53 protein-coding genes and 2 pseudogenes (1 of these 55 cut by a window edge) are annotated in these 56,668 nt (G+C 70.0%); 39 read left to right on the forward strand and 16 right to left on the reverse strand.

The genetic code is table 11. The features are described 5' to 3' along the window. Nucleotides 1-135 precede the first annotated feature (135 nt). The 3 genes from meaB to mutA are packed head-to-tail and all read right to left on the reverse strand — an operon-like array spanning nt 136 to nt 5,195. Nucleotides 136-1,122 (reverse strand): methylmalonyl Co-A mutase-associated GTPase MeaB, encoded by a 987-nt coding sequence (gene meaB, locus ACIA8E_RS28285; RefSeq protein WP_313935485.1) that lies wholly within the window; start codon nt 1,120-1,122, stop codon nt 136-138. Nucleotides 1,123-1,134: 12 nt separating this feature from the next. Further along, nucleotides 1,135-3,336, reverse strand: a complete 2,202-nt coding sequence (scpA, locus tag ACIA8E_RS28290; RefSeq protein ID WP_399302123.1) for a methylmalonyl-CoA mutase — start codon at nt 3,334-3,336, stop codon at nt 1,135-1,137. Beyond that, nucleotides 3,336-5,195: a methylmalonyl-CoA mutase small subunit gene (gene mutA, locus ACIA8E_RS28295; RefSeq protein WP_399302124.1), complete on the reverse strand. Its 1,860-nt coding sequence runs from the start codon at nt 5,193-5,195 to the stop codon at nt 3,336-3,338. The genes scpA and mutA overlap by 1 nt, the downstream gene beginning before the upstream one ends. A gap of 532 nt (nt 5,196-5,727) precedes the next feature. Here mutA and ACIA8E_RS28300 point away from each other — a divergent pair. From ACIA8E_RS28300 to ACIA8E_RS28320, 5 genes are all read left to right on the forward strand, one after another. Then, nucleotides 5,728-6,156: a DUF6325 family protein gene (locus ACIA8E_RS28300; protein WP_399302125.1), complete on the forward strand. Its 429-nt coding sequence runs from the start codon at nt 5,728-5,730 to the stop codon at nt 6,154-6,156. 95 nt (nt 6,157-6,251) lie between these two features. After that, nucleotides 6,252-6,569, forward strand: a complete 318-nt coding sequence (locus ACIA8E_RS28305; protein WP_399302126.1) for an SHOCT domain-containing protein — start codon at nt 6,252-6,254, stop codon at nt 6,567-6,569. A gap of 87 nt (nt 6,570-6,656) precedes the next feature. Further along, entirely contained in the window at nt 6,657-7,520 is an 864-nt protein-coding gene (locus ACIA8E_RS28310; RefSeq protein ID WP_399302127.1) for a tyrosine-protein phosphatase, read from the forward strand. Between the two features lie 186 nt (nt 7,521-7,706). Beyond that, a complete protein-coding gene (locus ACIA8E_RS28315; protein ID WP_399302128.1) occupies nt 7,707-8,111 on the forward strand; it encodes a DUF1992 domain-containing protein in 405 nt (134 codons plus the stop codon). Nucleotides 8,112-8,175: 64 nt separating this feature from the next. Further along, nucleotides 8,176-8,667 (forward strand): GNAT family N-acetyltransferase, encoded by a 492-nt coding sequence (locus ACIA8E_RS28320; protein ID WP_399302129.1) that lies wholly within the window; start codon nt 8,176-8,178, stop codon nt 8,665-8,667. Nucleotides 8,668-8,739: 72 nt separating this feature from the next. On the opposite strand, the gene ACIA8E_RS28325 is transcribed toward ACIA8E_RS28320, so the two are convergent. Continuing rightward, on the reverse strand, nt 8,740-9,129 hold the full coding sequence (locus ACIA8E_RS28325) for a VOC family protein (protein WP_399302130.1): 390 nt from the start codon (nt 9,127-9,129) through the stop codon (nt 8,740-8,742). A 220-nt stretch (nt 9,130-9,349) separates the two neighbouring features. On the opposite strand from ACIA8E_RS28325, the gene ACIA8E_RS28330 reads away from it, so the two are divergent. Then, nucleotides 9,350-9,877: a DUF6328 family protein gene (locus ACIA8E_RS28330; RefSeq protein WP_399302131.1), complete on the forward strand. Its 528-nt coding sequence runs from the start codon at nt 9,350-9,352 to the stop codon at nt 9,875-9,877. A gap of 59 nt (nt 9,878-9,936) precedes the next feature. On the opposite strand, the gene ACIA8E_RS28335 is transcribed toward ACIA8E_RS28330, so the two are convergent. Both ACIA8E_RS28335 and ACIA8E_RS28340 read right to left on the reverse strand, forming a co-directional pair. Then, nucleotides 9,937-10,761, reverse strand: coding sequence for a VOC family protein (locus ACIA8E_RS28335; RefSeq protein ID WP_399302132.1), 825 nt, complete (start codon nt 10,759-10,761; stop codon nt 9,937-9,939). Nucleotides 10,762-10,877: 116 nt separating this feature from the next. Further along, on the reverse strand, nt 10,878-11,210 hold the full coding sequence (locus ACIA8E_RS28340; protein WP_399302133.1) for a DUF6479 family protein: 333 nt from the start codon (nt 11,208-11,210) through the stop codon (nt 10,878-10,880). Between the two features lie 173 nt (nt 11,211-11,383). Here ACIA8E_RS28340 and ACIA8E_RS28345 point away from each other — a divergent pair, with 173 nt between their 5' ends. The 5 genes and pseudogenes from ACIA8E_RS28345 to ACIA8E_RS28365 all read left to right on the forward strand — a co-directional run bounded on the left by ACIA8E_RS28345 (nt 11,384) and on the right by ACIA8E_RS28365 (nt 15,263). Next, nucleotides 11,384-11,770 (forward strand): hypothetical protein, encoded by a 387-nt coding sequence (locus ACIA8E_RS28345; protein ID WP_399302134.1) that lies wholly within the window; start codon nt 11,384-11,386, stop codon nt 11,768-11,770. Between the two features lie 89 nt (nt 11,771-11,859). Then, a pseudogene (locus tag ACIA8E_RS28350) lies at nt 11,860-12,436 on the forward strand (2Fe-2S iron-sulfur cluster-binding protein). Nucleotides 12,437-12,515: 79 nt separating this feature from the next. Beyond that, nucleotides 12,516-12,978 (forward strand): annotated as a pseudogene (locus tag ACIA8E_RS28355) (molybdopterin cofactor-binding domain-containing protein); the annotation flags it as partial. Between the two features lie 179 nt (nt 12,979-13,157). Further along, the gene (locus ACIA8E_RS28360) at nt 13,158-13,625 is read left to right on the forward strand and encodes an ATP-binding protein (RefSeq protein WP_399302135.1); all 468 of its coding nucleotides are present in this window, start codon (nt 13,158-13,160) and stop codon (nt 13,623-13,625) included. 210 nt (nt 13,626-13,835) lie between these two features. Beyond that, nucleotides 13,836-15,263, forward strand: a complete 1,428-nt coding sequence (locus tag ACIA8E_RS28365; RefSeq protein ID WP_399302136.1) for an NADP-dependent succinic semialdehyde dehydrogenase — start codon at nt 13,836-13,838, stop codon at nt 15,261-15,263. A 40-nt stretch (nt 15,264-15,303) separates the two neighbouring features. Here the strand turns inward: ACIA8E_RS28365 and ACIA8E_RS28370 are convergent, their stop codons facing one another. After that, the gene (locus ACIA8E_RS28370; RefSeq protein ID WP_399302137.1) at nt 15,304-15,627 is read right to left on the reverse strand and encodes a plasmid stabilization protein; all 324 of its coding nucleotides are present in this window, start codon (nt 15,625-15,627) and stop codon (nt 15,304-15,306) included. A gap of 387 nt (nt 15,628-16,014) precedes the next feature. On the opposite strand from ACIA8E_RS28370, the gene ACIA8E_RS28375 reads away from it, so the two are divergent. From ACIA8E_RS28375 to glsA, 3 genes are all read left to right on the forward strand, one after another. Further along, nucleotides 16,015-16,509 (forward strand): DUF1269 domain-containing protein, encoded by a 495-nt coding sequence (locus ACIA8E_RS28375; protein WP_355771327.1) that lies wholly within the window; start codon nt 16,015-16,017, stop codon nt 16,507-16,509. A gap of 67 nt (nt 16,510-16,576) precedes the next feature. Continuing rightward, nucleotides 16,577-17,140: a hypothetical protein gene (locus tag ACIA8E_RS28380; protein ID WP_399302138.1), complete on the forward strand. Its 564-nt coding sequence runs from the start codon at nt 16,577-16,579 to the stop codon at nt 17,138-17,140. A gap of 14 nt (nt 17,141-17,154) precedes the next feature. Next, nucleotides 17,155-18,501 carry a glutaminase A gene (gene glsA / locus ACIA8E_RS28385; RefSeq protein ID WP_399302139.1) on the forward strand — a complete coding sequence of 449 codons (1,347 nt, stop codon included), beginning with the start codon at nt 17,155-17,157 and terminating at the stop codon, nt 18,499-18,501. Between the two features lie 18 nt (nt 18,502-18,519). Here glsA and ACIA8E_RS28390 read toward each other — a convergent pair whose 3' ends face one another. Beyond that, nucleotides 18,520-19,350 (reverse strand): endonuclease I family protein, encoded by an 831-nt coding sequence (locus tag ACIA8E_RS28390; RefSeq protein WP_399302140.1) that lies wholly within the window; start codon nt 19,348-19,350, stop codon nt 18,520-18,522. Between the two features lie 218 nt (nt 19,351-19,568). On the opposite strand from ACIA8E_RS28390, the gene ACIA8E_RS28395 reads away from it, so the two are divergent. The 6 genes from ACIA8E_RS28395 (at nt 19,569) to ACIA8E_RS28420 (ending at nt 24,190) form a co-directional block, all read left to right on the forward strand. Further along, the gene (locus tag ACIA8E_RS28395) at nt 19,569-19,775 is read left to right on the forward strand and encodes a hypothetical protein (RefSeq protein WP_399302141.1); all 207 of its coding nucleotides are present in this window, start codon (nt 19,569-19,571) and stop codon (nt 19,773-19,775) included. A 61-nt stretch (nt 19,776-19,836) separates the two neighbouring features. Continuing rightward, nucleotides 19,837-20,994 carry a methyltransferase gene (locus ACIA8E_RS28400; RefSeq protein ID WP_399302142.1) on the forward strand — a complete coding sequence of 386 codons (1,158 nt, stop codon included), beginning with the start codon at nt 19,837-19,839 and terminating at the stop codon, nt 20,992-20,994. A gap of 102 nt (nt 20,995-21,096) precedes the next feature. Further along, the gene (locus tag ACIA8E_RS28405; protein ID WP_399302143.1) at nt 21,097-22,287 is read left to right on the forward strand and encodes an acyl-CoA dehydrogenase family protein; all 1,191 of its coding nucleotides are present in this window, start codon (nt 21,097-21,099) and stop codon (nt 22,285-22,287) included. A 378-nt stretch (nt 22,288-22,665) separates the two neighbouring features. Then, nucleotides 22,666-22,911, forward strand: a complete 246-nt coding sequence (locus tag ACIA8E_RS28410) for a helix-turn-helix transcriptional regulator (protein WP_053922437.1) — start codon at nt 22,666-22,668, stop codon at nt 22,909-22,911. Further along, nucleotides 22,908-23,459: a hypothetical protein gene (locus ACIA8E_RS28415; protein WP_399302144.1), complete on the forward strand. Its 552-nt coding sequence runs from the start codon at nt 22,908-22,910 to the stop codon at nt 23,457-23,459. Before ACIA8E_RS28410 ends, ACIA8E_RS28415 begins: the two co-directional genes overlap by 4 nt. Nucleotides 23,460-23,494: 35 nt before the next feature. Further along, a complete protein-coding gene (locus ACIA8E_RS28420) occupies nt 23,495-24,190 on the forward strand; it encodes a hypothetical protein (RefSeq protein WP_399302145.1) in 696 nt (231 codons plus the stop codon). Nucleotides 24,191-24,193: 3 nt separating this feature from the next. On the opposite strand, the gene ACIA8E_RS28425 is transcribed toward ACIA8E_RS28420, so the two are convergent. Then, on the reverse strand, nt 24,194-24,805 hold the full coding sequence (locus ACIA8E_RS28425) for a TetR/AcrR family transcriptional regulator (RefSeq protein WP_399302146.1): 612 nt from the start codon (nt 24,803-24,805) through the stop codon (nt 24,194-24,196). A gap of 234 nt (nt 24,806-25,039) precedes the next feature. On the opposite strand from ACIA8E_RS28425, the gene ACIA8E_RS28430 reads away from it, so the two are divergent. The 4 genes from ACIA8E_RS28430 to ACIA8E_RS28445 all read left to right on the forward strand — a co-directional run bounded on the left by ACIA8E_RS28430 (nt 25,040) and on the right by ACIA8E_RS28445 (nt 30,724). Then, nucleotides 25,040-25,813: an SDR family NAD(P)-dependent oxidoreductase gene (locus tag ACIA8E_RS28430; protein ID WP_399302147.1), complete on the forward strand. Its 774-nt coding sequence runs from the start codon at nt 25,040-25,042 to the stop codon at nt 25,811-25,813. Between the two features lie 102 nt (nt 25,814-25,915). Further along, complete coding sequence (locus tag ACIA8E_RS28435) at nt 25,916-26,803, forward strand: oxygenase MpaB family protein (RefSeq protein WP_399302148.1); 888 nt, start codon at nt 25,916-25,918, stop codon at nt 26,801-26,803. A 27-nt stretch (nt 26,804-26,830) separates the two neighbouring features. Further along, a complete protein-coding gene (locus ACIA8E_RS28440; RefSeq protein ID WP_399302149.1) occupies nt 26,831-29,119 on the forward strand; it encodes a tetratricopeptide repeat protein in 2,289 nt (762 codons plus the stop codon). A gap of 60 nt (nt 29,120-29,179) precedes the next feature. Continuing rightward, entirely contained in the window at nt 29,180-30,724 is a 1,545-nt protein-coding gene (locus ACIA8E_RS28445; protein WP_399302150.1) for a phytoene desaturase family protein, read from the forward strand. A 39-nt stretch (nt 30,725-30,763) separates the two neighbouring features. Here the strand turns inward: ACIA8E_RS28445 and ACIA8E_RS28450 are convergent, their stop codons facing one another. After that, nucleotides 30,764-31,012: an acetylxylan esterase gene (locus ACIA8E_RS28450; protein WP_399302151.1), complete on the reverse strand. Its 249-nt coding sequence runs from the start codon at nt 31,010-31,012 to the stop codon at nt 30,764-30,766. A gap of 17 nt (nt 31,013-31,029) precedes the next feature. Between ACIA8E_RS28450 and ACIA8E_RS28455 the strand changes: the two genes are divergently transcribed. Then, nucleotides 31,030-31,338, forward strand: a complete 309-nt coding sequence (locus ACIA8E_RS28455; protein WP_399302152.1) for a hypothetical protein — start codon at nt 31,030-31,032, stop codon at nt 31,336-31,338. A gap of 7 nt (nt 31,339-31,345) precedes the next feature. Here the strand turns inward: ACIA8E_RS28455 and ACIA8E_RS28460 are convergent, their stop codons facing one another. Further along, entirely contained in the window at nt 31,346-32,740 is a 1,395-nt protein-coding gene (locus ACIA8E_RS28460; RefSeq protein WP_399302153.1) for an endo-1,4-beta-xylanase, read from the reverse strand. 457 nt (nt 32,741-33,197) lie between these two features. Here ACIA8E_RS28460 and ACIA8E_RS28465 point away from each other — a divergent pair, with 457 nt between their 5' ends. The 6 genes from ACIA8E_RS28465 (at nt 33,198) to ACIA8E_RS28490 (ending at nt 38,474) form a co-directional block, all read left to right on the forward strand. Next, nucleotides 33,198-33,374, forward strand: a complete 177-nt coding sequence (locus ACIA8E_RS28465) for a hypothetical protein (protein ID WP_399302154.1) — start codon at nt 33,198-33,200, stop codon at nt 33,372-33,374. A gap of 163 nt (nt 33,375-33,537) precedes the next feature. Beyond that, on the forward strand, nt 33,538-34,497 hold the full coding sequence (locus ACIA8E_RS28470) for an ABC transporter substrate-binding protein (protein ID WP_399302155.1): 960 nt from the start codon (nt 33,538-33,540) through the stop codon (nt 34,495-34,497). 1 nt (nt 34,498) lies between these two features. Then, a complete protein-coding gene (locus ACIA8E_RS28475) occupies nt 34,499-35,479 on the forward strand; it encodes an amino acid ABC transporter permease (protein ID WP_399302156.1) in 981 nt (326 codons plus the stop codon). Continuing rightward, a complete protein-coding gene (locus ACIA8E_RS28480) occupies nt 35,476-36,249 on the forward strand; it encodes an amino acid ABC transporter ATP-binding protein (protein WP_399302157.1) in 774 nt (257 codons plus the stop codon). Before ACIA8E_RS28475 ends, ACIA8E_RS28480 begins: the two co-directional genes overlap by 4 nt. Further along, complete coding sequence (locus ACIA8E_RS28485) at nt 36,246-37,475, forward strand: M20/M25/M40 family metallo-hydrolase (RefSeq protein ID WP_399302158.1); 1,230 nt, start codon at nt 36,246-36,248, stop codon at nt 37,473-37,475. Before ACIA8E_RS28480 ends, ACIA8E_RS28485 begins: the two co-directional genes overlap by 4 nt. Before the next feature lie 93 nt (nt 37,476-37,568). Then, nucleotides 37,569-38,474: a MurR/RpiR family transcriptional regulator gene (locus tag ACIA8E_RS28490; RefSeq protein WP_399302159.1), complete on the forward strand. Its 906-nt coding sequence runs from the start codon at nt 37,569-37,571 to the stop codon at nt 38,472-38,474. Between the two features lie 27 nt (nt 38,475-38,501). Here ACIA8E_RS28490 and ACIA8E_RS28495 read toward each other — a convergent pair whose 3' ends face one another. Further along, on the reverse strand, nt 38,502-39,155 hold the full coding sequence (locus ACIA8E_RS28495; protein ID WP_399302160.1) for a class I SAM-dependent DNA methyltransferase: 654 nt from the start codon (nt 39,153-39,155) through the stop codon (nt 38,502-38,504). 172 nt (nt 39,156-39,327) lie between these two features. On the opposite strand from ACIA8E_RS28495, the gene ACIA8E_RS28500 reads away from it, so the two are divergent. Beyond that, nucleotides 39,328-39,963 (forward strand): LysE family transporter, encoded by a 636-nt coding sequence (locus ACIA8E_RS28500; RefSeq protein ID WP_399302161.1) that lies wholly within the window; start codon nt 39,328-39,330, stop codon nt 39,961-39,963. Nucleotides 39,964-40,037: 74 nt separating this feature from the next. Here ACIA8E_RS28500 and ACIA8E_RS28505 read toward each other — a convergent pair whose 3' ends face one another. Then, nucleotides 40,038-41,897, reverse strand: a complete 1,860-nt coding sequence (locus ACIA8E_RS28505) for a serine hydrolase (RefSeq protein ID WP_399302162.1) — start codon at nt 41,895-41,897, stop codon at nt 40,038-40,040. Nucleotides 41,898-42,079: 182 nt separating this feature from the next. Between ACIA8E_RS28505 and ACIA8E_RS28510 the strand changes: the two genes are divergently transcribed. After that, complete coding sequence (locus ACIA8E_RS28510) at nt 42,080-43,189, forward strand: nitronate monooxygenase (RefSeq protein ID WP_399302163.1); 1,110 nt, start codon at nt 42,080-42,082, stop codon at nt 43,187-43,189. Then, the gene (locus ACIA8E_RS28515) at nt 43,186-44,736 is read left to right on the forward strand and encodes an acyl-CoA synthetase (protein ID WP_399302164.1); all 1,551 of its coding nucleotides are present in this window, start codon (nt 43,186-43,188) and stop codon (nt 44,734-44,736) included. The genes ACIA8E_RS28510 and ACIA8E_RS28515 overlap by 4 nt, the downstream gene beginning before the upstream one ends. Nucleotides 44,737-44,788: 52 nt before the next feature. Here the strand turns inward: ACIA8E_RS28515 and ACIA8E_RS28520 are convergent, their stop codons facing one another. Continuing rightward, nucleotides 44,789-47,200 (reverse strand): penicillin acylase family protein, encoded by a 2,412-nt coding sequence (locus ACIA8E_RS28520; RefSeq protein WP_399302165.1) that lies wholly within the window; start codon nt 47,198-47,200, stop codon nt 44,789-44,791. Nucleotides 47,201-47,368: 168 nt separating this feature from the next. On the opposite strand from ACIA8E_RS28520, the gene ACIA8E_RS28525 reads away from it, so the two are divergent. Then, nucleotides 47,369-48,877 carry an acyl-CoA synthetase gene (locus tag ACIA8E_RS28525; RefSeq protein WP_399302166.1) on the forward strand — a complete coding sequence of 503 codons (1,509 nt, stop codon included), beginning with the start codon at nt 47,369-47,371 and terminating at the stop codon, nt 48,875-48,877. 129 nt (nt 48,878-49,006) lie between these two features. Here the strand turns inward: ACIA8E_RS28525 and paaK are convergent, their stop codons facing one another. Then, complete coding sequence (gene paaK / locus ACIA8E_RS28530) at nt 49,007-50,296, reverse strand: phenylacetate--CoA ligase PaaK (protein WP_399302167.1); 1,290 nt, start codon at nt 50,294-50,296, stop codon at nt 49,007-49,009. Between the two features lie 189 nt (nt 50,297-50,485). Here paaK and ACIA8E_RS28535 point away from each other — a divergent pair, with 189 nt between their 5' ends. After that, nucleotides 50,486-52,009: an alpha/beta fold hydrolase gene (locus ACIA8E_RS28535; protein ID WP_399302168.1), complete on the forward strand. Its 1,524-nt coding sequence runs from the start codon at nt 50,486-50,488 to the stop codon at nt 52,007-52,009. 36 nt (nt 52,010-52,045) lie between these two features. On the opposite strand, the gene ACIA8E_RS28540 is transcribed toward ACIA8E_RS28535, so the two are convergent. Further along, nucleotides 52,046-53,674, reverse strand: coding sequence for an FAD-dependent oxidoreductase (locus ACIA8E_RS28540; RefSeq protein ID WP_399302169.1), 1,629 nt, complete (start codon nt 53,672-53,674; stop codon nt 52,046-52,048). Nucleotides 53,675-53,943: 269 nt separating this feature from the next. Here ACIA8E_RS28540 and ACIA8E_RS28545 point away from each other — a divergent pair, with 269 nt between their 5' ends. From ACIA8E_RS28545 to ACIA8E_RS28555, 3 genes are all read left to right on the forward strand, one after another. Beyond that, on the forward strand, nt 53,944-55,062 hold the full coding sequence (locus ACIA8E_RS28545; protein WP_399302170.1) for a SchA/CurD-like domain-containing protein: 1,119 nt from the start codon (nt 53,944-53,946) through the stop codon (nt 55,060-55,062). A 75-nt stretch (nt 55,063-55,137) separates the two neighbouring features. Further along, on the forward strand, nt 55,138-55,572 hold the full coding sequence (locus ACIA8E_RS28550; RefSeq protein WP_030928998.1) for a cupin domain-containing protein: 435 nt from the start codon (nt 55,138-55,140) through the stop codon (nt 55,570-55,572). Further along, a protein-coding gene (locus ACIA8E_RS28555; RefSeq protein ID WP_399302171.1) for a beta-ketoacyl-[acyl-carrier-protein] synthase family protein crosses the window boundary here: on the forward strand, nt 55,569-56,668 show its 5' portion. Its footprint extends 169 nt past the window's final position; the window shows 1,100 of its 1,269 coding nt (coding positions 1-1,100); it begins with the start codon at nt 55,569-55,571; its stop codon lies off the right edge, out of view. Before ACIA8E_RS28550 ends, ACIA8E_RS28555 begins: the two co-directional genes overlap by 4 nt.

Raw genomic sequence — 56,668 nt, forward strand, 5'->3', positions numbered from 1 at the left:
TCGTGGTGTGGGGGGGGGGGGGGGGGGGGGGGGGGGGGGGGCGGGGGGGGGGGGGGGGGGGGGGGCGGGCCGCGCCCCCCCCCCCCCCCCCCCCCCCCCCCCCCCCCCCTTCCCGCCTTGCCCTGTCCGATCCGCTCAGTCGCCCCGGAAGGCGGCGAGGATCTCTTCGGCTGCCAGCGTTGCCGTCAACTCACCGTCGCGTACGCGCTGTTCGAGCGAAGGGGTGAGCGCACGCACCTGCGGATGACTGCGCAGGCTGTCCAGCAACTCGTCGCGCACCATCGTCCAGGTCCAGTCGACCTGCTGGTCACGCCGTTTCGCGGCCAGCCGCCCCGTCGAGTCGAGCAGCGCACGGTGTTGCTCCAGCCGCTCCCACAGGGTGTCGAGGCCGGTCGACTCACGGGCGCTGCACGTCAGCACCGGGGGAGTCCAGGCCGCGTCCGCCGGGTGCATCAGCCGCAGGGCGCCCGCCAGTTCGCGGGCCGCCGCGCGCGCGTCACGCTCGTGCGGACCATCGGCCTTGTTCACCGCGATCGCGTCCGCCAGCTCCAGGACACCCTTCTTGATGCCCTGCAGCTGATCGCCGGTGCGGGCAAGCGTGAGCAGCAGAAACGTGTCGACCATCTGGGCCACGGCCGTCTCCGACTGGCCCACCCCGACCGTCTCCACCAGCACCACGTCGTAACCCGCCGCCTCCATCACCACGATGGACTCCCGGGTCGCCTTGGCCACCCCGCCCAGCGTCCCGGCGGTGGGGGAGGGGCGGACGAACGCCGCAGGATCGACCGCCAGCCGCTCCATCCTGGTCTTGTCGCCCAGGATGGAGCCGCCGGTCCGGCTGGATGACGGATCGACGGCCAGCACCGCGACCCGGTGCCCGAGCCCGGTGAGCATCGTGCCCAGCGCATCGATGAACGTGGACTTCCCGACCCCCGGCACCCCGCTGATGCCGATGCGCCGCGCGTTGCCCGAGTGCGGCAGCAGCTCGCGCAGCAACTGCTGGGCCAGCGCCCGGTGATCGGGGCGGGTGGACTCGACGAGAGTGATGGCGCGCGCGATGTGCGCCCGCTTCCCGTCGAGCACCCCCTTCACATAGCTGTCGATATCGATCGTCGGAGCCATCGGGTCAGCGGCTCACAGCTCATGGCCGAGCGCGGCACCGAGCCGCGTCACCAGATCGAAGGCGGCATCGGGGATCACCGTGCCCGGCGGGAACACGGCCGCCGCACCCGCCTCGTGCAGTGCTTCGACGTCCTGCGGCGGGATCACCCCGCCGACCACGATCATGATGTCGTCGCGGCCCTCGGCGGCCAGCTCCTCACGGAGCGCCGGTACGAGGGTGAGGTGCCCGGCAGCCAGCGAGGAGACGCCCACGATGTGCACATCCGCCTCGACCGCCTGCCGTGCCACCTCGGCCGGCGTCTGGAACAGCGGGCCGACATCGACGTCGAAGCCCAGGTCGGCGAAGGCCGTAGAGATCACCTTCTGGCCGCGGTCGTGGCCGTCCTGGCCCATCTTGGCGACCAGGATGCGCGGACGGCGCCCCTCCGCCTCCTCGAACCGGCCGACCAGCGTCCGGGTGCGGTCCACGGAAGGTGACTCCCCTGCCTCGTTGCGGTACACACCGGAGATCGTACGGATCTGGCCCGCATGCCTCCCGTACACCTTCTCCAGGGCGTCCGAGATCTCGCCGACCGTGGCCATCGCCCGCGCCGCGTCGACCGCCAGCGCCAGCAGATTGCCTTCGAGACCCGGGCCGGGACCACTCTCCGCTGCCGCCGTCAGTGCTCGCAGGGCGGACTGGCAGGCTGCCTCGTCGCGCTCCGCGCGCAGCCGCCGCAGCTTCTCGATCTGCTGGGCGCGCACCGACGAGTTGTCGACCTTGAGCACATCGATCTGCTCGTCCGTCTCCACCCGGTACTTGTTGACTCCGATCACCGGCTGCCGCCCGGAGTCGATCCGCGCCTGGGTGCGGGCCGCGGCCTCCTCCACCCGGAGCTTCGGGATGCCCGCGTCGATGGCCTGCGCCATCCCGCCCGCGGCCTCGACCTCCTCGATGTGCTGCCAGGCCCGCCGCGCGAGGTCGTACGTCAGCTTCTCCACGTACGCGCTGCCGCCCCACGGGTCGATGACCCGGCCGGTACCCGATTCCTGCTGGAGCAGCAGCTGGGTGTTCCGGGCGATCCGCGCCGAGAAGTCCGTCGGCAGTGCGAGGGCCTCGTCGAGCGCATTGGTGTGCAACGACTGGGTGTGTCCCTGGGTGGCGGCCATCGCCTCCACGCAGGTCCGGGTGACGTTGTTGAACACGTCCTGCGCGGTCAGCGACCAGCCCGAGGTCTGTGAATGGGTGCGCAGCGAGAGGGACTTGGCGTTCTTCGGTTCGAACTCCTTGACCAGCTTCGCCCACAGCAGGCGGGCCGCCCGCATTTTCGCGATCTCCATGAAGAAGTTCATGCCGATCGCCCAGAAGAACGACAGCCGCGGTGCGAACGCGTCCACATCGAGACCCGCGTCCCGACCGGCCCGCAGATACTCCACCCCGTCGGCGAGGGTGTACGCCAGCTCCAGATCGGCCGTCGCACCCGCCTCCTGGATGTGATAGCCGGAGATGGAGATCGAGTTGTAGCGCGGCATCTTCTGCGAGGTGTACGCGAAGATGTCGGAGATGATCCGCATCGAGGGCTTCGGCGGATAGATGTAGGTGTTGCGGACCATGAACTCCTTGAGGATGTCGTTCTGGATGGTCCCGGCCAGCTTCTCGGGCGGTACGCCCTGTTCCTCGGCGGCCACGATGTACAGCGCGAGTACGGGAAGCACCGCGCCGTTCATCGTCATCGACACCGTCATTCTGTCCAGCGGGATGCCGTCGAACAGCTGGCGCATGTCGTAGATCGAGTCGATCGCCACACCGGCCATGCCGACGTCGCCGGTCACCCGCGGGTGGTCACTGTCGTAGCCGCGGTGCGTCGGCAGGTCGAAGGCGACGGAGAGTCCCTTCTGCCCGGCCGCGAGGTTGCGGCGGTAGAAGGCGTTGGACTCCTCGGCCGTGGAGAACCCTGCGTACTGCCGGATCGTCCAGGGCTGGTTGACGTACATCGTGGGGTAGGGGCCGCGCAGATACGGGGCCATGCCCGGATACGTACCGAGGAAGTCGAGCCCTTCCAGGTCACGCCCGGTGTACAGCGGCTTGACCGCGATGCCCTCCGGGGTCTCCCACAGAAGATCGCCGTCGGAGCCACCGGTGGACTCCTTCACCGCCGTGTGCCACTGGTCCTCGGACCCCTCGGCGCCGGTGCCCGGCTCGAGTTCGATGTCGGAGAAGTCGGGGATCCGCATTACGCCACACCCATACGGTCGAGAACGGAGGAGAGCACGGCCACCACGTCGCAGCCCGCGAAGACGTACTCGTCGACACCGGGGTACTCGGCGGGCCGGCCCGCGAGAAACACCCGCAGTGCACCGGCCGCGCGCAGCGCCGAGGCCACGGCCTCCGCCTGCTCGGCGTACAGCGCGTCACCGGAACACAGGCACGCCACCGTGGCCTCGCTGGTCGCGAAGGCCTCGGCGGCCGTCGAGGCGTCCACCGACGCCGGGTCGTGCACGGGCTCGATCCCGCCCGCCTGGAACAGGTTCGAGGCGAACGTGGCCCGGGCGGTGTGCGCCGACGCGGGGCCGAGCGCCGCAAGGAACACCCGGGGCCGCCGGCCCGTCGCCGCCAGATGGGCGTCCGACCGAGCACGCAACGCCTCGAACGCCTCGTCACGACGGACCGTGGGCAGCCCGCCCGACGCGCCATCGGCGCCGGGGGCCGCCTCGCGCTCCACCGGGCGCTCCGCAAGGTGCGGGAACTCGCTGACGCCGGTGACCGGCTCCTTGCGCCGTGCCAGATCCTTGCTGCGCGCCGCCCAGGTCGCCGCCAGCCGCTCACCGATCAGGCCGGAGCCGAGCGCCGCGGCCTGACCGCCCGCCCGCTCGATCTCCTGGAAGAAGGCCCAGGCTGCGTCGGCGAGTTCGGTGGTCAGCCGCTCCACGTACCAGGAGCCGCCCGCCGGGTCGATCACCCGGGCCAGATGCGACTCCTCCATGAGAATCGTCGACGTGTTACGGGCGATGCGCCGGGCGAACGCGTCCGGCAGCCCCAGCGCGTGATCGAACGGCAGCACGGTGACGGAGTCGGCCCCGCCGACCCCCGCGCCCAGACATGCCAGCGTCGTCCGCAGCATGTTCACCCACGGATCGCGCCGCGTCATCATCACCGACGACGTCACCGCATGCTGGCGCTGCGCGCCGGCGTCCGCGGCTCCGCACACCTCGGCGACCCGCGCCCACAACCGGCGGGCCGCCCGCAGCTTGGCAATGGTCAGGAACTGGTCGGCGGTGGCCGCGTACCGGAACTCCAGCTGGGCGCAGGCCGCCTCGACGGAGAGCCCCGCCCCGGTCAGCGCCCGCAGATAGGCCACGCCGGTCGCCAGCGAAGTGCCCAGCTCCTGGGCCGCCGAGCCACCGGCCTCGTGGTACGGCAGCGCGTCCACGGTCAACGCCCGCAGCCCGGGATACTCCTTCGCGCACCGCTCGGCCCAGTGCACGGCGGCCGCCGGCTCCGGTGCACCGCCGCTGCGCGCCGCGCGGCCCAGTGGGTCGGCGCCGAGAGTGCCGCGGGCCGACTCCGGGGCCACGCCCCGCTCCTCGTACAGCCGCAGCAACTCCGTCGCGGCGGCGTCGAGTTCACTGCCCGCGTCGAGCACGACCGGAGCCAGATCGAGATAGACACCGTCCAGCGCGCGCGCGAGCCCGGATACCGGTACGCCCGTCGCACCGCCGACGGTCAGCCACAACGAGGTGACACCGTTCTCCAGATCCGCGAGCACTGCTTCGTTGAGCCGGGCCGGATCCGTCAGGCTGTGCCGCTGCCGTACGTCCCAGCCGTTCGCCGCGTTCCCCTCGGCCTTGCTGCCGCGGGTGAAGGGGGCGAAGCCCGGAAAACCGGCATCGGGCGCGTCATCGCGCGAGGTGTACAGAGGGCGGGTGATGAGCCCGTCCTCCACTGTGGTGGACAGCGCTTCCTCGGCTGCCGAACCCGCAACATCCTTGCCCGACTTGCGCAGCACACCTTCGACAAGGCTCTGCCACTGCTCATGGGCTGGGTCAGGGAATTCGGCGGCCAACGAAAGCCCGTCAGCAGGCAGGACCGTCATGCCCAGATGCTAGGCGAAGGCTCAGATGAGCAGCAGGGGAACCGCCTGTGACCTTGCCCTCTCCGCGCGCACTTGATCCTTTACGGACGGTGGCGTAGTCGGGGGCGCCGGCGGGCGGGCCCGCCGTGTCGCGCCGGCCCGGGCACGCGCCGGTCGCCCCCGCCCGCTGCTGCTCGACAACCTTTCGCAGCACCCGATCGGACCACTCGCGTCCATGCACTCCACACTCGGCGCACCCATCCAGTCGGCTTCGGCGGCGTCTGCCTGATCGTCACTCACGACGCCGTCGACGAGGTTTCGCCGGCCGACCGCGTCCGTGTACTCGACCAGGGACCCCACAAGGCGGCGGCCGAGCGGGGGATCACCGAAGGAGCGGTTGGCCGGACCGGCGTCAAGGCAGCTGGGGCCGCCCTCGTCGCCCTGCGAGCGGGGCGGCCGCTCAGCTCTCCGTCCGAGGTGAATTGCCACAGTGCATCACTAAATATCCGAAGTTATGCTGCAGGCAATCCATCCGCGAGGAGAGGACACGCCCGTGACTGTGGGACCTGTGGAGTACCTCGTCGTCGCCTTTCCCGGGAGCCGTTTCACCGGGGCCATTGCGCCGGCGCTGGCCGAAGCGGTCGCCTCGAAAGCGGTGCGGATCCTCGACCTGACGTTTGTGTACCGGGGCGAGGACGGCACGCTCGAATCAGTGGAGCTGGAAGACCTCGACCCCGATGACCTGGTGTCGTTCGAGCCGGTCGAGGGAGTGGTCAGTGGCCTGTTGAACAGCGAGGACATCCGGACTCTCGGGGAGAGCGTGCCACCGGGCAGCTCCGCCGCGCTGATCGTGTGGGAGGACCTGTGGGCTGTGCCGCTCACAGCGGCCGTCCGGGCCTCGGGCGGTCACGTGGTGGCGCATGAGCGGATCCCCGGCGAGATCGCGGAGGCGGCCGTGGCCGCCAGCGGTCCCACCGGCTGACCTTGCCCGGCCCGCAGTACGCCGTCGCACCGCACGCATCGCACCGCACCGCACTGGAAGGGGCGCAGATCATGCCGATTTTCCGAGGACCGGGCATGAACCGCAGAGGACCGGGACTGCTGGGCACCGTGGCGCGCACCGCCGTCGTCGCGGGCACGGCATCGGCGGTCAGCGGACGGGTCCAGCAGCGCCAGCAGCAGAGGTGGGGAGCTCAGGAAGCGGCCGCACAGGAAGAGGCCGCCCCACAGCAGCAGACCGTACGACAGCAGACACCCCTTGCCCAGGCGGCGCCTCCCGCGCCCCCGGCGGACGACATCATCGACCGGCTGGAACGACTGGCCGAGCTGAAGAAGCAAGGAATCCTGACCGACGCCGAGTTCGAGGCGCAGAAGGCGAAGATTCTGGCCGGCTGATCCGGCCGGGGCGAATCCATTCATCAGCCGTGTCCGCAGTATGTCGTGCCCGGGAATGAGTCGCGTCCGGAATAAGGGGAATCCATCGTGCAAACCGCCAGGCCCGTTGCGGCTGCCACCGTTGTCAATCTGCGCGACCTGGGAGGTATTTCGCTGGGCCGCGACCGCTGCTTCCGGTCCGGGGCGGTGCTGCGCTCCGGACAGCTCAGCGGATTCGACGCGGCCCGCGACGTGGCGGTGACCGCCCTCGGCATCCGGACGGTCGTCGACCTGCGCACCGCCGACGAGCGCATGGCGGCCCCCGATCGGCTGCCGCCCGGGGCCCGGCTGTTCGTCGCCGATGTCCTCGGCGACAACCCGGGCGTGGCACCCGCCCGGCTGCGCGCGCTGCTCAGCGATCCGGTGGCTGCGGAGGAGATGCTCGGAGGCGGAAAGGCCGAGGAGCTGTTCGCGCAGACCTACCGGAAGCTGGTGCTGTCGCCGGGCGCCTCGGCCGCGTACCGCGCCTTCGTCGAGACGGCCGCGGACGACCGTGCCCGGCCGGTGCTCTTCCACTGCACGGCGGGCAAGGACCGCACCGGGTGGGCCACCGCGCTGCTCCTGCTCATGGTCGGGGCGTCACGCGATGTCGTACGGGCGGAGTTCCTCGCTGTGAATCGGGTGGTGCGGGCCGCCTTCCAGCCGTATGTGCAGGGCTTCCTCGACGCAGGCGGCGATCCGGAGATCGCGGCCGCGATCATCGAGGTCCGCCCCCGCTATCTCTCGACCGCGCTCGACGCGATGGACGAGCGGTGGGGCGGTCTGGACGGCTACGTGCGTGACGGTCTGCGGATCCCCGAGCCCGTGGTGGAGCGGCTGCGGAGCCGGCTCGTGGTCTCCGTCCGACCGGAACCGGCCATCGCCCCCACCCGATCGGTCAAAGCGGTCATCCGCGGAGGATCCATGGGTTGACTCGGTACCCCTGGCGGGTAGGTTGCCGCCGACTTCACGGTCGAGGTGATGCCGTGGGCCAGGCCGCGGACGGGGACGCTCGGCGGACTCGTGTACCGGCCGGTCCGGGTTCCGGGGGTCCGGCGCCGGGACCGCCCTCGGTATCGTGGGAGTACTGGATCAAGGGTTCTCCGAGAGGGGTGCACGTTGACCGAGCGCAAACCCGCCGGCGTCAGCTTCGAATCGTGGGTCGACAAGCAGATCCGTGAAGCCGAGCAGCGCGGCGACTTCTCCCAGCTCCCGGGTTTCGGCAAGCCGCTGCCCGGTATCGACCGCCCGTACGACGAAACCTGGTGGATCAAGGCGAAGATGCAGCGCGAGGGGGTGTCGATGCTCCCGCCGGCCCTGGCCCTGCGCAAGGAGGCGGAGGACACCCGCACGGCGGTGTCCGAAGCCCGCTCGGAGGCCGAGGTGCGCCGGATGCTCACCGAGGTCAACGAGAAGATCGAGGTGGCGATCCGCCGGCCGCCGCCGGGGCCCCTGCTGAACTTGCGCCCGTTCGACATCGACGCCGTGGTCGAGGAGTGGCGTGCGGAGCGCGGTTCGGCGTAGGTCGCGGCAGCGGGCCGCCGAGGCCGGGCGTGTGCCCGTCCCCCTGATGCGTAATACTCCCTTTATGACACCGAGTGTTACGCGACCGGCAGGCGGGGCAGGTCGCCGGGATGTGCTGATCCGACGGGCGACCGCGCGCGACGCCAAGCGTCTCACCCGGTTGGTCAGGAACTCCCGCGCCTACGAGGGTCCGTACGCGCCCATGGTGGCCGGATACCGGGTGGGGCCCGACTACATCGAGACACATCGGGTCTTCGTCGCCGCCCACAGCGGTACCGACCGGCTGCTCGGGTTCTACTCGCTGGTCCTCGATCCGGCCGAACTGGATCTGATGTTCGTCGCCGACGATGCGCAGGGTCTCGGTATCGGACGGCTGCTGATCGCGCATCTGCGCGGCGAGGCGCAGCTTGCCGGGCTCACTGACGTTCGCATCGTCTCGCATCCGCCCGCCGAGGGCTTCTACCGCAGTGTGGGCGCCCTGCGGACCGGCACTGCCGCGGCCAACCCGCCCGCGGTGATGTGGGACCGTCCCGAACTGACGCTTCCGGTCGACTGACGGACCGCGAAAGAGCCCGGCCGGGACCCGGTGACCCGGATCCCGGCCGAACGTCCGGTGCACCGGGAACCGTTACGAGGCGAAGCCACCGTACGGGCGCGTGATGATCTCCATGGCATGTCCGGCGGGATCGAGGAAGTAGATGCCCCGGCCGCCGTCATTGTGGTTGATCTCGCCCGGATGCTTCCGGTGCGGATCGGCCCAGTAGGTGATCCCGAGCTCCTTGATGCGGGCGTACGACGTATCGAACTCCGCCTCCGAGACCAGGAAGGCGTAATGCTGCCCGACGATCGATTCGGCGGGAATGGTCGCGAAATCCAGCGTGACCCCATTTGCCGTGGCGACCGCTACGAACGGGCCCCATTCCGCACCGATTTCCAGACCCAGGATGTGCGCAAGGAATTCGGCGGATTCCCGGTTGTTCCGGGCGTGAATGATGGTGTGATTCAAGTCGACTGACACTGTGGAATGCCTCCATCGGGCATCTCACGGGCACCTCCACGCCTCACCCGGCCGGTGACCGGCGCGCGATGCCGTATTCAAGATCGTAGGCGCGACCGGCACCGTTCGTCGAGGGCATCGCCGACGGCGCATTCGGGCTGCCGCCCCGACGTGAGATCCCTACGGTGGGGGTAGGAGGCGAGGCAACGGGCTCGACACCTACCGCGGACGGAGGCTCACGGTGACCCCGACACCCGGAGAGGACCGCGACGCGGAAAGCGGCCGGGAGCCCGACATCGGCCGCCACGAGACGGCCGAGGAACGGGCGGACCGGCTGTGGACGGATCTGCTCCAGGAGCTGCGCGTCGCCCAGACCGGCGTCCAGATCCTGTTCGGCTTTCTGCTGGCCGTCGTCTTCCAGCCGCGGTTCGCCGCGCTGTCGGACACGGACCGCACCATTTATGTGGTCACCGTGATGCTGGGGTCGGCCACGGCTGCCGCGCTGATCGGGCCCGTCTCCCTCCACCGGCTGCTCACCGGGCACCGGCTCAAGCCGCAGACCGTTGTGTGGGCGTCGCGACTGACCGTGCTCGGTCTCGTCCTGCTGTTCTGCACGATGTGCTCCGCGCTGCTGCTCATCCTGCGGGTGGCCCTGCACAACGCGCTCGCACTGTGGCTGGTAGGCGCCATGGCGCTGTGGTTCCTCATCTGCTGGTTCGTGTTTCCGGCCTGGGTGCTGGCACGCTCGACATCGGAAGGCGAGAAGTGACCTCGGATACGCACTCGGCGCGCGGCGGGCGGCCGAACAGCTGACTGCGGCCATTCGGCTCAGATGCCCTCGGCGGCCGGGCTTCGGATGTCCGTGACGGTGAACAGCCCGCCGTCCGGGTCCAACAGGGTTGCCTCCGAGCCGTGCCCCTGTGTCCGCTGCTCGACCACCGAGCCCCCGTGCTGCCGCGCCGCCGAGACAGCTGCCGCCACATCGGCCACCGGGAAGTGGACCTGCCAGTGCGGGCGGACCAGCGGATCCGGTGCGGCCTCGACCGCACCGGAGCTGATCCGGGCCAGCCGCTTGCCGCCGGAGTTCACCACGACCTCGTCCTTCTCGTACGACACCTCGCAGCCGCCGGGGCATCCGGTCGCCCAGTCGAGGACCTGACCGTAGAAGATCGCGGCGTCGAAAGCGTCCCTGGTGCGCAGTTCGAGCCACGCGTTCGAGTGGTCGTCCGGCGCCGGCGGTGATGTCGCCGCCTCGGTGCGCTCCCAGATGCCGAACACCGCGCCGTCGCGGTCCGCCGCCAGGGCGCCGCGCCCCTTGCCGAGCGCCAGTGGCCCCACCGCCACCGTGCCGCTGCGCTCACGGATGCGCGACGCAGCCGCATCGGCGTTCTGCACGGCGAAGTACGGAGTCCATGCCACGGCGACCCGGAAGGCCGTCGCTATCGCCGCGATACCGGCCACCGGCACGTCGTCGCGGCGTGCGACGGAGAATTCCTGCCCCAGCTTTCCCGGTCGGAACGTCCACCCCAGGGTGGCGGTGTAGAACCCCTGCGCCGACTTCAGGTCCCGGGTCATGAGGTTGACCCAGCAGGGCGCCGACGGTCCGGTCAGCGGCGCCGAGGGGGGCGCTGTCCTGGGTTTGCTTCCCGTCATGGTGCTGCTGCCTTCATCGGTTCTGCGGCAAACGCATGCCGTGGCGGTCGGGCCTCTACCAGCCTCACTTCGGTCGGTCGGTCGCGCAACACGCGCCGATGCGGACAAGCAGCTGCTCAGTCGCGCGTCTCGTCCTTGTCGTGCCGGATGGGCTCGTTCCCGTGGTCACCGAGTTCGTAGGGGGAGAGCCCGCGCCCGTCGGCCGGGAAGCTGTCGTCACCGTGGACGTCGCGCTCCTCGACGTGTGTGCGGTGGTCCGGCCGCAGCGGCTGCTCCTCAGGCCGGGGCGGTGGCAGTTCCTGGGCCCGGCGCCGCCGTCCCAGCCAGACGGCGCCGATCAGCATGCCCACGAGGGCCACACCGACGATCGCCATCACCACGCCGAGCGCACCCCGCCCGTCCGCGAGCGTGACGGCCAGGGAATCGAGGGCTCCATTCGATACGTCCATGCATGCCGGATACCCCGAGGCGGGGCCGTCACTCGGCTATGACCGCGAATTCATGTTTTAAGTGGATATAGAGAGAAAAGAGTTTCACTGTTCGCCGGCCGCTTCGTGTCGCCGACACCCAGCCGTGGGGTGAGCCTGGAGAAGGGTCAGCACTGCGAGCGGAAGGAACCCCCGTGAACAGCACACAGGCGCAGCCGGAGGAGAACCGGTACGGCAAGGAGGTGGCGGTCGCCATCAGCGGATGCTCGAAGGACGACGCACGGATGGTCTTCGACGTGCTGCGGGCCGCCTTCACCACCGACCGGGCCTCGGCGGACGTGCCGCAGGACCTGGGAGGGAAACGACCCACCGTGTGGAACGTGACCGTCGATGTGTCCGAGGCGAGGGTGGTTTCGGGCCCCATCACGATCGGCCGGCCCGTGACGCTCGATGTGCAGGGCGGCTACTGGGCGGTCGATGAGCTCAGGAGGCACCTGGCGGACGCCTTCACGGTGCGGGTCGTCGGAACGGTCTCCGGCGACCAGGAGGAGGAGGTGCGTCTGCGGGTGGAGAGCCGGTGAGGCGCGTACCTGCGCCTGGAGTCGGCGCAATGCACAGGGAGGCTTGCGCGCGTCTGGTACACAGCAGCTGAAGGCCGCAGCTTCGAGAGGTGCGAACGGGTGGAACACGCGAGCCGGCGGTAGGACGTGCCGGAAATCCGGAGGCGGCCCTTCACTGTTCCACGCTGACGCTGCACATCAACGGAACCGAACGGACCCTGTCGCTCGACCACCGCACCACCGACCGTCCTGGACGCGCTGCGTGAGCACCTCGGCCTCACCGGAGCGAAGAAAGGCTGCGACCACGGCCGGTGCGGGGCGTGCACCGTCATCGTCGACGGCCGGCGCGCCAGCAGCTGTCTGCTGCTCGCCGTCGCACACGACGGGGCCGCGATCACCACCGTCGAGGGGCTCGCCGACGGGGACGAGCTGCATCCCGTGCAGGAAGCCTTCCTCGCCCGGGACGCCCTGCAGTGCGGACACTGCACCCCCGGCCAGATCTGCACGGCGGTGGGCATGCTCGACGAAGCGGCCGACGGTTTTCCGTCCCACGCCACCGGTACGGGTCGGCCCGGCGCCTCGGCCCGGCTCACTGCACCCGAGACCCGCGAGCGGATGAGCGGTAACCTGTGCCGCTGCGGGGCGTATCCCCGTATCGTCCAACCGATCCTGGACGTGGCGCCGTGAAGCCGGTCGAATATCTGCGCGCCCGCACCACCGCCGAGGCGGTCCGCGCGAGCACCGCCCGCCCCAGGGCCGCGTTTCGGCGGTGGAATCCCCGTACGTACGGCATGCGTTCGGCGCGCACTTCGCCGAAGTCGCCGTCGACACCCGCACCGGTGAGGTCCGGATGCGCCGCATGCTCGGCGTCTTCGCCGCCGGACGCATCCAACTCCCGTACCGTGCACTCCCAGTTCATCGGCAGCGTGATCATGGGGCTCGGCATGGAACCGACCGAGGGCAGCACGATCGACCACGTCTTCGGTGACTTCATACAGAACGATCTCGCCTCCTGTCGTGTGCCTGTCTGTGCCGACGTCCCGCAGATCGAGGCGCACTGGATCGACGAGGACGACCCGCATCTCAACCCGATGGGCAGCAAGGGCATCGGTGAGATCGGCATCGTGGGCGCCGCGGCGGCTCTAGGCAACGCCATGCGGCACGCGACCGGCGCCCGGTTGCGCAGCCTTCCGCCGGACAAGCTGCTGCCGTATTTGTCGCGAGGGTGAATGCGGCGCGATCACACTCCGTGGCGATATCACGGGCCCTCACCTTCGTGTTGCGCAACCGGTCCCACCGAGTCACCCTAAGGAGTGACCTAATAGTGACATCTGCTCACTCTTCGTATTCGGGGGTCGTTGGTTCAACGGGGCGAAGCGGATGGGCCTGGACGTGAGGAGCCTCGACGATGACCGTTCCACTCGACCGGCATTATCTGGTCGAACTCCAGGTATCGGAAGAGCGTGTTTCGCAGTTGCGACGAATAGTCGCCGCTCATCTGCGCCACTGGAGTCTCGAACTTCACATCCGGCCGGTGTGCCGGGGTGTGGAGGAGCTGCTGACCAATGTCCACCGGCACGTCGGTGGCGACAACAAGTGCGTCGTCGAACTCCGCTGGTCCGGACGGCACCTCACGGTCTCCGTCGCCGACAACAGCTCCGAGATGCCGCGACTGCTCAGCAGCGGCGGCGGTGGTCTCAGCCGTGTCATGGCCCTCAGCCACAGTTGGGGCACCTGCAGGACGCTTGACGGCAAAGTCGTCTGGTTCACCCGCTACGCCGAGGCGCCGCGGAACACCGATCTGCTGCCGCGCGCACCCCTGCCCGGCGTACGCGAGTTCCTGCTGCCGCCGGCCTCCGAGCCCGCCCTCGTCTGAGGCGGGCCCCGACGACAGGGGCGGCGGGGATCCCTGCCCGGACCGGTACCCGAGGCCCTACGTGAAGAAGTCTGCTCTGCCCACCGGCGCGGATGACGTGCACAGCGCACGCATGGTCCGCGCCGGTCGGGTACCCGCACCGGAACCCGCGTTGCGCGAGGGGGCGTCGCGCGGCACGGTCGAAGAATCCGAGGCAAGGAGACCACAGTCATGCCCATCGCGACGGTCAACCCGGCGAACGGCGAGACCCTCAAGACGTTCGAGGCACTGGGGGCGGCGGAGATCGAGCATCGGCTCGCGACCGCGGACACCACCTTCCGCGAGTACCGCACCACCGCTTTCGGTGAACGGGCCCGGCTGCTCAACCGGGCCGCCGACCTCCTCGACGAGGACCAGCAGGACATCGCCCGCACCATGACCACCGAAATGGGCAAGCCCATCAAAGCGGCCCGCGCGGAGGCCGCGAAGTGCGCCAAGGCCATGCGCTGGTACGCGGCCAACGCCGAGGGGCTTCTCGCGGACGAGCACCCGCCGGCCGACGACGTACGCGACGCCGGAGCCTCCCGGGCCTATGTCCACTACCGACCGCTGGGCCCGGTCCTCGCCGTGATGCCGTGGAACTTCCCGCTGTGGCAGGTCGTACGGTTCGCCGCTCCCGCACTCATGGCGGGCAACGTCGGCCTGCTCAAGCACGCGTCGAACGTCCCCCAGACCGCGATGTACCTGGAGGGCCTGTTCAGCCGGGCAGGCTTCCCGCCCGGCTGCTTCCAGACGCTGCTGGTGGGATCGGGAGCGGTCGAGTCGATCCTGCGTGACCACCGCGTCGTCGCCGCCACCCTCACCGGCAGTGAGCCGGCCGGCCGCTCCGTCGCGGCGATCGCGGGCGACGAGGTCAAGCACACCGTGCTGGAACTGGGCGGCAGCGACCCGTTTCTCGTCCTGCCGTCGGCCGACATCCCGCAGGCCGCCCGCACGGCGGTGACCGCCCGGGTCCAGAACAACGGGCAGTCCTGCATCGCCGCCAAGCGATTCATCGTGCACACCGATGTGTACGACGAGTTCGCCGAGCGGTTCACCGCGGGCATGAACGATCTGACGGTCGGTGACCCGCAGCAGGAGACCACCGACATCGGCCCGCTCTCCAGCGAACAGGGCCGCGCCGACCTGGAGGAGCTGGTGGACGACGCCGTACACCAGGGCGCGACCGCACTGTGCGGTGGCAGCCGGCCCACCGGCCTGGGTGCGGAGCTGGAGCGCGGCTGGTTCTACAGCCCCACCGTCCTCAGCGGGATCACCCCCGCCATGCGGATCCACCGCGAGGAGACGTTCGGCCCGGTCGCCACGCTGTACCGCGTCGAGGACCTGGACGAAGCCGTTACCCTCGCGAACGACAGCCCGTTCGGCCTCAGCTCGAACGTGTGGACGCGCGATGCCGACGAGAGCCGTCAGTGCGTGCGTGACCTGCAGGCCGGCGGTGTCTTCTTCAACGGCATGACCGCCTCCCACCCTGCGCTGCCGTTCGGCGGGGTGAAGCGCTCCGGTTACGGACGGGAACTGGCCGGTCACGGCATCCGTGAATTCTGTAATGCCACGACGGTCTGGTACGGCCCCGAGCCGGACGGAAGCGGCTCCGCGTAGCCGCATCGCACAGCGGGTTCCGCCCGGCGGTGGCGAGGGCTCAGCGGCCGACTGCCTCGGCCAGCTGAGCCTTTGTCATGGTCGAGCGTCCCTTGACGTTCTTCCTTCTGGCCTCTTCGTAGAGCTGGTCGCGGGTGGGGTCCTCGGCTCCGTCGTGGGAGCGCAGCTCGGCGCGCCGCAGGGACGAGAGGTCGTGGACCAACGTACGGCTCGCGGTCGTCGGCTCACCGGAGCGGGCGCGCTCCTTGTTCGCCGTGCGCGCGGCGATCTCCTCCGCCCGCTCCTCGCTCACTCCGAGCTCCTGTGCGCTCTCCTTGATGTGCTCGTACTGCCGCTCGCGCCTGGGACTGGATCCGCGTGGCATGGTGCGGTCACTTCCTTTCCGTGGCCTCCGTGCCCGAGAGGGACGGTCCGGGGTGCACCACCCAGTGTCCCAGCGGCTCCCGGGGACCGCATCGGGCGGCGGTGCCGTGCGGCCGCTCATGTGCTCGCGCAGCCGCGGGCTGTACGTGTCCGTCGACGGCGGTTCGGCCGCGCCGACCGGCCCGGTCGACAGCCTTCCGTACGGCCGCGTCCGTATCTGCGCCGTTCAACTGCGTGGCTCTCTCCCCCTTGCTCGGCGAGGTGTTGCCGAGGGTCACCCGTTCGGGTGCGCGACGGGACGCTGTTCACGAGATTCGGTGAGTCATTTCATACGGTTTGATCCTAATATGGGCGAGTTGATCGGTTCCGGAATGTGGAGGTATGCGCGATGTCCACCCTCACCGTGTGGAAGTTCCAGTCCGCCGAGGGTGCGGAGGACGTGGAGAGCACACTGAAGGCCCTCCAGAAGGAGGGGCTGATCAAGATCCTCGACGCCGCGGTGGTCAGCTGGCCGACCGACAAGGCGAAGCCGAGAACGAAGCAGTTGCTCAACCTGGTCGGCGCCGGCGCCCTGAGCGGCACGTTCTGGGGGATGCTCTTCGGGCTGATCTTCCTCATGCCGTTGCTGGGCGCGGCCATCGGCGCAGCAGCCGGGGCGCTGGGCGGCAAGCTGGCCGACGTCGGCATCGACGACGACTTCATCGCGGAGGTCAAGAAGCAGGTGACGCCCGGAACTTCGGCCCTGTTCCTGCTCACCACGAACGAGGTGCCCGACCGGATCAGCGACGCGCTCCCCGGCGGCGGCGCCGAGCTTCTCCACAGCAACCTGGACACCCTCAGCGAGGCCCGGCTCCGCGAGATCTTCGGCGAGGACGCCGAGTGATCCGGTGCCTTCCGCCCGTCCAGCCGTATCCCCCTGACTCCTTTTTCCGAGCAGACCCGGAGTGTCCGTGAACCAGCCCAGCCCTCTGCGACGCGCCCTCGGCGGCCGCACAGCCCGCAGTCTGACCCCCGCCGTGCTGGCCGCGGTGCTCATGGCGGGCGCCGCCGCCTGCAACTCCGGTGGAACGTCGCCGGGAACGGCCAGGAGTACCCGTACGGTGTCCCCGGAGCCGCACGAGTCGCCCTCCGCGAGCGCCTCGCCGCGCACCCAGACCGACTTCGAGGCCTCGGTCTCCGCCGAGCTCGAGCGCAGCCGGCAGAAAGCCACCCAGCAGCTCGCAGGAGTCAAGGGTCAGGGCAACGCGATCAAGGACGTCTCGGTGACCGGGCTGCCGATCGCGACGGGCGAGCAGTTCCGCAGCGCACTGGTCCGCGTCACCAACCCCACCCGCAAGGCCGCTTTCTACGCCGTCAAGGTGGAGTTCGTCGACGCATCGGGGAAGGTGCTCGACTCGGTGGTGCTCGGCTTCCCCGACGCCCCGCCCGGCCGGACGGTCAGCGAACACGCGAACAGCCGTAAGGCGGCCGGAGTCAAGACGATCCCCCGGATCACCCAGGCCGAGCGCAGCTGACGGCCGGGAGCGAGGTGAGCTCCGCGGCCGGTGCGGTGACGGATGCGCTCCGTGAACTGCGCACCCGGTTCGCCGGTGTGCGCGACGGCGAACCGGCCTCCTACATCCCGCAGTTGGCCATGGCCGACCCGGAGGCTTTCGGGCTGGCCCTGATCAGCATGGACGGCCATCGCTACAGCACGGGCGAGGCCGACGTCCCGTTCACCATGCAGTCCGTCTCGAAACCCTTCGTCTATGCCCTCGCGCTGTGCGAGCTCGGACTCGACGGCGTGTCCCGGTGGGTGAACGCCGAGCCCAGCGGCGAGGCCTACAACGCCATCAGCCTGGAACCGGGCACCGGCCGGCCGGACAACGCCATGGTCAACGCCGGTGCGATCGTCACCACCGCGCTGATCCCCGACACCGCCGACGCCCCGAGGTTCGACCGCATCCTCGACTGTCTGAGCCGGTTCGCCGGCCGGCAGCTGGACGTCGACGAGGCGGTGTACGCCTCCGAGGTCGCCACCGGCGATCGCAACCGCGCCCTCGCCTATCTCATCCGCAGTGCGGGACCGCTGCCGGTCGACCCGGTGGGAGCCGTGGAGACGTACTTCCGGCAGTGTGCGGTACGCGTCACCACGCTGGATCTCGCCGCCATGGCCGCGACCCTTGCCAACGGCGGTGTGAACCCGCTCAACGGTGACGTGGTCGTCGAGGAACCGGTCGCCGCGCAGGTGCTAGCCGTGATGGCGACCTGCGGCATGTATGACACGTCGGGCGACTGGCTGCTACGGGTGGGGCTGCCCGCCAAGAGCGGGGTGTCCGGCGGCCTGATCGCCGCGGGACCGGCCCGGTTCGGCCTGGCGGCCTACAGCCCGCGGCTGGATCCGACCGGCACATCGGTCCGCGGGCGCATCGCGCTGGGGGCGCTGTCGGAACGGCTCGGCCTGCATCTGATGCACAACCCGGCGCTCGCCGCCTCGACCGTCACCCTGGTCACCACCGCCGACGACCTGCCGTCGGCCCCGACGGAGGAGCAGGAACGCGCCCTGCGGGAAAAGGTGGCGGTCGTCGCCGCGCAGGGCGCCCTCGACTTCACTGCGGCGGAACGCGTGCTGTACGCGCTCGACGAGTCCGGGCCGGAGGAGACCGCGTCCGTGGTGCTGGATCTGCGGCAGGTGACCGGTATCGACACGGTGGCGAGGTCGATGCTGCGCTCCGGACTGTCCCGGCTCACGGAGGGCGGCCGGCGCACGGCCGTGGTCGACCCGGTCGGCCACCTCGGAGTGACGGGCGGCGACCCGACGGCCCCCCGGCGCTTCACCTCCCGCGAGGAGGCCGTCGAGCGCGCCGCGCGAGAGGCGGGCCGCCCGACGGCCTGACGGCACGGGACGGCGCTGCTACCAGATGGCCTCGACCCACTCGGGGTGGTCGATGAACGGGTTCCTGTTGTGCTGGTACTGGTCGAATATCACGTCGTTGCGCCGCTCCTCGAAGGAGTCCGGCGGGTCCTCCTGGCTCCACTGCTTCAGCACGGAGAGCCTGCCGATGTTCGGCGCGGAGCCGTTGTCCACCTGGTCGTTCGGTTCGAGGTCCGCGAAGGCGTCGTCGCCCTCGTACCGCACCGCCATGTAGAGGATCATGCGGGCGACGTCGCCCTTGACCGCGTCGCGCGGCTCGAAGGAGTCGCTGTCGGTGAAGTTGCCCGCCGCCCCGCTCACCGCGGTGCCGCCGTTGTCGAAGTCCTTGTTGCCCCGGATGGAGTTGACCGTGACGTCCTCCGGGCGCAGGTGGTGGATGTCCGTGCCGGGCCCGGTGCTGGTGCCGAAGTCGCCGTGGGACTTGGCCCAGACGTGCTCGCGGTTCCACTGGCCGACGGCGCCGCCGTTGTCGCTCTTGGGCTCGGAGCGCCCGGTGTAGAGGAGGATCACGTTCGAGGAGTTGGCGGGGTCCTGGTCGGTGTTCTTGAGCGCGTCCCAGACCTGGCTGTACGAGATCTTCGTCTGCACGCTGATGATCGAGTGGAGGGCGCTCTTGAGCTGAGTTCCGGTCTTTCCGAGCGCGTCCTGGTAGTACGTGTCGTCGAGCGTGGCGAGCGGCGTCGCGGCCACCGGCGTGGTCCGGGGTGCGGTCGGCGCGGCGGGTCCGGCGGCCGCGGTGCCGGCGAGTACTGCGAAGGCGGCGAAGGTGGCCAGCAGTGGGCGCCGGTAGGGAAGGTGACGACGGGACATGTGGGGTGTCCTCTCCGGAAAAACAGGCACCGCGGCGCCGTCATGGGGTGGGGGCGGTGCCGCGGTGTTCGTGTGTGGTGCGTGGTCAGCGGGAGCCTTCCACACGCACGGTGACCGAGGTGTGAACGCTGTGTACCTATCATGTGCAGGTCAAGTGGGCTCTCGGATGCGGTCCTGGAGCCGCAGGGCGAGAATTGCCGCAAGGACGAGGAGGCGGCATGAGCGAAGAGTCCGAATCCGTACCCGTATCCATGGCTCGGGGCATTACCCCGGACAGCCTCTTGCACACCGGCGGGAGCGACCATCCGTCGGCCGAGGATCTGGTGCTCGCCTCCGGGCGGGACCTGACTCCGCAGAATCTTGAGTGGGCGCAGCGCCGACTGGCACGAGAGGGCCGGGCGGCAATGGAGAAGACGCTGCCGTAGGCGGCCGGTGCGGCGGGGAGTGTGTGGGCGCTCCCCGCCACTCGGCTAGCCTGAATGCACAATGAACCGTTTGACGACGTCACAGGGCGGATTCGACCTCGCCCGCTTCCCCGAGCACCCGCGCGACCCGTTCCGCGCCTGGGACGCTGCCGACGAATATCTGCTGCGGCAGCTGGAGGGGATCGACGGAGCAGAGCCGGTCGACCTGTCAGGCGCCGTGGTCGTGGTGGGCGACCGCTGGGGTGCGCTGACCACCGTGCTGGCCGGGCACCGCCCCGTACAGATCACCGACTCGTACCTCGCGCAGCGTGCCACCCTGGCGAACCTCGCCCGCAACGGTGACGACCCGGACACCGTGCGTCTGCTGTCGGCCAGAGACACGCCGCCGGAGCGGATCGACGTCCTCCTCGTACGCGTCCCGAAGAGTCTGGCGCTCCTGGAGGACCAGCTGCACCGGCTCGCCCCCGCCGTGCATGCCGGTACCGTCGTCATCGGAACCGGCATGGTGAAGGAGATCCACACCTCCACCCTCAAGCTGTTCGAGCGGATCATCGGCCCCACCCGCACCTCCCTCGCGGTCAAGAAGGCCCGACTGATCTTCTGCACCCCCGACCCGGCTCTGGCCCGCACCCCCAGCCCGTGGCCGCACCGCTACGACCTGCCCGACGGCATCGGCGCCGTCTCCGGCCGGACCGTCGTCAACCACGCCGGGATCTTCTGCGCCGAGCGCCTCGACATCGGCACCCGGTTCTTCCTGAACCATCTGCCCGAGCGCAGCGGCCGGGACCGCATCGTCGACCTGGGCTGCGGAAACGGGGTCGTCGGCACCTCCGCCGCGCTCGCCAACCCCGAGGCGACGGTGACCTTCATCGACGAGTCGTACCAGGCGGTCGCCTCGGCCGAGGCCACGTTCCGGGCCAACCTCGGGACGGACGCCGAGGCCGACTTCCTGGTCGGCGACGGGACGGAGGACGTACTGCCGGGCAGCGTCGACCTGGTGCTCAACAACCCGCCGTTCCACTCGCACCTGGCGACCACCGACGCCACGGCCCGGACCATGTTCCACGGGGCGCGCACCGCGCTGCGGCAGGGCGGCGAGCTGTGGGTCGTCGGCAACCGGCATCTCGGGTACCACACCCAGTTGCGCCGCACCTTCGGCAACTGCACCACCGTCGCCGGAGACCCCAAGTTCGTCGTGCTGCGCGCCGTGAAGCGCTGACCGGCGGACGGGGCTCCCATGGCCCTTCCAGATTCTTGCAACACGTTCTACTGTGTGCGCCGCCGCACACGGGCGACGCGACGCGAGACTCCTGGAGGGGCCGTGCACCTCGAATACACGCCTGAGCAACAGCAGTTGCGCGCCGAGCTGCGCACGTACTTCGCCGGACTCGTTCCCGACAACGCGTACAGCAGGTACGACGACCCCGCCGCCCAGAAACGCTTCTACCGCGAGACGATCCGCCGCCTCGGCGCCGACGGCTGGCTCGGCGTCGGCTGGCCGACGGAGTACGGCGGACGCGGCCTGTCCCCGATGGAACAGTTCATCTTCTTCGACGAGGCCGCCCAGGCAGGCGTACCGCTGCCACTGATGGCCCTCAACACCGTCGGCCCGACGATCATGCAGTTCGGCACGGACGAACAGAAGGCGTACTTCCTGCCGAAGATCCTGGCCGGCGAGATCGACTTCGCGATCGGCTACAGCGAACCCGACGCCGGCACCGACCTGGCCGCCCTCAAGACCCGGGCCGTACGCGACGGCGACGAAGCCACCGGCCATTACACGGTCAACGGTCAGAAGATCTGGACGACCAACGGCGACACCGCCGACTGGGTCTGGCTCGCCGTCCGCACCGACCCCGACGCCCCGCCCCACAAGGGCATCACGATGCTGCTCGTCCCGACCGGCGACCCCGGCTACTCGTGCACGCTGATCAACACCCTGGCCTCGCACGACACCACCGCCAGCTACTACGAGAACATCCGTGTCCCCGTCTCCCGCCGCGTCGGCGACGAGAACAAAGGGTGGCGGCTCATCACCAACCAGCTCAACCACGAACGCGTCACCCTCGCCGCCCACGGCACCATGGCCATCCGCGCCCTCCACAACGTGCAGCGCTGGGCCACCGAGACCAAGCTGGCCGACGGGCGCCGGGTCATCGACCTCGGATGGGTCCGCACCCGACTCGCCCGAACCCACATCCGGCTCGACGCCATGAAACTTCTCAACTGGCAGATGGTCTCCGCCGTCCAGGAAGGCACCCTCACCCCGCAGGACGCCTCCGCCGTCAAGGTCTACGGCTCCGAGGCGCGCCGTGACGCCTACGCCTGGCTGATGGAGGTCGTCGGCTCGGCCGGACCGCTCAAGGAGGGCTCGGCGGGCGCCGTCCTGCACGGCGAACTCGAACGCGGCTACCGGTCCGCCGTCATCTTCACGTTCGGTGGCGGCAACAACGAGATCCAGCGCGAAATCATCTCGTGGATCGGCCTGGGGATGCCGCGCGTGCGCCGCTGACCGGTTGTGACCAGGCATTTCAGTGGCACAAAAAGCAGGCTAAGGGCTGTCCCGTAATCCCTGGCGGGCGCACGACGACAGCTACGGCACCTCGCTGCGTTGTCGGAACGCCCGAATACGCCCAGTATGAGGACGCTCCTCCGCCTTGCGATGCACCGCATCTGACGCCGCGCGCTGATCCACCAGGGATTACGGGACAGCCCTTAGTCGGCACCGGCCATTGCGCTCGTTCCGGTCTGCGCCGAGCTTGCCCCTGCGTGCGGTCGAGGGCGCTGAATTGCCCCTTTCATCTTCTTCGTGGGCGTGCGGCTTCGCCGACCGTCGATGGTACGTGGCCACTTGTTGTAATTCTGCCCTCTGATGTAGTACTTCTTATATATGAGCGAGCAGGTGCACAACAGATTGGCGATGGTACGCGCGGAACGCAAAGTGTCGCGGCAGGCGCTGGCCGAAGCGGTCGGCGCCCACTACCAGACCATCGGCTACATCGAGCGCGGGCAGTACAACCCGAGCCTCGATCTCGCCCTGCGCATCGCCGAGTTCTTCGACCTGCCGGTGGAGGCACTCTTCTCCCTCCGGCCGTTCCGCCCGCTCACGGACGAGGTTTACGGGAGGAAGCAGTGACCACCCCAGGCACGCCCCAGCGAGACCGGCGCACGCGCTACGACGAGCGCATGTTCGCCCTCATGAACAACCGCCAGGGGGCTGCGCTGTACGCGACGGCGGCCCGCCGCCGCGCGGCCGTCGCGGTCCACGTGGTACTTACGGCGGCAGCCGTGGCGACGGGCATCGGCATGTCCGTGACCGATCTGCGCTGGCTCGCCTTCGCCCTTCTTGCCCTGATCCTGCCCTGGTGTGTGGCCACCGGCGTGATCAATGGCGCCACCCGCGGCCTCCTCGAACTGCGGAAGCACGTTCTGGACGAACGCCAACTGGCGGAGCGGGACCGGGTACATGCACGGGCGCACCGCTTGACCACGTACCTGCTGGCGGGCGCCGTCGTCGGCGTCGCCGCGTACGACCTGACCGGTCAGGGACCGGCCAGCACTCTGCTCATCCCGGTCCTCGTCGCGGTGTTCGTCACGCACTGGCTGATGCCGATGTGGGTGGCCGGCCTGACGGCCCGGGACGAACCGGCGGAGGGAACGGAGCCGGGGCCGGAGATGCTCTAGCTGGTACCGCGTCAGGCAACGTTCGCCCTGTTCTGATGGCCGAGTTGTCGCCTGGTGGCGTCGAGCAGGTGTCGCAGGCCCGGGCGGCGGGGGGTGCCGGTGCGGTTGGCGGTGCAGACCGTCCGGGTGACGGGCTGCATCACTCCTGCGAAGCTTTCCGCGTGGTCGAAAAGAATGATATCGCGCATGGGGACTGCGTCCGCGAGGGGAAGTACGCACGCATTGAACGGGAGAGGCGGTTCCTGCTCGCAGGGCCGCCGAGTGCGTCGTCCGTCATCGCCGTCCGCGTGCTCACCGATCGCTATCTGGAGGGCACGCGTCTGCGGCTGAGGCGTTCCGAGCGCCCGGACATCGGTACGTGTGAATTCAAGCTCACCCAGAAGGTGCCTGCCGACAGGCGGGGACCCGTTCAGGGTCTGATCACGAACACGTATCTGTCTTCGGACGAATATCGACTGCTCGCTTCGCTGCCGGCCGCGGTGCTGGTCAAGAAGCGCTTGAGTGTGCCTCCCTTCGGCGTCGACGTGTTCGAGCCTCCGCTGCACGGCTTGGTCCTGGCGGAGGCCGAGTTCACCAGCGATGAGGAGGCGACGGCCTTCGCGCCTTCTCCTGAATGCCTCGCCGAGGTCACGGACGACGCCCGCTTCACCGGCGGCAAGCTCGTGCGGGCGTCCCGGAGCGAGGTTCTGGCCTGGCTTGCCGAGTACGGCATCCGTCCGGGTTCCTCTTGATGATCAGCTACGCACTCGCGCCACAGTTGTCTCGTCCCGGCGCAGGGCGTTGAGCGCCTGGTCGAGGGAGGTCTCGAGGTAGGTCAGGGAGTCGGTGGCCTGGAGCAGGGTGGCGCCGCCGGTGACTGCGGTCAGAACCGCCGTTGCTGCCGCGTCGGCATCCAGGTCTGCGTCGGCCTCGCCCGAGTCCTTCAAGGCCTGTACACCTTCGGAGAGATGGGCGTGCCAGCGGTCGTACAGCCGCGTGATGATGCCCTGCGTGGCCGGCCGGGCGACGTCGAGTTGGGCGGTGAGTGCGGACAGCGGGCAGCCGGCACGCTGGGCGTCGTACTTCTCGATCACGCGCTCGCGCCAGTCCTGCCACTTCTGCCAGCTGGTGAGGTCGCCGAGCATGGGCTGCTGGTCGGCGAGGACCTGTTCGGCCTCGTACTCGGCCACCGCGAGGAGCAGGTCGGACTTGCCCTGCGGGAAGTAGTGGAACAGCTGGCTCTTGCTGGTGGAGGTGGCGGCGCGGATGTCGTCGAGGCTGACTCCGGCGACGCCGTGGTCGCGGATCAGGGCTGCCGCGCCGGTGATGATGCGCTGGCGGGTGGCGGCTCCACGGGTGGTGAGCACGATGTCGGTGACCTCCTTGCCGACCCGCCTTCCGGGAGGCGTCGAGGGTGACCAGGCTAACTCCATTGGACTTGACAGTCCAGTTCCACGGGTTCACATTGGACCTCACGGTCCACACTGGACCTCGTGGTCCACTTTGCCGCCCTGCGGCCCTGCGGCCCGGACCAACTAAATCCACAGAGTTCATTCCGTGCGCCGCCACGACGCCGCGCCGACGAGAAGAGACACCGCATCATGGGCACTCGCCTGCATCACAAGACCGCTCTGGTCACCGGAGCCACCAGCAACATCGGACGCGCGATAGCCGAGGCATTCGCCGCCGAGGGGGCACACGTCGCCGTCTCCGGCCGGAACCACGAGCGCGGACAAGAGGTCGTCGACGGCATCAGGGCCGCCGGTGGGCGTGCCGACTTCGTCGCCGCCGACCTCGACGGCAGCGCGGCCGCCTCCCGGGCCCTCGCCGACGAGGCGACCCGGGTCCTCGGCGGGCGGGTCGACATCCTGGTCAACAACGCCGGCATCTACCCCGGCTCGACCACCCCGGCCACGGACGAGAAGACGTTCGACCAGGTCTATGCCGTCAACGTCAAGGCGCCATTCTTCCTGACCGCCGCCCTCGCTCCTGCCATGGCCGAGGCGGGCGGCGGCGCGATCGTCAACCTCGGATCGTGGATCGCCCGCCTCGGTATTCCCGTCGGCGCTCTCTACAGCTCCAGCAAGGGAGCGGTGGAGACCCTGACCCGGGCGTGGGCCGCCGAGTTCGGCCCGTCCGGCGTGCGGGTCAACGCGATCTCGCCCGGTGTGGTGCGCACGCCCACCCCGGACGAGACCGAGGCACACCCCGGCGACATCATGATGAAGGGCACTCCGGCCGGCGGGGTCGGCAGCCCCGAGGCCATCGCGCAGGCGGCGGTGTACCTGGCCGGCGACGAGGCGGCATTCGTCCACGGAACCGTGCTCGACGTCGACGGCGGCCGGGTCGGCGTGGCGGTCGTCGCCGGGGTGTGACCGCGCAGGAGCGGGGCCTGGAGCATCAGCCCGGTACCAGCGCATCCTGTGGGTGCACACGTCATACGTAGGGACGCGGCCGAGCGGGAGGCAGGAGCAGACATGGCGCACGCCGATCCGGGGCTCTTCGGACCCGAAACCGTCACCTGGCAGCTGCACGGCGACCCGATGATGTGGATCGCGGGCGTGCGCGCTCTGTATCTCCAGGCGCTGCACCCCCGCGCCGTCCGCGGCGTCATGCAGAACTCCGACTTCCGCAAGGACGCGTGGGGACGGCTGCTGCGCACGGCCGGCTTCGTCGGCACCATCACCTACGGCACCACGGAAGCCGCCGAGAAGGCGGGCGCCCGGGTCCGCAGGATCCACCGGCTCCTCAAGGCCACCGACCCGGCGACCGGCGAGACGTACGGTGTCGACGAACCGGAGCTGCTGCTGTGGGTGCACTGCGCCGAGGTCGACTCCTACCTTCAGGTGCAGCTCCGCTCCGGCCAGTCCCTCACCGCCGCGCAGGCCGACCGTTACATCGACGAACACCGCACGAGTGCCCGCCTGGTGGGCCTCGACCCCGACGACGTACCCGCGACCACCGCCCAGCTCGCCGCCTACTTCGACCGGGTGCGGCCCGAACTCGCCGCAGGCGCCGAGGCGCTCGACGTCGACGACTTTCTCCGCCGTCCGCCCGTCCATGCCCTGCTGATCCCGGCGCGCGAACTGCTGTGGCGGCGCGTGGCGGCACTGGCCTACCAGTCACTGCCCCCGTACGCGCATGACCTCTACGGCAGGCCCGCGCCACCTCTGCGTACCGTCGACCGGCGCCTGCGCGCCACCGGAACCGCCCTGCGCTGCATCCCGTCGCGGCTGCGCTGGCAACTCCCGCCCGGCCACATCGTGCAGGCGATGGAACGACTCGGCCCCGGTAGCCGCCCCGCCCCCTCCAAACTCGGTGACGGGGCAGCCATACTGGACGGGCCGGGGAGGGCGCAGCAGTAGGCGAAGCAACGGGGGCGACAGCACGCGATGGCGGACACCAGGCTGATCCAGAGCCGGTACCGGCTGCTCGATGTGATCGGGCGCGGGGGCATGGGCGAGGTGTGGCGCGCCCGCGACGAGTCGCTCGGCCGCCACGTGGCCGTCAAATGTCTCAAACCGATGGGGCCCCAGCACGATCAGTCGTTCACCCGGATCCTGCGCGAACGGTTCCGCCGCGAGGCCCGGGTGGCCGCCGCCCTCCAGCACCGAGGCGTCACCGTCGTCCATGACTTCGGCGAACACGACGGTGTGCTCTACCTGGTGATGGAACTCCTCGACGGCCGCAACCTCAGCCAGCTCCTGGAGGACAACGAACAGCATCCGCTGCCGGTGCCCGACATCGTCGACATCGCCGAGCAGGTCTCCGACGCGCTCGGCTACACCCATCAACAGGGCATCGTGCACCGCGACCTGAAGCCCGCCAACATCATGCGGCTGACCGACGGCACGGTGAAGATCTGCGACTTCGGCATCGCCAGGCTCGGTCACGACATCGGCTTCACCTCACGTCTCACCGGTACGGGCATCGCCATGGGTACCCCGCACTACATGTCGCCCGAGCAGATCAGCGGCGGCCATGTCGACCACCGCAGCGACCTCTACTCACTGGGCTGTGTGCTGTACGAGATCGCCACCGGAGTCCCGCCGTTCGACCTCGACGACGCCTGGGCCGTCCTCGTCGGGCACCGCGACACCCAGCCCGAACCGCTGCGCACCCACCGCGCCGAACTCCCCGGCTTCTTCGACCGGGTCGTCCTGGAACTGCTCGCCAAGTCGCCGGAGGAGCGGCCCGCCGACGCGGGCGACCTGCGGCAGCGGATCGCCGTCGGACGTACCGGTGAACAACAGCACCTCCCGCCGGCAGGGCATCTCCAGCCGTCGGGGCAGGTCCGGCTCGCCCCGCCGGTCCCCGTCGTACGCCCCGGACGGCAGCCGCACGGCCCCGGGCCGCGACTGCCGTCCTGGACCCGGGGCATGACCGTCGGACACAGGGCGTCAGGGGCCACGCACCTCGGCCTCGCGCCGCCCGACCACTCCGCAGGCCTGACCGGCGAATGGACCACCGGCACCTACCTGCGAACCCTGACCGGAGGCGTCCCGCTCGCCCGGCCCGAGCGACCCACACCCTCGCCGGAACTGCTCTCCACCCTCGCCAACCGGCACAGCGCGGGCCTCAACCTGGGCCGGCTCGGCCACTGGGAGGAGGCCGGCGAGGTGCACCGCGCGGTCGCCGCCGAACGCGAGCACGCCCTCGGCCCCGACCACCCCGACACCCTCTCCAGCCAGTTCGAGGTCGCGTTCACCCTGAGCCGCACCGGGCGCGCCGCGGACGCTCTGCGCGAGTTCGACCGGGTTGCTCAGGGCCGCGAACGGACCATGGGCCCCGACCACCCGGAGACACTCGCCGCCCGGCAGGAGGCGGCGTACGTACTGGGCCAGCTCGGCCGCCACTTCGAGGCCCATCAGGTGTACGCCGCGGTCCTCGCCTCCAGGGAACGGTCGATGGGCCCCGACCACCCCGACACCCTGCGCTGCCGCCACAACCTCGCGTTCAACCTCAGCAGGCTCGGGCGTCTGGAGGACTCGTACCGGATGGCCCGCGACGTGGCGCACGCCCGCAGCCGGCTGCTCGGCGCCAGTCACCCCGACACCCTGGTCACCCTCTACGAAGTCGCGTACACCTTGGGCCAGTTGGGGCGCTGGTCGGACGCGCTGCAGACCTACCGGCAAGTCGCCCGAGGCCGCGCGGCGACGCTCGGCGCGGACCATCCCGACACGCTCTCCGCACGCTACGAGGTCGGCATCAGCCTGGGCAGGCTGGGCCGAAGCGCGGAGGCCCTGGAGCTGTACCGCGCCCTCGTCGACGACCGGACCAGGGTGGGCGGCCCCGCCGACCTCGAGACGCTCCGCGCCCGCCACGGCCTCGGTGTCAATCTGGGGCGACTGGCCCGCTGGGAGGAAGCCCTCGCCGAGTCGCGCGATGTGTGCGCGATCCGGGAGCGCATCCTCGGCCCCGACCACCCCGACACCCTCGTCAGCCGTCGCGAGGTCGCGGTCGGCCTGGGCTGGCTGGGCCGCTGGGCCGATGCCCTCACCGTGTACCGGACGGTCGCCGAGGCCCGCGAGCGCGTCCTCGGCGCCGACCACCCCGACGCCCTCGCCAGCCGGAACGACGAGGCGCACTGCCTCGAACAGCTCGGGCGCGGCACGGAGGCGGTCGAGCTGTACCGCAAGGTCGCGGCGCTGCGCCGACAGCGGGGCGCCGAACCGCACTGACCTGGAACTTCCGCCCCGCCACCTCTGGTCAGGGGCGATCGTCCCGTGTTACCAAGGGCCATGCCCGCACCTGACACGTATGACGCAGTGATCGTGGGCGGCGGCCACAACGGTCTGGTCGCCGCCGCCTATCTCGCCCGCGCCGGACAGTCCGTCCTCGTCCTCGAACGCCTCGGCACCACCGGGGGAGCGGCCGTCTCGACCCGTCCCTTCGACGGGATCGACGCCCGGCTGTCGCGCTACTCGTATCTGGTGTCCCTGCTGCCGCAGAAGATCGTCCGCGATCTCGGGCTGGACTTCGCCGTACGCAAGCGGACCGTCTCCTCGTACACACCGACCGTGCGGGGCGGCCGTGCCACCGGACTGCTCGTCGGCGGGGACACCACCCGGGAGTCCTTCGCCGCGCTCACCGGCGGCGAGCGCGAGTACGCGGCCTGGCAGCGCTTCTACGGCATGACGCAGCGGGTCGCCGAGCGGGTCTTCCCGACCCTCACCGAGCCGCTGCCCAGCCGGGACGCGCTCCGCGACCGGATCGGTGACCCGGACGCCTGGCGGATGCTCTTCGAGGAACCGATCGGAGTGGCCGTCGAGGAGAACTTCGCCGACGATCTCGTACGCGGAGTCGTGCTGACCGACGCGCTGATCGGCACCTTCGCAGACGCGCACGACCCGTCCCTGCTCCAGAACCGCTGCTTCCTCTACCACATGATCGGCGGCGGCACCGGCGACTGGGACGTCCCCGTCGGCGGCATGGGCGCGCTCACCGACGCCCTCGCGCAGGCCGCCCGGGCGGCGGGCGCCGAGATCCGGGTCCGGCACGAGGCGACCCGGGTCGAGACCGACGGCACCCGGGCGGAGGTCACCGTCCGCTCACCCGACGGTGAACACCGGGTCGCCGCCCGCCGGGTCCTCGTCAACGCCTCGCCGCAGGCCCTCGCCGCACTCCTCGGCGACGAGCCGCCGGCCCCCTCCGAAGGCGCCCAGCTGAAGGTCAACATGTTGCTGCGCCGGCTGCCCAGGTTGCGCGACCGCTCCGTCGACCCACGCCAGGCGTTCGCCGGAACCTTCCATATCGCCGAGGGGTACGGGCAGCTGTCCGACGCCTACCGGGACGCCGCATCGGGCCGGCTGCCGGCGGCGCCCCCGTCCGAGATCTACTGCCACTCGCTGACCGACCCGTCGATCCTCGGTCCCGACCTCGCCGCCCGCGGCTACCAGACCCTCACTCTCTTCGGCCTGCACACACCCGCCCGGCTCTTCGCAGCGGACAACGAGTCGACACGCGCCGCACTCCTCAAGGCCACGCTCGCCGAACTCGACGCGCATCTCGACGAGCCGATCGCCGACTGTCTGGCTGTCGACGGGAACGGCGAGCCGTGCATCGAGGCGAAGACCCCGCTCGACCTCGAACGGGATCTGCGGCTGCCCGGCGGACATATCTTCCACCGGGATCTCGCCTTCCCGTACGCCACGGAGTCCACCGGCCGGTGGGGCGTCGAGACGGCGCACGCCAATGTGCTGCTGTGCGGGGCGGGCGCCGTGCGCGGTGGCGGGGTCAGCGGGGTTCCCGGCCACAACGCCGCGATGGCGGCGCTGGGCCGGTGACCCGTAACCGCTGATCCGTACCTGCCTGCTGATCGGTACCTAGTGACCGAACACGCCGCGCAGCGCGCCGAGTTTGCGCGGCAGATCGTACTCCGCGCCGCCCTCGTGCCCGTTGTACGTGAACACCTCGATCGCGGCCGGTCCGGCGTAGCGGTGGTCGGCGGCGAACACCGTCGACGACGGGCAGATCTTGTCCATCAGCCCCACCGAGAACCACGCCGGAGCGGTCGCCCGCGCCGCGAAGTTCACCCCGTCGAAGTAGGACAGTGTCTCCATCGCCTCGTCCATCCGGAAACTCCCGCCAGATGGATCGCCAGGAACGGCACGCCGTAGCGCCAGTAGACGACCCCCTCCGCGGGGCGCTCGCCCGCGAGTTGGGGTCCATTGCGCTCGCCGAGGGCTACCACGTACTGCTCTGCAACAGTGAGCGTGATCCGGCCCGCGAGCTCAAGTACGGCGAGGAGCTGCTCGCCGACGGGGTGAGCGGAGTGGTGCACGGAACCGCCCGCCGATTCCGCACCCCGCCCTGTTCCCTACCACGGTGCAGGACGCGGTACAGCAGTTCAGGGCGCGGCGACCGGGAATCGCCGCGCCCTGCGTTCGCACGCGTCTGACGGTTTATCAGGAGGCGGTGCAGGCACCGATGGAGGGCGTCGCCGTGCTGCCGTTCGTCATGACGGTGAACCCGAAGGTCGTCGACGCTCCCGCCGCCAGACTGCCGTTGCCGTTCGGCTTCATGGTCATCACATCTCCGCTGGTGTCCCAGCTGGGAGAGCCGTTCCAGGTCGTGGAGCCCTTCTGCGGCGAGGTCAGGGTCACCGGCACCGACCAGCCGGTGATCGCGGAACTGCCGGCCTTCACCGTCACCTGTCCGTTGTAGCGGTCACTCCAGGAGTCGGTGCGCGTATAGGTCGCCGTGCAGGTGGCGCCGCCCGTGCCGCCGCCAGGGGTACCGCCACCGGTGCTGCCGCCGAGTGCGGCGAGCACCGCGTCGTACGCGGGCTTCTTGCCGTAGTTGTTGTCGAACAGCAGCGGGGTGCCACTGCTGCGCCACGAGTACTTGTCGGGGATGCCCCAGACAGTGATGCCGGTGCAGCGCGAGACGGCCAGGCAGGCCTTCACCACATTGCTGTAGTTGGTGGCCTGCGCCGAGCCGGAACCCTCGATGTCCAGTTCGGTGATCTGCACATCGACGCCGAGGTCGGCGAAGCGCTGCAGATTGGCCTGGTAGTCACTGGGGACGGGCGAGTTGCTGTTGAAGTGCGACTGGAATCCCACGCAGTCGATCGGCACGCCGCGCTGCTTGAAGTCCTTCACCATGTTGTAGACCGCGTTGCTCTTCGCGTTCTGACCGTCGGTGTTGTAGTCGTTGTAGCAGAGCTTGGCGCCCGAGTCGGCGGCGCGAGCGGTACGGAACGCCTCCTCGATGTAGCCGTTGCCGAGCTTGTCCTGGAACGGGGAGCTGCGGCGGGCGCCACTGCTGCCGTCCTGGAACGCCTCGTTGACCACGTCCCAGGCGTAGATCTTGCCTTTGTAGTGCGTCATGACCTGGGTGATGTGGTTGTTCATCGCCGTACGGAGGTCGGCGGCGGCGAGGCCACCCACCCAGCCGGGCAGTTGCGAGTGCCACACCAGGGTGTGACCCCGGACCTTCATTCCCTTGCCCTGGGCGTGGCTGACTATCTGGTCGGCCGAGGAGTAGTTGAACGAGTTGCGGGTGCCTTCGACGGCGTCCCACTTCATCTCGTTCTCGGGCGTCACCGCGTTGAACTCGGTGTCCAGCGTGGAGGCGTACTGCACCTCACCGAGGTGATTCGCGGCCACCGCCGTACCGAAGTACCTGCCCTTGGCCGCGGCCGAGGCGCCGAGTGTGCTCGCGGCGTTCGCGCTACCGGTGAGCGAGAGGACACCGGCGGTGGCCAGGACGCCGGCCGTTCCGAGGACGAGTGCCTTGCGGACCAGGACACGGAACTGCGGGCGTTCGGGCTCGAAGCCGCGGGGGGAATCGTCGATCACTGACCAACCTCTTCTTCCGATTTCCGGACGGAATGAGCGGACTGCCCGGACAGGGATGGATGGACCGTTCAGGGCTGTGCGTTCCGCCTCCGGACGCGCCGACGAATGGCGGTTCTCCGGCGGGGAGTTGATCGGTGAAGCAAGGAGCGAGGGAGAGTATGCGCCCGACGATGGGCAACGTCAACGCAACATTTCCGAAACATTTCGAGGAGGTGAAGTGCGAAATCCGCACCTTGAGTGGCTCTGACCTGCTCAGATGTGGCTCCAGCAGTGTCGGCGAGAGTGTTTGGAGCCGTCGGGGAACGCAGGTGCAGGCAGGAATTACGAAAGTCTGCCGAAATGATGTACGTGATGTGGGCGAAGATGTGGGTCCGCCTCGTGTGCCACCTGACGCATCCGCACCTGTCAGCGGAGCATTTCGTGCCTTTCGGTGGATAAGAGCTCGATCGTGGCATGAATGCGGCAGCAAGTGCATCGAAATATTTCGGGATGGGTGCAGATCGAACGCATCGCGATCCGCTTGAAGGTTCGCGCACAAGGCAGCAGTCTGTTGGTAACGCTTGTTTCGCATCAAGTGATTGACCTGCGACCTGAAACACCGGTGATGGCGGCCGTTCGCCTCTGCGGTGCATGACGCCCTGACGTATCTGCCGTTCGGTGGCGTTCGCGCGATTCGACCGGGCCGTTATCGATATGTAACAGGCGTTACTGTGGAGCGAATGGAAGTGTCATGTGTAACGTGCGGGAAGTTCGTCGGCGGTGAACCGACCGCACGGCAGTTCCGCGAGAAGAGGTCCGTGTTGCACACTCACCCATGGCGCCGCGCAGTTGCGGCCACAGCGCTGTTGATCACAGTGGCCACGACGCTGTCCGGTTGCGGCAGCGACCCCGGGGGCAGCGACACCGCTGCCCCCGCAGCCGGCGTCACCATCGCCGGCGTACGCATCACCCGCGATGCGAAGCTCCACGCGACCCTGCCTGCCGCCGTGCGGTCCGCCGGCGCGGTCAAGGTTGCCACCGACGTTCCGTACGCCCCTTTCGTGATGTTCGTGGCCGAGGGTAAACCCGAACTGACCGGGCTCGACTACGACTTGGGGCAGGCCCTGGGAGCCAAGCTGGGGGTGCGATTCACCTTCACCGCGCAGAAGTTCGACGGCATCGTGCCGGCGATCCAGGCCGGCAAGTTCGACGCGGTGATGTCGGCCATGACCGACACCAAGGAGCGCCAGCAGGTCCTGGACTTCGTGGACTACTCCGTGTCCGGCTCGGGCATCCTCGTCACCGAGGGGAACCCGCATCACATCACCGAACTCGGCGATCTGTGCGGCAAGAAGGTAGGTGCCGAGGCCGCCACCCACCAGCTGGACGTGCTCAAGGCCCATCAGGCCGCATGCGCGGACGCCGGCAAGCAGCCCGTCTCCATCCAGACGTTCCCGAAGGACTCGGATGCCCAACTGGCCCTGCGCTCAAGGAAAGTCGCAGCCGACCTGCTGACCAAGCCCGCGGCAGGCTGGACCGCCAAGAACGCCGACGGCGGCCGGGCCTTCGAAGTCGTCGACGACCCCGGGGCGGTCGGCGGCTACGAGGCCACCCCCAACGGGATCGGCGTCACCAAACGCCTGCCAGGCCTCACCGACGCGATCCAGAAGGCCGTGCAGGCGCTCATCGACGACGGGACGCTGCACAGGATCTGCGCCGAGTACGGTGCTGCGTCCATCGCGGTGCAGGAAGCCACCAAGAACGCGGCGGTGTCCTGACATGACAGCCACGACCCCCGCCGGGACCGTGCAGAGCCCTCCCGCACCGGCCGCGCCCGCACCGGACACCCTCACCGCCGTGCCGGTCCGTCACTGGGGCCGCTGGCTCGCCGCGGCGGCAGCCGCCACCGCCCTTGTCGGGCTCATCGGCTCCCTGGCAGGCAACAAGAACCTGCACTGGGACATCGTCGGACGATACGTCTTCGCCGACCTCGTGTTCAGCGGACTGGTCACGACGCTGTGGCTCACCGCGGCCGCCATGGCGATCGGGCTCGGCCTCGGTGTCCTCGTAGCGGTGATGCGGCTGTCGTCCAACCCCGTCCTGCGCGCCCTCGGTACCGCTTTCGTCTGGGTCTTCCGGTCGACGCCCCTGCTGGTCCAGATCATCTTCTGGGGGTACGCGGGAGCGCTCTACCAACATGTCCTGATCGGCGTCCCGTTCACCCACATCACCTTCCTCCAGGCCGACACCAATGCCCTGCTCACGCCCACGGTCGCCGCGCTCCTGGCGCTGGGGCTCAACGAGGCGGCGTACGCGAGCGAGATCGTCCGCGCCGGGATCCAGTCCGTCGACCCGGGTCAGGCGGAGGCCGCGCACTCGCTCGGCATGCGTCCCACCCTCACCACCCGGCGCATCGTGCTGCCCCAGGCCATGCGGGTGATCATCCCGCCGCTGGGCAACGAGACCATCAACATGCTCAAGATGACCGCACTGGTCTCCGTGATCTCCGCCCACGACCTGATGTCCAACATCCAGGACGTGTACGCGCAGAACTACCAGGTCATCCCCATGCTCGTGGTCGCCTCCATCTGGTACTTGATCCTTGTCACGGCCCTGAGCCTTCCGCAGTCCTGGCTGGAGCGCCGGTACGGGCGCGGCCTGGCGCCCACCGCTGCAGCCGGTCCGCTGCAGCGCCTCGTCGCCGGTGCCCGGCTGCCCCTGTTCCGTTCCACCCCCGCCTCGACCGGCCCGAAGGGATGACGACCGTGAAGACGCCGATGGTGCACGCCGAGGGCGTGCGCAAGCACTTCGGGAAGGTCGCGGTGCTCCAGGGCATCGACCTGGCCGTGGAACGTGGCCAGGTCTGCTGCCTGCTGGGCCCCTCCGGCTCCGGGAAGTCCACGTTCCTGCGCTGCATCAACCACCTGGAGAAGCTCGACGGGGGCAGGCTGTCCGTAGACGGTGCCCCGGTGGGCTACCGACAGCAGGGGAACCGGCTGTACGAGCTGAAGGAGCGCGAGATCGCCCGCAGACGCCGCGACATCGGGATGGTGTTCCAGCGGTTCAATCTCTTCCCGCACATGACGGCGGAACAGAACGTCATGGAGGCGCCCATGAAGGTCGCGGGCGTCGCCAGGGACGAGGCCCGCGCGGACGCCCGGCGCCTGCTGGACCGCGTCGGTCTCGCCGATCGCGCCGACCGTTACCCCGCCCAGCTGTCCGGCGGCCAGCAGCAGCGTGTCGCCATCGCACGGGCCCTGGCGATGAAACCCGAACTGATGCTCTTCGACGAACCGACGTCCGCACTCGACCCCGAACTGGTCGGAGAAGTACTGGACGTCATGCGCCAACTGGCCGCGGAAGGAATGACAATGGTGGTTGTCACCCACGAAATCGGGTTCGCCCGCGAAGTCGCGGACACGGCCGTCTTCATGGACGGCGGCGTCGTGGTCGAGGCGGGCACCCCGCGGCAGGTACTCGGCGACCCGCAGCAGGAACGCACCCGCGCCTTTCTGTCGAAGGTCCTGTGAGCGCCCCCGCACGGGCCCGGGGCACGGCGGCACGCACCGCGGCCCTGCTCCTCCCGGACGCCGTCGCCCTGTACGACCGCTACCTGTCGGACCTGCGGCACCTCGTCTCCATCGACTCCGGCTCGTACAGCCCCGAAGGGGTCAACCGGGTCGCGGCATGGACCGTACGGCGACTGACCTCCCTGGGCTTCGAGGCCGACCGGGCAGTCGTCACCGCCGAAGGCCGGGACTCCCGGTTCGGTGACCTGGTGGTGGGGCGGCTGCGCGGCCGGCTGCCCGTGGAGCGCGGCGGGCGGCGCATCCTGCTCGCCGGGCACATGGACACCGTGTTCGACGACGGGACCGCGGCCGACCGGCCCTTCCGTCTGAGCGGCCCGCTCGCCCACGGACCCGGAGTCAGCGACGACAAGGGAGGACTCCTCGCCGGGCTCACCGCCGTGGAACTTCTGCTGCACCGGCGGATGCTGGACTTCGCGGAGATCGTCTTCCTCGCCACCCCGGACGAGGAGGTCGGCTCACCGGCCAGCCGCCCGGTGACCGCCGCGCTCACGGCCGGAATCCACTACGCGCTCGGCCTGGAGTGCGCCCGCGGGAACGGCGACCTCGTCATCGCCCGCAAGGGCGTGGCCGACTTCGTGATCACTGTGACGGGGCGGGCCGCACACGCCGGGATCGAACCGGAGCGCGGGGCGAACGCCGCGCTGGCCGCCGCGCATCTGCTCATCGACTGTCAGAAGATGAACGGGCGCTGGGGCGACGTCACCGTCAATGTGGGCATGGTCAGGGCGGGCAGCCGCATCAACATCGTCTGTCCCGAAGCGGAGTTGCACGTAGAGGTGCGGTCGTCGACCGACGACGGGATCCGTCACGCCCGAGAGGCCATCGAGAAGGCCGCCGCCCGGCTCCGCGTACCCGGCACCAACGCCACCGTCCGGCAGACCGAAACCTGTCCGGCGATGAAGGACACCCCGGCAGCGCGCGCCATGTTGGCCCACGCCGTGGAGGCCGGGAGGGAACTCTCCGTCGCTCTGGGCGCCGCAGCCACCGGCGGCGTCGGCGACGCCAACACCATCGCCGGCGCCGGCGTCCCCACCCTCGACGGCCTCGGCCCGGTCGGTGGCGGGGACCACGGCCCGGACGAGTGGCTCGATGTCACGACCGTTCCGTCCCGCGTCGCCCTGCTGGCCGCCCTGATCGTGACGCTCGGGGATGCGGGCGGCAGCTGACCGGGCTCCCCGGCGCGGCCCGTCGTCGATGCGGAGAGAGTCCGGGGCCGGGCCCCGCGTAATCTGAACCCCTTTGGAAAGGTGGCCCGGCCCATGTCCTCACTCGCCGAAGAGATCCGGCACCGCATCGGTGATCTCAGTCCCGCCGAACGTAAGGTGGCCCGGGTGCTCCTCGCGGGCTATCCGTCGGCAGGCTTCGAGACCGTGGCCACGCTCGCCGAACGGGCCGGCGTGAGCGCGCCCACGGTGATCCGCTTCGTCAACAGGCTCGGCTACAAGGGATTCCCCGACTTCCAGGCGGCCCTGCGCGAGGAGCTCGACGAACGCAGCGCCTCACCGCTGGCGCTGTACAGCACGCGCGGATACGGCAGCACTCCGCCTCGGGCGCAGGACGACTCCGCTCCGGGCACGGCGCGCGCCGAAGGCGACCAGGATGTGTTCAGCGCCGAGGTCGGCCGCACCCTGCGCGAACTGCCTCCGCACGATGTGCAGGCAGCAGTGGCGCTGCTCTGCCACCCCAAGCGCCGGGTCGTCCTCGTGGGCGGCCGGTTCACCCACCTCCTGGCGCAGTATCTGGGCCTGCATCTCATGCAGGTGCGCGGTGACGTGGTGATCCTGCCGGACCGGGACGTGGAACGGACCGCTGTGCTCGCGGGTCTGGGCAGACAGGACGTGCTCGTGGTGTTCGACTACCGCCGCTACGAACCGGACAAGGTCGTCATCACCGAGCTGGCCAGGGAGCGCGGCAGCAAGATCGTCCTGTTCACCGATGCCTGGCTCTCGCCGGTGACCAATCTCGCCGACGTCGTCCTGCCCAGCCGGGTTGCCGCCCCGTCGCCGTACGACAGCATGGTGCCGACACTGGCCACGGTCGAGACGGTCCTCGCGGGCGTACTCGGGCGGCTCGGCGAGAAGGGGCGCGCTCACCTGGAGCACAGCGAGAACGTCGCACGGCGGGCCGGGATCCAGCCCGCCGACCGGAGGCCGGACGCCCCGTAGCAAGGGGGGGACGGGACGGGCCGCCGACTACGGGTTTGCCGGTCGGCGGACCATGAGATACGCCTGAGGGCCGGCCTCGTTTCTGTCGGCCTCGCGCACGAGCGTGGCGTCCACGACGAACCCGGCCCGGCGCAGCAGCTCCGCCACACGCTCGGGCTCCAGCCAGTAGACGTCGAGTGCCAGAGGATGGCCGTACGCGTGTTCAAGGTGCCGGATCTCGTCACCCGCCTTGAAGGCGAGCAGCAAATGGCCGCCCGGGGCCAGCACCCGGTGGAACTCGGCGAACACTTCCGGCAACAGCTCCGGCGGGGTGTGGATGATGGAGTACCAGGCGATGATGCCGCCGAGACTGCCGTCCTTCAGATCCAGCGCGTTCATCGAACCCACGTCGAAACGAAGGTCCGGATAGGTCCGACGGGCCACCGCGATCATCTCCGGCGACAGGTCGATGCCGCGTGCGGTCAGCCCCAGGGACCACAGGTGCCCTGTCACCCGGCCGGGGCCGCATCCGATGTCGGCGACCGGTCCGGCATCGGACCCCTGCACGAGTTCGACGAATGCGGCCAGCATCGCCCGGTCCAGCGGCCTGTATCCGAGTTCCGTTCTCAGGAGTTCGGCGTAGTTCACGGCGACGGTGTCGTAGGAGGCCCGGGTGGTGCTCAAGTAGGTGGGTTCAGTCATGGGCGAGCAGCGTAGTGGCTGACAGAAATTGCATTGCCCGCGCCCCCGGCCGCCCCCATCATCTGCTCATGAACTCGATCACCGTCCTCCTGTCGCTGACCCTCGCCGCCGCCCGACCGGTCCGAGGCCAGCAGCAGCCCGGCCCACCGCGGGGGCCTGACTTGCTGCACGCGTGATCGCCGCCCTGGTCGCGGGGCTCCTGGCCGGCTTCGGCATCGCCATGCCGATCGGAGCGGTCGGGGCCTACCTGGTGACCCTGACGGCCCGGACGTCTCTGAGGACAGGTGCCGCAGCCGCGCTCGGTGTCGCGACGGCCGACGGCCTCTATGCGCTGATCGCGGTCGTCGGAGGTTCGTCGCTCAGCCACGTCATCGAGCCCGTCGCGCTGCCCCTGCGCTGGGCGTCGGCGCTGGTGCTCGTCGCACTGGCGGCTCTGGGTGGGGCCACGGCAATCGGCAGGTACCGCAAGCGGCATTCGGCAGTCCGGGCCGACGGGGCACCCCTCGGCCCCGCGCGGGCCTATCTGGGGCTGCTCGGAATGACGATGCTGAACCCCACCACCGTGATCTACTTCGCGGCGCTGGTGCTCGGTAGCCGGACGGTCGCTGCGGAACCGGACCGCTGGGAACAGTCGGTGTTCGTCATCGCGGCCTTCGCGGCATCCGCGGGCTGGCAACTGGTGCTCGCCGGTGGGGGAGCGCTGCTCGGCCGTGCGCTGGCCAGCCATCGTGGGCGGCTCGTCACCGCCCTGGCCTCCAGCACACTGATCACCGCACTCGCCGTCCATCTGGTCGTACCGTCGTCATGACGCCGGGCTGCCGGCCGAACCGGCCGGCAGCCCGGGTCCTGCTCGACGTCGCCCGCCGGGCGCGCCGGCCCGCCTCAGTCCGCGGACACCGTCCACCCGTTGGCCTCGATACGCCCCGCGTCGCCGGACCTGCTGTCGTCGAAGACCGTACGGCCGTGGTCCTCGACCCGGATGGCGTCCACGTACGCCCCGCGTCCGACGTACAGCTGGTCCGTGGTGTACCGCCACCGCAGCCGCACCTCCTTGTCGCGCCAGGCGGCAAGGTCCGCGTCCAGCCGGTGCCAGACCCGGCCCGACCAGCCGGAGACGGAGCCGGCCGGATGCGGTTCGGGCTCCGTCCCGTGGTGTTCGGCCGCTGTCGGAACGGTGGTGAACGGCACCGGCTGCCAGGTCGCCCCGGCATCCGAAGAGGCCTCCAGGAACAGGAAGTCGGAGCCCGGCTCGGTGTCCCACCACAGCGCGCAGCTCAGCGCGGCACGCGACGTCACCGGACGCAGCACGGGCAGTGCGAGCGTGGCGGAGGCGGCGCTCGCCATGCCGGAGAACCAGGCGGTTCGGCCCCGGGCCGGGCGCACCGCCACCGCTCGCGCCATCTGATTCGCGGTGGCGACACGTGGTGCGCTGCCGGAGCGCCAAGTGCGCACCGGGTGGACCGAGTTGCCCAGCACGATCAGGAACGAGTCGGTCGTCGGATCGAGGACCAGGCTTGTGCCCGTGAAGCCGGTGTGGCCCGCGGTGCGCGGGGTGGCCATCGCCCCCATGTACCAGTGCTGGTAGAGCTCGAAGCCGAGCCCGTGCGCGTCACCCGGGAACGCGGTGTTGAAGTCGGTGAACAGGAGATCCACCGACTCGTCGGAGAGGATTCTCGCGTGCCCGTAGACACCGCCGTTGAGCAGCGTTCGGGCGAGGATCGCCAGGTCCCAGGCGCAGGAGAAGACTCCGGCGTGGCCCGCCACCCCGTCCAGGCTGTAGGCGTTCTCGTCGTGCACCTCGCCCCAGACGAGGCCGCGGTCCAGGCCGGACCAGGGCAGTCGGGCGTCCTCGGTCGCCGCGATCTTCGGCTTCCAGGCGGCCGGCGGGTTGTAGCGAGTGCGGTGCATACCGAGCGGAGCGGTGATCTCCTCGCGGAGCAGGACATCCTGGGCGCGGCCGGTGATCTTCTCCAGGACCAGCTGCAACGAGATCAGATTGAGGTCGGAGTAGAGGTACACGGTGCCGGGTGGGTTGGCCGGCACCTCGTTCCACAGCAGCTCCAGCTTTCCCTCCCGCGTCGGCGCGTTGTAGAGCGGAATCCAGGCACGGAAACCCGACGTGTGCGTCAGCAGCTGACGGATCGTGATGTTCTGCTTGCCGCCCCCCGCGAAGTCGGGCAGATACGAGGCGACCTTCGCCTCCAGCTCCAGCGCCCCGCGCTCGATCTGCTGCACGGCCAGGATCGAGGTGAACAGCTTCGACACCGACGCCAGATCGAAGATCGTGTCCTCGGCCATCGCGATCTGCTGGTCCGCCGGGAACTCCACCCCGGTGTCGGTCTTCTCGTCGTATGCCGCGTACCGCACCGCCTTGCCGATCGGCCGGTGCAGTGCCACCGTGCCACCGCGCCCCGCGAGCAGCACCGCGCCCGCGAACCACGGGTGCTTGGGGGAGGCTCCGAGGAACTTCTCTGCGTCGGTGACCAATTGGTCCAGCGGCCCCTGCAACAGGCCGGCGCGGGCGGCGGAACCGCGCCGCAGCGTCGGCCGGCCGCGCGCGGCATCCGCGCCCGGTCCCGATGCCCCCGCCTCCGACGTCCCCGACGAACCCGCCCCAGATTCCATGGCCGACGCCGTCTCCGCGAACGGAATCGGTGCCAGGGCGAGCGCCCCGCCCAGTGCCAGCATCCCGCCGCTCAGCCTGCGTCGGCTGATTCCTCTGCCGGTTGCGTCCTCGGTCATCCGGAACCCCTTCCTACCGGGTGAAAGTTACTTTCGTCATTCAGTCCTGTGGTGAAACTTCCTGCCGCCGCAGAGATTACTGTCACCCCTGCTGTCCCGGAGGCTCCCGGCGCCACAAAGAATCTGACACTGCATCAGAAAACCTCTTCCTTCGAATGTCCGACTGCGGCATCCTGCCGCCCATGGAGACGGAGCTGAGCAAGAAACTGGGAGTCGAGCACGCCATCTTCGGCTTCACGCCGTTCCCGGCGGTGGCCGCGGCCATCACCCGGGCCGGCGGGTTCGGCGTACTCGGCGCGGTCCGCTACACCGCCCCCGACGACCTCGCGCGCGACCTCGACTGGATGCAGGAGCACACCGACGGCAAGCCGTACGGCCTCGATGTCGTCATGCCCGCCAGAAAGGTGGAGGGGGTGACCGAGGCCGATGTCGAGGCGATGATCCCGGCCGGACACCGCCAGTTCGTCCAGGACACCCTCGCCAAGCACGGTGTCCCCGAACTCGCCGACGGCGAGGCCTCCGGCTGGCGGATCACCGGATGGATGGAGGAGGTCGCCCGCAACCAGCTCGACGTCGCCTTCGAGTACCCCATCAAGCTGCTCGCCAACGCCCTCGGTTCGCCACCCGCCGACGTCGTGCAACGCGCACATGACGGGGACGTTCTCGTCGCCGCCCTCGCCGGAAGCGCCAGACACGCCCGGCACCACACGGACGCGGGCATCGACATCGTCGTCGCCCAGGGGTACGAGGCGGGCGGCCACACCGGGGAGATCGCCTCCATGGTCCTCGTCCCCGACGTCGTCGACGCCGTGGGACCGCTCCCCGTCCTCGCCGCCGGAGGCATCGGCAGCGGAGAGCAGATCGCCGCCGGACTCGCCCTCGGGGCGCAGGGCGTCTGGCTCGGCTCGCTCTGGCTGACCACCGAGGAGGCCGACCTCCACTCCCGCGCGCTGACCCGCAAACTGCTTGCCGCAGGATCCGGCGACACCGTCCGCTCCCGCGCCCTCACCGGCAAACCCGCACGCCAGCTCCGTACCGAATGGACCGACGCCTGGGACGACCCGTCGGGACCCGGCACGCTTCCCATGCCGCTCCAGGGGCTGCTGGTCGCCGAGGCCGTCTCCCGCATCCAGAAGTACGAGACCGGCGCACTGCTCGGCACCCCCGTCGGCCAGATCGTCGGCAGGATGAACACCGAACGCAGCGTGCAGGCCGTCTTCGACGACCTGACCAGCGGCTTCGAACGCGCCGTGGACCGGATCAACCGCATCGCCGGACGGAGCGTCGCATGAACCAGCCGCCGAACGGCTTCTGGGCCCAGGCCACCGCCGACCCCGACCGTAAGGTCCTGGTCGCGCCCGACGGGCAGACCTGGACCGCAGGCCGGCTGCACGCCGCTGCCAACCGCCTGGTCCACGGGCTGCGTGCGGCAGGACTCCGGCAGGGGGACGCGTTCGCCGTCGTCCTCCCCAACGGCGTCGAGTTCTTCACCGCCTACCTCGCCGCCGCCCAGGCCGGCCTCTACCTCGTACCCGTCAACCACCATCTCGTCGGCCCCGAGATCGCCTGGATCGTCTCCGACTCCGGCTCCAAGGTGCTGATCGCGCACGAGCGGTTCACCGACGCCGCGACCGCCGCCGCGGACGAGGCGAAGCTGCCCGCGAGCCACCGGTACGCCGTCGGCGAGGTCGACGGCTTCCGTCCCTACGCCGAACTGCTCGACGGGCAGTCCGACGCCCCGCCCGACGACCGCACGCTCGGCTGGGTCATGAACTACACCTCCGGCACCACCGGCCGGCCGCGCGGCATCCGCCGCCCGCTGCCCGGCAGGCTCCCGGAGGAGAGCCATCTCGGCGGGTTCCTCGGCATCTTCGGCATCAGGCCGTTCGACGACAACGTCCACCTGGTCTGCTCGCCGCTCTACCACACCGCCGTACTCCAGTTCGCGGGCGCCGCCCTGCACATCGGGCACCCCCTGGTGCTGATGGACAAGTGGGCTCCCGAGGAGATGCTGCGGGTCATCGACGCCCACCGCTGCACGCACACGCACATGGTCCCCACCCAGTTCCACCGCCTACTGGCCCTGCCCGACAAGGTGAAGGAGCGGTACGACGTCACCTCGATGCGGCATGCGATCCATGGCGCGGCCCCCTGCCCCGACCACGTCAAACGCGCCATGATCGACTGGTGGGGGCGGTGCGTCGAGGAGTACTACGCCGCCAGCGAGGGCGGCGGGGCGTTCGCCACCGCCGAGGACTGGCTGAAGAAGCCCGGCACGGTCGGGAAGGCCTGGCCGATCAGCGAACTCGCCGTCTTCGACGACGACGGCAACCTCCTCCCGCCGGGCGAACTGGGCACCGTCTATATGAAGATGAGCACCGGCGGCTTCAGCTACCACAAGGACAGGACCAAGACGGAGACGAACCGCATCGGCGACTTCTTCACCGTCGGCGACCTCGGCATCCTCGACGAGGACGGCTATCTCTTCCTCCGCGACCGCAAGATCGACATGATCATTTCGGGCGGCGTGAACATCTACCCTGCCGAGATCGAAGCCGCCCTCCTCGCCCACCCCGCGGTCGCCGACGCCGCCGTCTTCGGCATCCCGCACGCCGACTGGGGCGAGGAGGTCAAGGCGGTCGTCGAACCGGCCGAGGGGCACCTGCCGGGCGACGGGTTCGCCACCGAGATCCTCGCCCACTGCGCACAGCGGCTCGCCGGGTACAAACGCCCCAAGAGCGTCGACTTCATCGAGACGATGCCACGCGACCCGAACGGCAAGCTGTACAAGCGACGGCTGCGCGACCCGTACTGGGAAGGCCACCGCCGGCCCCTGTGACCGACGGGCCGGCACCCTGCCATCTCCGGGCGGGGTACCGGCCCACAGCGGACTACCGGTGCTCGTGCACCCGCACCACCCGCAGCGCGGGCGAGCGGGCGATGTCCTTCTCACAGAACCGGGAGGTCACCCAGCGCTCACCCGAGTAGAGCTCGGTCTGGTCGCTGAAGTGCGGAGACTTCGCGTTCGAGGACTGGGAGTACGTCAGCAGGGTCCGGGCCACCGGGCACCTGGAGCCGTCCCAGCCGACCGCCTGGACATAGCTGGAGCCGGCCGACACCTCCGTGTAGCCGCCACCTGCCGTGTCCCACACCGGCTCCGTCTTGTTCCAGATGCCGAGGGACTCCGTACCGCCGCCGACCGGGATGCGCTTCCCGTTCCGTACGACCCCTTGGTGGTCGCCGAGCGGCGCGTCCAGGGCGATCCTGGCCGCGCGCAGCTCGGCGACCGCGTCGGCGAGCGCCGAAGTGACGCCCGGCGCCGAGGTGTTCAGCGTGTTCGGGGTACGGACCGGGTCCGCGGCGGAGAAGGGTACCTTCCACAGCTCGGCCGATGGCACCGCGGTGGCCCTGCGCCAGAACCGGTCGAAGAGCAGCGCGCCCCGGCTGCCGGTGTCGACCCTCCGGTCCCAGTGGGCAAGCACACCGCACGCCGCCGACACATCGACCGCTGTCCCGTCGCTGCCGACGGCACGCCCGCCGGGCAGCGCGGCGCAGGCGCGCGCCAGGTCGGCCGCGGCCAGATCTCCGGCCGGGGCGCGGTTCGCGTACTGCTGGTCCTGCAGGTCGCCGACGGTGAGCCGGCCCCTCGCCGCCATCGCCGACACATCCTCGATCGCGCCCCGGGTCCGCATCGACCGGGGCGCGGCGACCGTACCGAAGACCCGCTCGAAGCCGGTCAGCGGAGCGTCGGCGTTGGTCAGCCAGGCGCTGTCGTTGGAGTTCTCGACGTACGGGGCGTCCTTGACCGTCGGCATCCGGCCCGGCCCGAAGATGCCGGGCTGCACCGCGTCGGGGTCCGAACCGAGCGCACAGTCGCTCCTCGAACCGTCCAGCACCGCGAGCCCGGACGACGGGTACGTCGCCCGCCCCAGCGGGGTGGAGCACCGCTGCGCGAGCTCGTCCGTGATCCTCGGCAGCACCTGCGACTGGGAGAAGAACGAATGCCCCGACGAATCGGCGGCGATGGTGTTCACCCACGGCAGCCCCTGGGTGCGGCGCAACGCGGTCTGGATGTCCGCGGTGCTGCGGGCCCTGCTGAACCCGAGACCGGTGTCCGGGGACCGCAGATTCGTGGCGTTCGGGTCATTGAGCGCGTACGCGGTGGTCGCCGTCCACGGCAGCGGCAGCCCGGCACCGAGCGAGGTGACGACCGGACCGTACCGGGTCCACCACTGCGTGCGGGTCACCGCGGCGCCGCCCTTCACGGCCACCGAGACCGTGCGTTTCACCATGGGCTCCGGCCGGCCGTCCACCAGATGGACGGTCGGATCCGCCGGGTCGAGGGTCAGCTGATGCAGATTGAGGGTGACACCGGTGGCGACCGTGTGACTCCACGCGATGTTCGCGTTGTGCCCGATCGACACGGTCGCCGAACCGAGCAGCGAACCGCCCGCCACGTTCAGCTCCCCGGGGATGGTCTGCTGCGACTGCCAGAACCGCCGCCCGCCCTGCCACGGGTAGTGCGGATTGCCCAGCAGCAGCCCACGCCCGTTCGCCGTCGAACTGCCGCGGAACGCGACCGCGTTGGAGCCCATGTCCGCGTTCTGCGTGGACAGCAGCCGCTGCGCGGCCAGCGCCGCGTCCGTGGGCGGGACCCCGGGCGACACGGCCGCGCCCGTCGGCGGCTGCGCCGCTGTGATGCCGTCGATGCCGCGGCCCTGACCGCCCAGCACGGAGAGCGCGAAGGCGCGGGTCGTGACATCCAGGGCCGTCACCGGCCGCACCCAGTCGGCGTCCCGGCAGGCCGGATCCGTGATCCGGTTCTGGGCCAGCCAGGCGTTGTACCCGGCCGCCCAGCCGCGCTCCAGCTCCTTCACCTCATGGCTCTGACCCGCCGGAGCGGGCACCTTGAGCAGTTTCTCGACGGTGTGGCTGTCACGTATCCCACGGAAGTAGAGATCGCTGGAGAGATTCTTCGTCGCGGAGGACAGCGAGCCGTCCGGCGCCGCGTCCGCACCGAAGTACCTCGACCGCTCGCCGCGCAGCGTCACGAAGCCGTCGGCGAGCGTGCACACCTGGTCGGCGGCCTGCGCCCAGCCGTTGCCGAACCCGAGATCCGCGTAGTCCTTCGCCACGATGTGCGGGATGCCGTACTCGGTGTAGCGGATCACGGCGGACAGCCCGCCGCCCGACGGGTGCCGGCCGTGCGAGGGGCCGGCCGCGGCCGGTGGCAGGGACGCCGACACGGTGAACAGAGCGAGACCGGATACCGCGAGAAGTCTCAGACGGTTTCGGAGGGGCAAGGGTCCTCCCAACTGTGCGTGCACGAAAGGCGGTTGCTCGGATCTTCCGAGACGCCACGCGCAACTCAGCCAGCAGCCGCGTACCCCTGTCAACATCGCGGCCGGGATCCGCACTTGACCACCGGATCCGCACTTGACCACCGGGCCCCGGCCGCACAGGATCACGCCATGACAGGTGTACGCAGCTCCACAGTCGACGGCGTCGTGACGCGCAGCGCCCGGCGCACTCCTGAGCGCACCGCCGTGCGGTATGCCGAGCGGTCCTGGACGTACCGGGCCCTCGACACGGCGGTCAGCACCGCGGCCGCCGTCCTCCTCGACGGACACGGCCTGCACCCCGGCGACCGGGTCGCCTCCTACGCGCACAACTCCGACGCGTACCTGATCGCGTACCTCGCCTGCGCCCGCGCGGGCCTCGTCCATGTGCCGGTCAACCAGAACCTGACCGGCGACGACCTGACGTACATCCTGCAGCAGTCGGGCAGCGCCCTCGTCCTCACCGATCCGGACCTTGCCGACCGGATCCCGGCGGGTTTCGCCGTACGTCCGCTGCGCGACGCACCGCACTCCCTTCTCGGTGAACTCGCCACCCCGCGCCCCTTCACCGCCGAGCGCGAACCGGCCGCCGGCGACCTGGTGCAGCTGCTCTACACATCGGGCACCACCGCGCTCCCCAAGGGCGCGATGATGACGCACGGCGCCCTCGTCCACGAGTACGTCAGCGCGGTCACCGCCCTCGATTTGCGCCCCACCGACCGGCCCGTCCACTCACTGCCCCTCTACCACTCCGCGCAGATGCATGTGTTCCTGCTGCCGTACCTCGCGGTCGGCGCGGAGAACACCATCCTGGACGCGCCCGAAGCGGGCCGGATCTTCGACCTCGTCGAGGCCGGGCAGGCGGACAGTCTGTTCGCCCCGCCGACTGTCTGGATCGGCCTCGCCAACCACCCGGAGTTCGCCACCCGCGACCTCGGCGGGCTGCGCAAGGCGTACTACGGGGCGTCGATCATGCCGGTTCCGGTGCTGGAACGGCTCCGCGAGCGGTTGCCCGCGCTCGCCTTCTACAACTGCTTCGGGCAGAGCGAGATCGGCCCCCTCGCCACTGTCCTCGGACCCGACGAGCACGAGGGCCGGATGGACTCCTGCGGCCGGCCGGTGCTCTTCGTCGAGGCGCGAGTCGTCGACGAGCACGGCAAGGAGGTGCCCGACGGGACGGCGGGAGAGGTCGTCTACCGCTCCCCGCAGCTGTGCGAGGGCTACTGGGACAAGCCGGAGGAGAGCGCCGAGGCGTTCCGTGACGGCTGGTTCCACTCCGGAGATCTCGCGGTCCGGGACCCGGAGGGCTTCTTCACCGTCGTCGACCGGGTGAAGGACGTCATCAACTCCGGTGGTGTCCTGGTCGCCTCCCGCCAGGTCGAGGATGCCCTCTACACCCACCCCGCCGTCGCGGAGACAGCCGTCGTCGGGCTGCCCGACGAGCGCTGGATCGAGGCGGTCACGGCCGTCGTGGTCCTGCGCGCCGACGCCACGGAACAGCAGCTGCTCGACCATGTGCGGGAACGGCTCGCCCACTTCAAGGCCCCGAAGAGGGTCCTCTTCGTGGACGAGCTGCCGCGCAACGCCAGCGGGAAGATCCTCAAGCGCGAGCTCAGGGACCGGTTCGCGCTCCCCGGGTGACGATCGCGCCGCAGCCGATGTCGGCGACGGACCCCGACACGGCGGCGGCCCGGGCAGCGGCCGGGAACACCGCGGTACCCGCCCCATCCGGCGGCGGCGCCGGCTCCCCGGCGGCCCGACGCCAGGCGCTCAGCGCCCGCCGCGCTCGTCCACGATCCGCTTGAACTTGCCGACCGACCGCTCCAGCGTCTCGGGGTCGACGATCTCGACCTCCACCGACACCCCGATGCCCTCCTTGACGGCCGTCGTGATCGCGAGTGCTGCCGCCGCCCGCTGGTCCGGCGTCGACTCCGCCCGCGCCTCAGCCCGCACCGTCAGCGCGTCGAGCCGGCCCTCGCGGGTCAACCGGAGCTGGAAGTGCGGCGCCACCCCAGGTGTACGCAGCACGATCTCCTCGATCTGGGTCGGGAAGAGATTCACCCCGCGAAGGATCACCAGGTCGTCGCTGCGCCCGGTGACCTTCTCCATCCGCCGGAAGACCCTGGCCGTGCCGGGCAGCAGCCGGGTCAGATCCCGGGTCCGGTAGCGGATCACCGGCATGGCCTCCTTGGTGAGAGAGGTGAAGACGAGCTCTCCCTCCTTGCCCTCCGGCAGCACCTCACCGGTCAGCGGGTCGACGACCTCCGGATAGAAGTGGTCCTCCCAGATGTGTAGTCCGTCCTTCGTCTCGACGCACTCCTGGGCGACACCCGGGCCGATCACCTCCGACAGGCCGTAGATGTCGACCGCGTCGATGGCGAACCGCTCCTCGATCTCCCGGCGCATCTCCTGCGTCCACGGCTCGGCACCGAATATCCCGACCTTCAGCGAGGTCGTACGCGGATCGACGCCCTGCCGCTCGAACTCGTCGAGAAGCGTGAGCATGTACGACGGCGTGATCATGATGATCTCCGGCCGGAAGTCCTGGATCAGCTGCACCTGGCGGGCAGTCATGCCGCCGGACGCGGGGATGACTGTGCAGCCGAGCCGCTCCGCTCCGTAGTGTGCCCCGAGTCCGCCGGTGAACAGCCCGTACCCGTACGCCACATGGACCTTCTGGCCCGGGCGGCCGCCGGCCGCACGGATCGAGCGGGCGACCACATCCGCCCAGGTGTCGAGATCCGCCTCGGTATAGCCGACGACGGTGGGGCGGCCCGTGGTCCCGCTGGACGCATGGATGCGCCGTACCTGGTCCTCCGGTACCGCGAACATGCCGAACGGATAGTTGTCCCGCAGATCGGATTTCGTCGTGAACGGGAAGCGGGCCAGGTCGGCGAGGCTGCGGCAGTCGTCCGGGCGCAGCCCCGCCGCGTCGAACGCCGCACGGTAGAAGCCGACGTGGTCGTACGCATGGTGAAGTGTGGCGCGCAGACGCTCCAGCTGCAGCGCCTCCAGCTCCTTGCGGTCGAGCCGTTCCGCCGCGTCCAGCAGAGCCGTCATCCCGATCTCCCTCGTCCCGAGCAGACGACCGATCATTCGGTCGATCGTTACGGGAGCAGTAATTCAGGATGATCCGTAACCTGGCAAGGGGGGCGACACGATCGTGCGGGTCGGAGTGGAACCGCGGTGCGGATACGCTCACACCGAACACCGGTGCAGCCCGGCGCGGTGCCTGTTTGGATGGCGTGCATGCCGTTCTTTCACACATATGACGGGACCGAGCTCACCTACCACCTCCAGGGCGAGGGCGAGCCACTGCTCTGTGTGCCCGGTGGGCCGATGCAGGCCGCCGTCTACCTCGGCGACCTGGGCGGGCTCTCCGCCCACCGGCAGCTGGTGCTGCTCGATCTGCGGGGGACGGGCGACTCCGCGGAGCCCGACGATCCCGCGACGTACCGCTGCGATCGCCTCGTCGACGACGTCGAGGCGCTGCGCGTACACCTGGCCCTGGAGCGCATCGATCTGCTGGGGCACTCCGCGTCCGGCAACCTGGTCGAGCTCTACGCCGCCCGGTATCCGCAGAGGCTTGCCTCGCTCACGCTCGTCACTCCGGGAGCCCGGGCCGTCGGGGTGGAGATGACCGACCAGGACCGGACCGACGCCTTCGCGCTGCGCAGCGGCGAACCCTGGTACGAGGCCGGAGTCTCGGCACTGAAGGAGATCCAGGCCGGACGCGGCGGGAGCGAGCAGTGGGCGGCGGTCGAGCCGTTCGCATACGGACGGTGGGACGCCGCAGCTCAGACGCATGCCGCTGGGAAAGCGACGCAGCGCAATGCCCGGGCGATGGCCGTCTACTACCAGGACGGCGCCTTCGACACGGCGGCCACGGTTGCCGCATTGCACGACCTGCCGGTCCCGGTGCTCGTCCTGGCGGGGGAGTACGACGCAGCACCGACCCCCGACCGCGCCGCCGAACTGGCCGCGCTCTTTCCGCAGGCCGAGTTCGCCGTGCAGCGTGGGGCCGCGCACTTCCCGTGGCTCGACGACCCCGGCGGGTTCGTCCGCACCGTCCGTGCGTTCCTCGACCCCGAGGTGCACAGCGTGCAGGCCGGCGGCATACGGCTCGCGTACCGCGTCTGGGGCGATCCGTCCGCACCGCCCGTCGTCCTCGCGCACGGGCGGGGCGGCAACAGCCGGGACTGGACGGAGATCGCTGAACAGCTCGCCGCCGACCACCGGGTGTACGCACTCGACTTCCGCGGCCACGGCCTCAGCGACTGGACCGGCCGCTATTCATTCGAGCTGTTCCGCGACGATCTGCACGCCTTCATGGAGGCCCGCAATCTGGCCGGCGCCACCGTCGTCGGGCACTCGATGGGCGGCGCCGCCGCCTATCTGCTCGCCGAACAGGAACCCGGACTGATCGGCAGACTCGTCATCGAGGAAGCCCCGACGCTCATCCCGCTCGACCCGCCCCGTCCGCCTGCCGAACGCCCGGACCAGGAGCTCGACTTCGACTGGCCGGTCGTCCCGTCGATCGACGCCCAGCTCAACGACCCCGATCCGACGGGCCGTGAGCGCCTCGGCGACATCACCGCCCCGACACTCGTCATCGGCGGAGGCCCCGGCAGCCACCTCCCACAGGATCAACTCGCCCGGATGGCACGGCAGATCCCCGACTGCCGGTTCGTCACCATCGAAGCCGGACATCTCGTCCACACCGCACGCCCCGCCGAATTCCTGGTGGTGCTGCGGTCGTTCGGCATGGACTGAGATGTCGGCGACGGGTCCCGACGGCCTCCGCGGGAGTCAGTCGCGGCTGAGCAGGGTGGCCAGGACCTCGTGCAGGGTCGCCTCCGGGTCGGGCACGGAACCGGCCGACCGCCAGGCCACGAAGCCGTCGGGGCGCACCAGCACCGCGCCCTCGGCGGTCGTACCGTGGGCCTCGGCCCAGTCCGCCCCGTTCTCCGGCTCCAGATCGGATCCGGAGCCGATGCCGAACGCGTCGAGCCGCAGCGACAGCCGGTCGGCGACGCGCACGGCCGCACGACGCCACGCCGCATCCGCGCCGTCGCAGAGCAGTACGAACGAACGCTCGTACAGATCCAGTGTGGACTTGCGCTCACCGGACTGACGGACCCACAGATGCGGGGCCCTGGAGCCGGGGTCACCCGTCAGCTGCAATCCGCGCGGCACCACGGGCTGCTCGGGGTCGGCGCCCACCACGGCGCCACGGACATAGCGGTAGCCCAGTGCCACGGGAAGCAGGCCGCCCTGCTTCCCGCCGCCCGCACCGGGAGGCGGGGCATAACCGGGGTGGCTGTGCTCCGCGGAACGGGCGGAGGCCCGCTCGCTCGTCGCCCGGGCCACCGGCTGTCGCTCCGCCTCGTACGTGCCCAGCAGTCCCGGACCGGCCTCGCCGCGCAGCACGGCGGCGAGCTTCCAGGCGAGGTTGTGCGCGTCCTGGATACCGGTATTGGAGCCGAACGCCCCAGTGGGGGACATCTCGTGGGCCGAGTCGCCGGCGAGGAACACCCGGCCGGAGCCGTACCGGTCGGCGACGCGCTCCGCGGCGTGCCACGGTGCCTTGCCGGTGATCTCCACATCGATGTCGTGGGCGCCCGTCGCCCGGCGGATGTGTTCCGCGCACCGCTCGTCGGTGAAGTCCTCGAGGGTCTCGCCCTGTTCGGGCTTCCACGGTGCGTGGAACACCCAGTTCTGCTCGTTGTCCACGGGCAACAGTGCGCCGTCCGCCGCCGGGTTGGTGAGGTAGCACACGATGAACCGCCGGTCGCCCAGCACATCGGCGAGCTTCTTGGACCGGAAGGTGATGCTCACGTTGTGGAACAGGTCGCCGGGGCCCGACCGGCCGATCCGCAGCTGCTCCCTGATCGGACTGCGCGGGCCGTCGGCCGCGATGAGGTAGTCGGCGCGGACGGCCGTGTGCTCACCGGTCTCCCGGTTCTTCAGCACCGCGTCCACCGCTGACCCGTTCGAGTCGAAACTGAGCAGCTCGGTGGAGAACCTCAGATCACTGCCCTGCTCTCGGGCCTGGGCCAGCAGCACCGGCTCCAGATCGTTCTGGCTGCACAGGCACCAGCCGCTCGGGCTGAACCGGGCGAGTCCGCCACCTGGGTCGATCTCCTTGAACAGCCACTCCTGGTCGTCGCCGGTCAGCGAGCCCGCCTGGAGGATGCCATGGTTGTCTGCGAGGACCGAAGCTGCCTCCCGGATCCGCTGCTCCACCCCCGCCGTGCGGAAGACCTCCATGGTCCGGACGTTGTTGCCGCGCCCCCGCGGATGTGTGGAGGTGGCCGCGTGCTTCTCGACCAGCAGATGCTCGATGCCGAGCCTGCCGAGGAAGAGCGATGCGGACAGGCCCACCAGCGAGCCTCCCACGATGAGGACTGGTACGCGGTGGTCGACGTTCTCGTTCATCAGTTGCTCCCGCTAGGACGCTGTGCAGATGCACTGTCCATGCCCTTGTGGGAGCCGTTCGGACGGCCGCCGGAGCGCTGCTCACCTGAACGGTTCATAAATCTCGCGTCAGCCGGACCAGCGTTTCACGATCGGTCACGGAGAGATGCCCGCGGTCCGGGGGCGGACCCTACACATCCGCCGGGAGAAGCCCCGCTCCGATTCCACTCGACAACCGACGGCCGGCCGACCGATACGGCCACCGCACCGTCTCGAAGGAGAGCGCAACCATGACCACCCTCTCGGAACGGATCTCGCAGTCCGCCTTCGACGGCTCCAGGCTGCGGATCGTTCTGCTGCTCGATCTGCACGACGGAGCCCAGAAGCAATTCCTGGAGGCGTATGAGGACATGCGCAACCAAGTGGCATCCGTCCCCGGACACATCAGCGACCAGCTGTGCCAGTCGATCGAGAACCCCTCCCAATGGCTCATCACCAGCGAATGGGAGAGCGCGCCGCCCTTCCTCGCCTGGGTCAACAGCGAGGAACACGTCAAGACGGTCCAGCCCCTGCACAGCTGCGTACGCGACACCCGCTCGCTGCGCTACAGCATCCTGCGTGAGACCGGCAGCGCGTTCGACGCGTTGCCCGAGTCGGCCAAGGGCGGCCTGCAGGCCTCGCCCCGGCTGGGTGACGGTGTGGTCCGCCACGCGCTCACGTTCACCGTCAGGCCGGGCACCGAGGAGATCGTCGCCAAGATCCTCGCCGACTACGACTCACCGCAGGCCCGGGTCGACGAGCACACCCGGCTGCGCCGGACCTCGCTGTTCATGCACGGCAACCGCGTCGTACGGGCGGTGGAGGTCGAGGGAGACCTCCTCGCGGCGCTGCGTCACGTCTCCCGGCAGCCCGAGGTCAGGGCCGTCGAGGAAGCCATCAACCCGTACCTGGAGCAGGACCGGGACCTCACCGATCCCAACTCCGCCCGGATGTTCTTCACCCGGGCGGCGCTCCCCACGGTCCACCACGTGACGAGGGGCCGGCACAACCCCGCCGAGATCCGTCGGCACGCGCTCTTCTACCAGGCCAAGGAGGGCTGCGGCATGGCGCTCGCCCGGCTCCTCGCCGGCTACGACGAAGAGGCCGCCGACGACACGACGAGCCCGATCGACAGCAGCACCATCTTCCAGCGCGACGACATCGTCGTCCGGCTCCTCGAAGCCGTCGGCCCGCTCGACGCCCAGGCCGCCCAGGCGGTCGGTGTCGACGGACCCGGCAAGGTGGCCAGGCTCGGACGCCTCCTCGACGAGGACGCCAACGCCGTCCCCACGAACGACCGGGAGATCTCCCGCTTCATCACGCATGCCGAGATGACGCTGATCACCGATCGGCGGGCCGCGGAGTCCTGAGCCGCGCGTCAGCACCTGGGGGGTTCTCGCTCAGCCCGTCACCATCACGCGCACTGCGCCAGGAGGAAGGCAGTCATGACCACGCACCGGCCACGCATCGTGGACCTCAGTGAGACCCAGCCCAACCGCAGGCGCGGAGGCGATCTGCGCGCCATGCTCACGCCGACAGCGGTGGGCGCCACCAGCGGCTTCATGGGGCTGGCCATCGTGCAGCCCGGCGACCGCATCGGAGAGCACTACCACCCGTACTCCGAGGAATTCGTGTACGTCGTGAACGGTCTTCTGGAGGTGGACCTGGACGGTGAACCGCATGCCCTGCGGCCCGACCAGGGTCTGCTGATCCCTCCGCACGTACGCCACCGCTTCCGCAACGTGGGCGATGTGGAAGCGCGCATGGTCTTCCATCTCGGCCCGCTCGCCCCGCGTCCGGAGCTCGGCCACGTCGACACCGAGCACACCGAGACAGCGGACCGGGCCGCGCCGCCAGAACGAGCCGAGGCCGCTTCATGACGCGGCGCGTGGCGGTCACCGGGGTCGGCGTCGTCGCCCCGGGCGGAATCGGCGCGCCGGCCTTCTGGGACCTCCTCGCGAACGGGCGCACCGCGACACGGGGCATCACCCTCTTCGATCCGGCCGGGTTCCGCTCCCGGATCGCCGCCGAGTGCGACTTCGACCCGGCGGAGCACGGTCTCGGCGAGGAGGAGATCGCACGCGCGGACCGGTACGTCCAGTTCGCGCTGGTCGCCGCCCGGGAAGCGCTCGGCGACGCGGGTCTCGACCTGGAGAAGGTGGATCCCTGGCGGATCGGCGTCTCGCTCGGTACGGCAGTCGGTGGCACCACCCGACTGGAGCACGACTACGTCGCCGTCAGCGGCAGCGGCGCCCGCTGGGACGTCGACCACCGCCCGGCGGGGCGGCACCTGGAGCGGGCCTTCTCGCCCAGCTCCCTCGCCTCGGCGGTGGCCGAGGAGGTCGGCGCGCACGGCCCGGTGCAGACCGTTTCGACGGGCTGCACCTCCGGTCTCGACGCGATCGGGTACGCCTTCCAGTCCATCGAGGAGGGCCGCGTGGACGTGTGCATCGCCGGCGCGTCCGACTCGCCGATCACCCCCATCACGGTGGCCTGTTTCGACGCGATCAAGGCGACCTCGGCGAACAACAGCGACCCGGAGCACGCCTCCCGGCCGTTCGACGCCCGCCGGGACGGCTTCGTCATGGGCGAGGGCGGAGCCGTGCTCGTCCTGGAGGAGCTGGAACACGCCCGCGCCCGCGGCGCGACCGTGTACTGCGAGATCGCCGGCTACTCCACCTTCGGCAACGCCTACCACATGACCGGGCTGACCCCCGAGGGACTGGAGATGGCCGAGGCCATCAACCAGGCCCTCGGTCACGCCCGTATCGACGGTTCGGAGATCGACTACGTCAACGCGCACGGCTCCGGCACCAAGCAGAACGACCGGCACGAGACGGCCGCGGTGAAACGGGCCCTGGGCGCACACGCCTACGACGTGCCCATGAGCTCCATCAAGTCCATGGTCGGTCACTCACTCGGTGCCATCGGTGCCATCGAGATCGCCGCCTGCGTCCTTGCGCTGGTCAACCAGAC

This window comes from Streptomyces sp. NPDC051664 (assembly GCF_044453545.1).
Classification (GTDB): Bacteria; Actinomycetota; Actinomycetes; order Streptomycetales; family Streptomycetaceae; genus Streptomyces.

Coding starts and splice junctions, on each gene's coding strand:
- meaB (WP_313935485.1), bottom strand. CDS start 1,122: ATGGCTCCGACGATCGATATCGACAGCTATGTGAAGGGGGTGCTCGAC.
- scpA (WP_399302123.1), bottom strand. CDS start 3,336: ATGCGGATCCCCGACTTCTCCGACATCGAACTCGAGCCGGGCACCGGC.
- mutA (WP_399302124.1), bottom strand. CDS start 5,195: ATGACGGTCCTGCCTGCTGACGGGCTTTCGTTGGCCGCCGAATTCCCT.
- ACIA8E_RS28305 (WP_399302126.1), top strand. CDS start 6,252: ATGAACCGCAGAGGACCGGGACTGCTGGGCACCGTGGCGCGCACCGCC.
- ACIA8E_RS28320 (WP_399302129.1), top strand. CDS start 8,176: ATGACACCGAGTGTTACGCGACCGGCAGGCGGGGCAGGTCGCCGGGAT.
- ACIA8E_RS28335 (WP_399302132.1), bottom strand. CDS start 10,761: ATGACGGGAAGCAAACCCAGGACAGCGCCCCCCTCGGCGCCGCTGACC.
- ACIA8E_RS28340 (WP_399302133.1), bottom strand. CDS start 11,210: ATGGACGTATCGAATGGAGCCCTCGATTCCCTGGCCGTCACGCTCGCG.
- ACIA8E_RS28360 (WP_399302135.1), top strand. CDS start 13,158: ATGACCGTTCCACTCGACCGGCATTATCTGGTCGAACTCCAGGTATCG.
- ACIA8E_RS28365 (WP_399302136.1), top strand. CDS start 13,836: ATGCCCATCGCGACGGTCAACCCGGCGAACGGCGAGACCCTCAAGACG.
- ACIA8E_RS28370 (WP_399302137.1), bottom strand. CDS start 15,627: ATGCCACGCGGATCCAGTCCCAGGCGCGAGCGGCAGTACGAGCACATC.
- ACIA8E_RS28375 (WP_355771327.1), top strand. CDS start 16,015: ATGTCCACCCTCACCGTGTGGAAGTTCCAGTCCGCCGAGGGTGCGGAG.
- ACIA8E_RS28390 (WP_399302140.1), bottom strand. CDS start 19,350: ATGTCCCGTCGTCACCTTCCCTACCGGCGCCCACTGCTGGCCACCTTC.
- ACIA8E_RS28395 (WP_399302141.1), top strand. CDS start 19,569: ATGAGCGAAGAGTCCGAATCCGTACCCGTATCCATGGCTCGGGGCATT.
- ACIA8E_RS28400 (WP_399302142.1), top strand. CDS start 19,837: ATGAACCGTTTGACGACGTCACAGGGCGGATTCGACCTCGCCCGCTTC.
- ACIA8E_RS28410 (WP_053922437.1), top strand. CDS start 22,666: ATGAGCGAGCAGGTGCACAACAGATTGGCGATGGTACGCGCGGAACGC.
- ACIA8E_RS28420 (WP_399302145.1), top strand. CDS start 23,495: ATGGCCGAGTTGTCGCCTGGTGGCGTCGAGCAGGTGTCGCAGGCCCGG.
- ACIA8E_RS28430 (WP_399302147.1), top strand. CDS start 25,040: ATGGGCACTCGCCTGCATCACAAGACCGCTCTGGTCACCGGAGCCACC.
- ACIA8E_RS28435 (WP_399302148.1), top strand. CDS start 25,916: ATGGCGCACGCCGATCCGGGGCTCTTCGGACCCGAAACCGTCACCTGG.
- ACIA8E_RS28440 (WP_399302149.1), top strand. CDS start 26,831: ATGGCGGACACCAGGCTGATCCAGAGCCGGTACCGGCTGCTCGATGTG.
- ACIA8E_RS28445 (WP_399302150.1), top strand. CDS start 29,180: ATGCCCGCACCTGACACGTATGACGCAGTGATCGTGGGCGGCGGCCAC.
- ACIA8E_RS28450 (WP_399302151.1), bottom strand. CDS start 31,012: ATGGACGAGGCGATGGAGACACTGTCCTACTTCGACGGGGTGAACTTC.
- ACIA8E_RS28455 (WP_399302152.1), top strand. CDS start 31,030: ATGGATCGCCAGGAACGGCACGCCGTAGCGCCAGTAGACGACCCCCTC.
- ACIA8E_RS28465 (WP_399302154.1), top strand. CDS start 33,198: ATGCGGCAGCAAGTGCATCGAAATATTTCGGGATGGGTGCAGATCGAA.
- ACIA8E_RS28475 (WP_399302156.1), top strand. CDS start 34,499: ATGACAGCCACGACCCCCGCCGGGACCGTGCAGAGCCCTCCCGCACCG.
- ACIA8E_RS28480 (WP_399302157.1), top strand. CDS start 35,476: ATGACGACCGTGAAGACGCCGATGGTGCACGCCGAGGGCGTGCGCAAG.
- ACIA8E_RS28490 (WP_399302159.1), top strand. CDS start 37,569: ATGTCCTCACTCGCCGAAGAGATCCGGCACCGCATCGGTGATCTCAGT.
- ACIA8E_RS28495 (WP_399302160.1), bottom strand. CDS start 39,155: ATGACTGAACCCACCTACTTGAGCACCACCCGGGCCTCCTACGACACC.
- ACIA8E_RS28505 (WP_399302162.1), bottom strand. CDS start 41,897: ATGACCGAGGACGCAACCGGCAGAGGAATCAGCCGACGCAGGCTGAGC.
- ACIA8E_RS28510 (WP_399302163.1), top strand. CDS start 42,080: ATGGAGACGGAGCTGAGCAAGAAACTGGGAGTCGAGCACGCCATCTTC.
- ACIA8E_RS28515 (WP_399302164.1), top strand. CDS start 43,186: ATGAACCAGCCGCCGAACGGCTTCTGGGCCCAGGCCACCGCCGACCCC.
- ACIA8E_RS28525 (WP_399302166.1), top strand. CDS start 47,369: ATGACAGGTGTACGCAGCTCCACAGTCGACGGCGTCGTGACGCGCAGC.
- paaK (WP_399302167.1), bottom strand. CDS start 50,296: ATGACGGCTCTGCTGGACGCGGCGGAACGGCTCGACCGCAAGGAGCTG.
- ACIA8E_RS28535 (WP_399302168.1), top strand. CDS start 50,486: ATGCCGTTCTTTCACACATATGACGGGACCGAGCTCACCTACCACCTC.
- ACIA8E_RS28540 (WP_399302169.1), bottom strand. CDS start 53,674: ATGAACGAGAACGTCGACCACCGCGTACCAGTCCTCATCGTGGGAGGC.
- ACIA8E_RS28545 (WP_399302170.1), top strand. CDS start 53,944: ATGACCACCCTCTCGGAACGGATCTCGCAGTCCGCCTTCGACGGCTCC.
- ACIA8E_RS28550 (WP_030928998.1), top strand. CDS start 55,138: ATGACCACGCACCGGCCACGCATCGTGGACCTCAGTGAGACCCAGCCC.